Annotated in this window: 54 protein-coding genes and 1 tRNA gene (2 of these 55 only partly in view); 25 read left to right on the top strand and 30 right to left on the bottom strand. The window is 65.0% G+C overall.

The window, feature by feature from the left end; translation table 11 throughout:
- Together nrdR and ribD are read left to right on the top strand one after the other, a co-directional pair.
- Positions 1-143, top strand: the 3' end of a protein-coding gene (nrdR, locus tag ACEN2S_RS01315) for a transcriptional regulator NrdR (RefSeq protein ID WP_441861326.1). Its footprint begins 325 nt before the window's first position; 143 of the gene's 468 nt are visible here — the last part of the coding sequence; its start codon lies off the left edge, out of view; the stop codon is at positions 141-143.
- Positions 140-1234: a bifunctional diaminohydroxyphosphoribosylaminopyrimidine deaminase/5-amino-6-(5-phosphoribosylamino)uracil reductase RibD gene (ribD, locus tag ACEN2S_RS01310; protein ID WP_441861324.1), complete on the top strand. Its 1095-nt coding sequence runs from the start codon at positions 140-142 to the stop codon at positions 1232-1234. The genes nrdR and ribD overlap by 4 nt, the downstream gene beginning before the upstream one ends.
- Here the strand turns inward: ribD and ACEN2S_RS01305 are convergent.
- The 3 genes from ACEN2S_RS01305 to ACEN2S_RS01295 all read right to left on the bottom strand — a co-directional run bounded on the left by ACEN2S_RS01305 (position 1231) and on the right by ACEN2S_RS01295 (position 5774).
- On the bottom strand, positions 1231-3270 hold the full coding sequence (locus ACEN2S_RS01305; RefSeq protein WP_441861322.1) for a capsular polysaccharide biosynthesis protein: 2040 nt from the start codon (positions 3268-3270) through the stop codon (positions 1231-1233). The genes ribD and ACEN2S_RS01305 overlap by 4 nt on opposite strands.
- Positions 3270-4391 carry a polysaccharide biosynthesis/export family protein gene (locus ACEN2S_RS01300; RefSeq protein WP_441861827.1) on the bottom strand — a complete coding sequence of 374 codons (1122 nt, stop codon included), beginning with the start codon at positions 4389-4391 and terminating at the stop codon, positions 3270-3272. The genes ACEN2S_RS01305 and ACEN2S_RS01300 overlap by 1 nt, the downstream gene beginning before the upstream one ends.
- A gap of 90 nt (positions 4392-4481) precedes the next feature.
- Entirely contained in the window at positions 4482-5774 is a 1293-nt protein-coding gene (locus tag ACEN2S_RS01295; protein WP_441861320.1) for a capsule biosynthesis protein, read from the bottom strand.
- Between the two features lie 255 nt (positions 5775-6029).
- On the opposite strand from ACEN2S_RS01295, the gene ACEN2S_RS01290 reads away from it, so the two are divergent.
- From ACEN2S_RS01290 to ACEN2S_RS01255, 8 genes are all read left to right on the top strand, one after another.
- Positions 6030-6647 carry a riboflavin synthase gene (locus ACEN2S_RS01290; protein WP_441861318.1) on the top strand — a complete coding sequence of 206 codons (618 nt, stop codon included), beginning with the start codon at positions 6030-6032 and terminating at the stop codon, positions 6645-6647.
- Entirely contained in the window at positions 6644-7225 is a 582-nt protein-coding gene (locus tag ACEN2S_RS01285; RefSeq protein ID WP_441861316.1) for a hypothetical protein, read from the top strand. Before ACEN2S_RS01290 ends, ACEN2S_RS01285 begins: the two co-directional genes overlap by 4 nt.
- 10 nt (positions 7226-7235) lie before the next feature.
- Positions 7236-8351 (top strand): 3,4-dihydroxy-2-butanone-4-phosphate synthase, encoded by a 1116-nt coding sequence (gene ribB, locus ACEN2S_RS01280; protein WP_441861314.1) that lies wholly within the window; start codon positions 7236-7238, stop codon positions 8349-8351.
- Positions 8352-8353: 2 nt separating this feature from the next.
- Positions 8354-8872, top strand: coding sequence for a 6,7-dimethyl-8-ribityllumazine synthase (locus tag ACEN2S_RS01275; RefSeq protein WP_441861312.1), 519 nt, complete (start codon positions 8354-8356; stop codon positions 8870-8872).
- Positions 8873-8876: 4 nt separating this feature from the next.
- A complete protein-coding gene (gene nusB, locus ACEN2S_RS01270; protein WP_441861310.1) occupies positions 8877-9386 on the top strand; it encodes a transcription antitermination factor NusB in 510 nt (169 codons plus the stop codon).
- A gap of 139 nt (positions 9387-9525) precedes the next feature.
- On the top strand, positions 9526-9852 hold the full coding sequence (locus tag ACEN2S_RS01265; protein WP_441861307.1) for a hypothetical protein: 327 nt from the start codon (positions 9526-9528) through the stop codon (positions 9850-9852).
- A gap of 277 nt (positions 9853-10129) precedes the next feature.
- Positions 10130-10966 (top strand): DUF481 domain-containing protein, encoded by an 837-nt coding sequence (locus ACEN2S_RS01260; protein WP_441861305.1) that lies wholly within the window; start codon positions 10130-10132, stop codon positions 10964-10966.
- 341 nt (positions 10967-11307) lie between these two features.
- Positions 11308-11793 carry an MmcB family DNA repair protein gene (locus ACEN2S_RS01255; RefSeq protein WP_441861303.1) on the top strand — a complete coding sequence of 162 codons (486 nt, stop codon included), beginning with the start codon at positions 11308-11310 and terminating at the stop codon, positions 11791-11793.
- Here ACEN2S_RS01255 and ACEN2S_RS01250 read toward each other — a convergent pair.
- Entirely contained in the window at positions 11767-11976 is a 210-nt protein-coding gene (locus ACEN2S_RS01250; protein ID WP_441861301.1) for a DUF6324 family protein, read from the bottom strand. The two genes, ACEN2S_RS01255 and ACEN2S_RS01250, sit on opposite strands and share 27 nt — an antisense overlap.
- Positions 11977-12112: 136 nt before the next feature.
- Between ACEN2S_RS01250 and ACEN2S_RS01245 the strand changes: the two genes are divergently transcribed.
- The 4 genes from ACEN2S_RS01245 to ACEN2S_RS01230 all read left to right on the top strand — a co-directional run bounded on the left by ACEN2S_RS01245 (position 12113) and on the right by ACEN2S_RS01230 (position 14310).
- Positions 12113-12189: transfer RNA gene (locus ACEN2S_RS01245), tRNA-His, on the top strand.
- 149 nt (positions 12190-12338) lie between these two features.
- A complete protein-coding gene (locus ACEN2S_RS01240; RefSeq protein WP_441861299.1) occupies positions 12339-12710 on the top strand; it encodes a hypothetical protein in 372 nt (123 codons plus the stop codon).
- Between the two features lie 86 nt (positions 12711-12796).
- Positions 12797-13303: a phage holin family protein gene (locus ACEN2S_RS01235; protein WP_441861297.1), complete on the top strand. Its 507-nt coding sequence runs from the start codon at positions 12797-12799 to the stop codon at positions 13301-13303.
- 299 nt (positions 13304-13602) lie between these two features.
- A complete protein-coding gene (locus ACEN2S_RS01230) occupies positions 13603-14310 on the top strand; it encodes a sugar transferase (protein WP_441861295.1) in 708 nt (235 codons plus the stop codon).
- A 376-nt stretch (positions 14311-14686) separates the two neighbouring features.
- On the opposite strand, the gene ACEN2S_RS01225 is transcribed toward ACEN2S_RS01230, so the two are convergent.
- Positions 14687-15751: a GlxA family transcriptional regulator gene (locus ACEN2S_RS01225; protein ID WP_441861293.1), complete on the bottom strand. Its 1065-nt coding sequence runs from the start codon at positions 15749-15751 to the stop codon at positions 14687-14689.
- A 98-nt stretch (positions 15752-15849) separates the two neighbouring features.
- Between ACEN2S_RS01225 and ACEN2S_RS01220 the strand changes: the two genes are divergently transcribed.
- Positions 15850-16911: a GlxA family transcriptional regulator gene (locus ACEN2S_RS01220; RefSeq protein ID WP_441861290.1), complete on the top strand. Its 1062-nt coding sequence runs from the start codon at positions 15850-15852 to the stop codon at positions 16909-16911.
- Here ACEN2S_RS01220 and ACEN2S_RS01215 read toward each other — a convergent pair.
- From ACEN2S_RS01215 to ACEN2S_RS01175, 9 genes are all read right to left on the bottom strand, one after another.
- The gene (locus tag ACEN2S_RS01215) at positions 16898-18181 is read right to left on the bottom strand and encodes an NAD(P)/FAD-dependent oxidoreductase (protein WP_441861287.1); all 1284 of its coding nucleotides are present in this window, start codon (positions 18179-18181) and stop codon (positions 16898-16900) included. The two genes, ACEN2S_RS01220 and ACEN2S_RS01215, sit on opposite strands and share 14 nt — an antisense overlap.
- A 158-nt stretch (positions 18182-18339) precedes the next feature.
- Positions 18340-19425: a BMP family ABC transporter substrate-binding protein gene (locus ACEN2S_RS01210; RefSeq protein WP_441861284.1), complete on the bottom strand. Its 1086-nt coding sequence runs from the start codon at positions 19423-19425 to the stop codon at positions 18340-18342.
- Between the two features lie 76 nt (positions 19426-19501).
- The gene (locus ACEN2S_RS01205) at positions 19502-20434 is read right to left on the bottom strand and encodes an ABC transporter permease (protein WP_441861282.1); all 933 of its coding nucleotides are present in this window, start codon (positions 20432-20434) and stop codon (positions 19502-19504) included.
- Positions 20431-21510, bottom strand: coding sequence for an ABC transporter permease (locus ACEN2S_RS01200; RefSeq protein ID WP_441861280.1), 1080 nt, complete (start codon positions 21508-21510; stop codon positions 20431-20433). Before ACEN2S_RS01200 ends, ACEN2S_RS01205 begins: the two co-directional genes overlap by 4 nt.
- Positions 21507-23042 (bottom strand): ABC transporter ATP-binding protein, encoded by a 1536-nt coding sequence (locus tag ACEN2S_RS01195; protein ID WP_441861278.1) that lies wholly within the window; start codon positions 23040-23042, stop codon positions 21507-21509. The genes ACEN2S_RS01200 and ACEN2S_RS01195 overlap by 4 nt, the downstream gene beginning before the upstream one ends.
- 10 nt (positions 23043-23052) lie before the next feature.
- On the bottom strand, positions 23053-24030 hold the full coding sequence (gene xdhC, locus ACEN2S_RS01190; protein ID WP_441861276.1) for a xanthine dehydrogenase accessory protein XdhC: 978 nt from the start codon (positions 24028-24030) through the stop codon (positions 23053-23055).
- Positions 24027-26384, bottom strand: coding sequence for a xanthine dehydrogenase molybdopterin binding subunit (gene xdhB / locus ACEN2S_RS01185; protein ID WP_441861274.1), 2358 nt, complete (start codon positions 26382-26384; stop codon positions 24027-24029). Before xdhB ends, xdhC begins: the two co-directional genes overlap by 4 nt.
- Positions 26381-27769: a xanthine dehydrogenase small subunit gene (gene xdhA, locus ACEN2S_RS01180; protein WP_441861272.1), complete on the bottom strand. Its 1389-nt coding sequence runs from the start codon at positions 27767-27769 to the stop codon at positions 26381-26383. The genes xdhB and xdhA overlap by 4 nt, the downstream gene beginning before the upstream one ends.
- A 151-nt stretch (positions 27770-27920) precedes the next feature.
- Complete coding sequence (locus tag ACEN2S_RS01175; RefSeq protein ID WP_441861270.1) at positions 27921-28406, bottom strand: SRPBCC domain-containing protein; 486 nt, start codon at positions 28404-28406, stop codon at positions 27921-27923.
- Positions 28407-28552: 146 nt separating this feature from the next.
- On the opposite strand from ACEN2S_RS01175, the gene dnaE reads away from it, so the two are divergent.
- Entirely contained in the window at positions 28553-32059 is a 3507-nt protein-coding gene (gene dnaE, locus ACEN2S_RS01170; RefSeq protein ID WP_441861268.1) for a DNA polymerase III subunit alpha, read from the top strand.
- A gap of 86 nt (positions 32060-32145) precedes the next feature.
- On the opposite strand, the gene hisG is transcribed toward dnaE, so the two are convergent.
- From hisG to hisS, 3 genes are read right to left on the bottom strand one after another with little or no spacing between them, the layout of a single operon-like run.
- Positions 32146-32850 (bottom strand): ATP phosphoribosyltransferase, encoded by a 705-nt coding sequence (hisG, locus tag ACEN2S_RS01165; protein ID WP_441861265.1) that lies wholly within the window; start codon positions 32848-32850, stop codon positions 32146-32148.
- Complete coding sequence (locus tag ACEN2S_RS01160) at positions 32847-33923, bottom strand: ATP phosphoribosyltransferase regulatory subunit (protein ID WP_441861262.1); 1077 nt, start codon at positions 33921-33923, stop codon at positions 32847-32849. Before ACEN2S_RS01160 ends, hisG begins: the two co-directional genes overlap by 4 nt.
- Complete coding sequence (gene hisS / locus ACEN2S_RS01155) at positions 33923-35413, bottom strand: histidine--tRNA ligase (RefSeq protein ID WP_441861259.1); 1491 nt, start codon at positions 35411-35413, stop codon at positions 33923-33925. Before hisS ends, ACEN2S_RS01160 begins: the two co-directional genes overlap by 1 nt.
- Positions 35414-35517: 104 nt before the next feature.
- Here hisS and ACEN2S_RS01150 point away from each other — a divergent pair, with 104 nt between their 5' ends.
- Complete coding sequence (locus ACEN2S_RS01150; protein WP_441861256.1) at positions 35518-35724, top strand: SlyX family protein; 207 nt, start codon at positions 35518-35520, stop codon at positions 35722-35724.
- A 146-nt stretch (positions 35725-35870) separates the two neighbouring features.
- On the opposite strand, the gene ACEN2S_RS01145 is transcribed toward ACEN2S_RS01150, so the two are convergent.
- Positions 35871-36293 (bottom strand): DUF1489 family protein, encoded by a 423-nt coding sequence (locus ACEN2S_RS01145; protein WP_441861253.1) that lies wholly within the window; start codon positions 36291-36293, stop codon positions 35871-35873.
- Positions 36294-36467: 174 nt separating this feature from the next.
- On the opposite strand from ACEN2S_RS01145, the gene ACEN2S_RS01140 reads away from it, so the two are divergent.
- Positions 36468-38732 (top strand): adenosylcobalamin-dependent ribonucleoside-diphosphate reductase, encoded by a 2265-nt coding sequence (locus ACEN2S_RS01140; protein WP_441861250.1) that lies wholly within the window; start codon positions 36468-36470, stop codon positions 38730-38732.
- Between the two features lie 407 nt (positions 38733-39139).
- Here ACEN2S_RS01140 and ACEN2S_RS01135 read toward each other — a convergent pair whose 3' ends face one another.
- Entirely contained in the window at positions 39140-39784 is a 645-nt protein-coding gene (locus ACEN2S_RS01135) for a TetR/AcrR family transcriptional regulator (RefSeq protein WP_441861247.1), read from the bottom strand.
- Positions 39785-39865: 81 nt separating this feature from the next.
- Between ACEN2S_RS01135 and ACEN2S_RS01130 the strand changes: the two genes are divergently transcribed.
- From ACEN2S_RS01130 to ACEN2S_RS01120, 3 genes are read left to right on the top strand one after another with little or no spacing between them, the layout of a single operon-like run.
- Entirely contained in the window at positions 39866-40264 is a 399-nt protein-coding gene (locus ACEN2S_RS01130; protein WP_441861244.1) for a hypothetical protein, read from the top strand.
- A complete protein-coding gene (locus ACEN2S_RS01125) occupies positions 40261-40791 on the top strand; it encodes an anthrone oxygenase family protein (protein WP_441861241.1) in 531 nt (176 codons plus the stop codon). The genes ACEN2S_RS01130 and ACEN2S_RS01125 overlap by 4 nt, the downstream gene beginning before the upstream one ends.
- A complete protein-coding gene (locus ACEN2S_RS01120) occupies positions 40788-41408 on the top strand; it encodes a LysE family translocator (protein WP_441861238.1) in 621 nt (206 codons plus the stop codon). The genes ACEN2S_RS01125 and ACEN2S_RS01120 overlap by 4 nt, the downstream gene beginning before the upstream one ends.
- Before the next feature lie 160 nt (positions 41409-41568).
- Here the strand turns inward: ACEN2S_RS01120 and ACEN2S_RS01115 are convergent, their stop codons facing one another.
- Positions 41569-41919: a DMT family protein gene (locus ACEN2S_RS01115; RefSeq protein WP_441861235.1), complete on the bottom strand. Its 351-nt coding sequence runs from the start codon at positions 41917-41919 to the stop codon at positions 41569-41571.
- 572 nt (positions 41920-42491) lie between these two features.
- Between ACEN2S_RS01115 and ACEN2S_RS01110 the strand changes: the two genes are divergently transcribed.
- Complete coding sequence (locus ACEN2S_RS01110) at positions 42492-43157, top strand: DUF1007 family protein (protein ID WP_441861232.1); 666 nt, start codon at positions 42492-42494, stop codon at positions 43155-43157.
- Positions 43142-44083, top strand: coding sequence for a nickel/cobalt transporter (locus tag ACEN2S_RS01105; RefSeq protein WP_441861229.1), 942 nt, complete (start codon positions 43142-43144; stop codon positions 44081-44083). The genes ACEN2S_RS01110 and ACEN2S_RS01105 overlap by 16 nt, the downstream gene beginning before the upstream one ends.
- 82 nt (positions 44084-44165) lie before the next feature.
- Here ACEN2S_RS01105 and ACEN2S_RS01100 read toward each other — a convergent pair whose 3' ends face one another.
- Genes ACEN2S_RS01100 through ACEN2S_RS01085 form a run of 4 tightly spaced genes read right to left on the bottom strand, consistent with a single transcriptional unit; the run spans position 44166 to position 47594 of the window.
- Positions 44166-44996 (bottom strand): metal ABC transporter permease, encoded by an 831-nt coding sequence (locus ACEN2S_RS01100; protein WP_441861825.1) that lies wholly within the window; start codon positions 44994-44996, stop codon positions 44166-44168.
- Positions 44996-45850 (bottom strand): metal ABC transporter permease, encoded by an 855-nt coding sequence (locus ACEN2S_RS01095; protein WP_441861226.1) that lies wholly within the window; start codon positions 45848-45850, stop codon positions 44996-44998. The genes ACEN2S_RS01100 and ACEN2S_RS01095 overlap by 1 nt, the downstream gene beginning before the upstream one ends.
- On the bottom strand, positions 45847-46701 hold the full coding sequence (locus ACEN2S_RS01090; RefSeq protein WP_441861223.1) for a manganese/iron ABC transporter ATP-binding protein: 855 nt from the start codon (positions 46699-46701) through the stop codon (positions 45847-45849). The genes ACEN2S_RS01095 and ACEN2S_RS01090 overlap by 4 nt, the downstream gene beginning before the upstream one ends.
- Complete coding sequence (locus ACEN2S_RS01085) at positions 46698-47594, bottom strand: metal ABC transporter substrate-binding protein (protein WP_441861220.1); 897 nt, start codon at positions 47592-47594, stop codon at positions 46698-46700. Before ACEN2S_RS01085 ends, ACEN2S_RS01090 begins: the two co-directional genes overlap by 4 nt.
- Before the next feature lie 125 nt (positions 47595-47719).
- Here ACEN2S_RS01085 and ACEN2S_RS01080 point away from each other — a divergent pair, with 125 nt between their 5' ends.
- A complete protein-coding gene (locus tag ACEN2S_RS01080) occupies positions 47720-48163 on the top strand; it encodes a Fur family transcriptional regulator (RefSeq protein WP_441861217.1) in 444 nt (147 codons plus the stop codon).
- A 116-nt stretch (positions 48164-48279) separates the two neighbouring features.
- Here ACEN2S_RS01080 and ACEN2S_RS01075 read toward each other — a convergent pair whose 3' ends face one another.
- From ACEN2S_RS01075 to ACEN2S_RS01050, 6 genes are all read right to left on the bottom strand, one after another.
- The gene (locus tag ACEN2S_RS01075; protein WP_441861214.1) at positions 48280-48909 is read right to left on the bottom strand and encodes a ZinT family metal-binding protein; all 630 of its coding nucleotides are present in this window, start codon (positions 48907-48909) and stop codon (positions 48280-48282) included.
- A gap of 291 nt (positions 48910-49200) precedes the next feature.
- Positions 49201-49932, bottom strand: coding sequence for an amino acid ABC transporter ATP-binding protein (locus tag ACEN2S_RS01070; protein WP_441861212.1), 732 nt, complete (start codon positions 49930-49932; stop codon positions 49201-49203).
- On the bottom strand, positions 49929-51005 hold the full coding sequence (locus tag ACEN2S_RS01065; RefSeq protein ID WP_441861210.1) for an amino acid ABC transporter permease: 1077 nt from the start codon (positions 51003-51005) through the stop codon (positions 49929-49931). Before ACEN2S_RS01065 ends, ACEN2S_RS01070 begins: the two co-directional genes overlap by 4 nt.
- Positions 51005-52093, bottom strand: coding sequence for an amino acid ABC transporter permease (locus tag ACEN2S_RS01060; protein ID WP_441861208.1), 1089 nt, complete (start codon positions 52091-52093; stop codon positions 51005-51007). The genes ACEN2S_RS01065 and ACEN2S_RS01060 overlap by 1 nt, the downstream gene beginning before the upstream one ends.
- A 1-nt stretch (position 52094) precedes the next feature.
- Positions 52095-53102, bottom strand: a complete 1008-nt coding sequence (locus tag ACEN2S_RS01055; protein WP_441861206.1) for an amino acid ABC transporter substrate-binding protein — start codon at positions 53100-53102, stop codon at positions 52095-52097.
- A 27-nt stretch (positions 53103-53129) separates the two neighbouring features.
- Positions 53130-54290: a trans-sulfuration enzyme family protein gene (locus tag ACEN2S_RS01050; RefSeq protein ID WP_441861204.1), complete on the bottom strand. Its 1161-nt coding sequence runs from the start codon at positions 54288-54290 to the stop codon at positions 53130-53132.
- Positions 54291-54387: 97 nt separating this feature from the next.
- On the opposite strand from ACEN2S_RS01050, the gene ACEN2S_RS01045 reads away from it, so the two are divergent.
- On the top strand, positions 54388-54788 hold the 5' end (the start) of the coding sequence (locus ACEN2S_RS01045; RefSeq protein WP_441861202.1) for a LysR substrate-binding domain-containing protein. 499 nt of this gene lie beyond the right edge of the window; only the first 401 of its 900 coding nucleotides appear in the window; it begins with the start codon at positions 54388-54390; its stop codon lies beyond the right edge, outside the window.

Here is a 54788-nt window from a genome sequence, read left to right as displayed (position 1 = left end):
GCGAGATCGTGATGGAGACATTGGCGCGGATCGACACCGTGGCCTATGTGCGTTTCGCCAGCGTTTACAAAAACTTCCAGGCGGCGGACGATTTCGACAAATTCGTGAGCGAGCTGCGTCCCCCCGTGGCCGACACCGAGTGAGCGAGGCGGACCGGCGCCATATGGCGCTGGCTTTGTCGCTGGCGCGGCGGGGGTTGGGCAATACCTGGCCGAACCCGGCGGTGGGCTGCGTTCTGGTGAATGCGGGCCGGATCGTCGGGCGCGGCTGGACGCAGCCCGGCGGGCGCCCGCATGCCGAGCGTGTGGCCCTGGCGCAGGCGGGCGATCTGGCGCGCGGCGCCACGGCCTATGTGACGCTCGAGCCTTGCTCGCATCATGGCAAAACCTCTCCCTGTGCCGAAGCCCTTGTGGCGGCAGGTATTTCCCGTGTGGTCAGCGCGCAGACCGACCCTGATCCGCGCGTCTCGGGGTGGGGGCATACGCTGTTGCGGGCCGCGGGGATTGCCGTCGACGAGGGGGTGTTGGAGGCTGAGGCGCGGGCGTTGCAGATCGGCTTCTTGTTGCGGGTGACCGAGGGGCGGCCGATGCTGACGCTGAAGCTGGCCACCTCATTTGACGGACGCATTGCCACCGAAAGCGGCGAAAGCCAGTGGATCACCGGGCCTGATGCGCGGCGGTGGGTGCATGCACAACGCGCGCGGCATGACGCGGTGATGGTTGGCGGCGGCACGGCGCGGGCCGATGATCCATTGTTGACGGTGCGCGGCTTGGGTGTCGCACGGCAACCGGTGCGGGTGGTGGCGTCGCGGGCTCTTGACCTGCCCCGACGGGCGATGGCCGCCTCGATCACGCAGGCCCCGCTCTGGCTTTTGCATGGGGCCTCCGCTTCGCCATCTGCGCGGGGCTGGTGGCAGGATCAGGGCGCTCAACTGCTCGAAGTGGCGGAAACTGCAACGGGATTGTCGGCGCCGGAGATGCTGCGCGCGCTCGGCCAGGCCGGGCTGACGCGGGTGTTCTGCGAGGGCGGCGGCCAACTGGCGGCGGCGCTGCTGGACGCGGATCTCGTGGATGAGTTGGTCGGGTTTACCGCGGGACTGGCGCTTGGCGGTACGGGTCGGGCAGCGGTGGCGGCGATGCGGCCTCAGAGCTTGGCGGCATTTCCGCGCTTTGATCTGGCATCAGAAAATCGGGTGGGTATGGACCTTATGCACCACTGGATCCGGCGGCGCTAACGCCACAAATGCGCCCGACTGGCGAGGGCACCTTGCAGTTTTGCCAGGAGCCGGTTGCCAAGACCGGCGCGCGGGACGCGGCCCGAGGCCAACCGTTCGGCCACCACCTCGGCCGGGCAGGGCAGGCCACTGACGGGGTCGCGGTAGCGCGGGTAGGCGATCAGCACTGCATGGGCCAGCTGAGCCAGATCGGGCCGGGCCTGACGGCGCGCGGGAACGGGCCCCAGGTCACGCGTCAGCCCCCAGCCGGCATAAAACGGCGCCCCGAGGCAGGTCACTTTTTTCCCGCGAAGCAATGCTTCAAAGCCGAGCGTCGAGGTCATGGTCCAGACCTCCTCCACGCGGTCCATCAAGGCGACAACGTCCGTTTGCGGCACGATCATGTCGGCATAGCGCAGTGCCGTATCCCCGAGCGCGCCGGGCCGCAATCCGGCTTCAACATCGGGGTGGGGTTTGAAAAGGATAATTGCTTCCGGATTTTCCGCTCGTACTCGCGCCAGCAATAGCAGATTTGTACAAATCTCTGTCGTGCCGAGCCGGATCGACGCATCGTCTTCCACCTGGCCGGGCACCAGGATCCGATGACCTTCCGGCAGTTCAGGAACGGTGCCGCCGAGATTGTATTTGGTCAGCCCGGCGCGGGTGATCTGAAGCATCAGCCGCTCAATGCGGGCGGTGCCGCCGGGGGGCGGGGTGGCAATCAGCGTCTCAAGGTCGCTCGGCCGGGTGGGATCGTAGTAGATGCCGCGCCGATCCGTGACCAGCGAGAGCGGCGCCACCAGATCCGCGCCCAGGCCACGCGAGCGCAGGAAGCCGTCCTCAACCCGGCGCAGGGGGATCTGGGGCGGTGTCACCGCCGCCAGTTCTGCAGCGCGACCGGCCCAGGCCAGCAGACCCCGGCCTTCCCGCGCGGCACGCTCCGCCGCAGCGGCGGCGGGCGCGGCAAAGCGCAGGGATTTTTCGCCGCCAAAGAACTGCTGCAGCGGCTTGCGCTTCCACAGCCGCATGCCAAAGGCGACATGCCCGTGGCGATCCTCGCGCCAGGCGCGTGTCTGCGCTTCCAGCTGGTCGACGGCCGCTTCAAAGCTGCACAGACGGTCGCGACAGGGGTCGTACCATGTGGGCGCCACCAGATAGGCGACGGCAAAGAGCTGTGCCCGGGTCAGCACCCGGGTCCGGCGCGGCACCGGGTTCTCGTCTTGCGTCAGGCCCCAGCCACCGTAAAACGGCTGGCCAAACACCCGGGGCTTGTGGCCGGCGAAAATCGCCTCCAGCCCCAGTTGCGAGCTGACGGTATAGACGGCAATCGCCCCATCCAGCAGGCGCCAGGGCGAGACGGGCGTGTCCAGCAAGGTGATGCGCTCGCTGGCATGCGCGGCGGTGTAATGCCCCGCACGCAGGCCTGCGCGGGTTTCGGGATGCGTCTTGATGACGATCCGCGCGCCAGGGTTCTCAATCTGCGCCACCGCAAGCATTTCACGAAAGCTCTGTGCGGTGGCCGCGCCGTATCGGATGGAGGCATCGCCTGCGGTCTGATCCACAACCAGCACATAGCCGGGAGCCGGGGCGGCCAACTCGGGATCAAAATTGTTGTATTTCGATAGATCGACGGCCTTAAGCCGGGCCATACCATCGCGTGCACGCTGCAAAAGTGCTGAATCGTCCAGCCTTTCGCGGGCCAGCAGCCGCTCCATGCGCGAGCGGGTCTTGCTGTCGAAATGCACGCCCTCGGGATCAATCAGCAGGCCCAGCGGGGCCTCTCCCAGCCGTCCCGGCTGGACCGAGCGCAAAAAGGCATCCTCGATCCGCACAAGGCCCGCGCCGCGCCGGGCGGCAATCGCTTCACCGCGGTGGGCATAGGGGCTGCGTCCCCAGACCCCCACCTGATCGTCGGGGCCGGGCAGGCCGAAACGGAGCTGGTATCCTGCGAGCGTCAGGATCCGGCGCAACCGCGGTTGCGTCACAAAGCCGCCGTTGTAAACGAAAAGCCGCCGGGGCGGGGCCCCGGCGGCGGCATCACGCGCATCCACTGACATCAATTGCCGAGGTTGGTGACCGCATTGGCCGAGGTCACCGGCCCGGTCAGCGCGGCCAGCGTTTTCTGCCATTGGACATACGGCGCTTCGGTCACATATACGGTGTCGCCATCGCGGATCGCGAAATCGCGGGCGAGGAACATGCCATTCGGCGCGGTGAGGTTCAGCACATAGACCATGCGCTGATCACCGGTCAGGTCATTGCGACCCAGCACCGCATTGGCGACCTCTGCCGGTTCGTTGCGGAAGACGAATACGCCTTTGGGATCCGCCAGTTGCGTTTGCAGCCCGCCCACCGTCGCAATCGCCTCGATCGCCGAGAGCGAGCCGGTATCGAAGGGCACGCGACTTTGCGCGCCGGTGGCGCCGAGCGCGGTAAAGGCGCGCTTGTCTTCCTCGACCAGCACCACGTCGCCCGGCCGCAGCGCGATGTCGAGTTTGGGATTGGCGTACAGATCGCGCAGCCAGACCTTGCCGGTGCTGCCGCCACGTTTCACCGTGATTTCAGCCACATCCGGTTTGACCGTGACACCGCCCGCTTTGGCGATCATTGCCGAGAGCGTCCGCGTGGGGCGCTCGATCGGGTACACGCCTTGGCCGCCAATGGCGCCCAGCATCGAGACCGTCGCCCCATTGCCCGCGAGGCGTTGCACCGTGACCTGCGGATCCGGCGTCTGCGTGTCCAGCTTTTTGGTGATCAGCTGGCGAAGTTGTTCGGGCGAGTTGCCCGACGCTTTGACGCGGCCGGCATAGGGCACGAAAATATACCCCTCGCCGTCCACCTGCATTTCCGTCAGCCGGGTTTCTTTGGTGCCCTGCGTCGCCAAAAGCCCCTGATCAACGTTTTCCCACACGGTCAGGCCCACGGTATCGCCGGGGCTGATGGTGTCGGAGCCGACAAGACCGGCGTTCAGGAAGCTCGGCGAAAAGCCATAGGTCGGGGTGACGGCGGTGGCGCGGGTGACATAATCGTTCACCTCAACGACAAAGGAATCGCCTTTGCGCTGCACCGAGCCTGCATAGATCTCGCGCTTGTTGGGCCCTGTACGGGGCAGCCCGCAGGCCGCCACACTGGTTACAAGCACCAACAGGGCGAGCGCGCGCGCCCCATTGTGGGTCATTTTCTGCACTGATCAGGTTCCTCTTTGCGGGCAACTGCCTCAGGTTTTGCCTGCAACCCTACAGAAACAGGCTTTAAAACGCTAGCGGGGTTATTCGACCAGCCTTAGCTGTTGCCGTGGTGCCGCATTGCCCGAGGTGAGCGCTTCATAGGGGTCTTCGGTCGCCAGGAGCATGTCGACAACCTGGCGCAGCAATTGCCGCCGCCCCTGCGCGCTGTAGTAGCCGCCGGGGATCTGCGAGGTCTCCAGCAGATAGGCGCGGTATTCGCGATAGGCTTTGGCATCGGGGCGCCGGGGCTGCGCGAAAAACTCTGGCAGGGGTTGCGACGAGACAAACTCCGGCTTGTCATAGACGGCACGGCCAAAGGCGCGCAGCGCCAGCCCGCGCCACAGCACTTGTTGCCCGGCGGTGGAATTGACGGTGACCGCGCTGCGGGCCTGTGCCAACAGCTGCGCCAGCTTGCCGCCGCGCACAAAATGCACCCGGTCCTGCACGCCGTGCTCGGCGGCAAAGGCGCGGATCTTGGCCTGCACCGCCACCCGGCCATCTTCGAGCGGATGCGCTTTGAAAACAAGGTGATGATGGGTCGGCGCGCCCTTGGCAAAGCCTGCGATGCACAGCTCCAGAAACTCGCTCATCGTGGAAAACGGCGAATGCATCCGGAAGCTCGCATCATGCTCCAGCTGCATCAGCACGAGGTGATAGGGAAAGCCGCCGATGCGGATGCGCGAAGTGGCGATCCAGCGCTCCAGAATATGCCAGGGCAGCAGCAACAGGCGGCGCAGGTAGAGATGGAATTCCTGAAACACCGTCAACTCGCGATGCGGGCGAAACAGCCGGTAGGGGCCGTTGGCCACCATGACGAAGAAATGGTAGAGCGCGCCATAAAAGATGTGTTGCCGCATGTCGCCCCAGCGGCTGGGGGCGGGGTGCTGCTCGACCTCGGACTGGGCGAGCGCTTCGCGCATTTGCGGCACGGACATCTGCATCAGCCGCGAATGGCCGTTTGAGCCGCCGCGCTCATAGGTGATCCAATAGGGGCGCAGATAGCCCTCTTCAAAGACATGCACGGTGATGCCGCGCGCCTGTGCTAGGGCGATGGCGGCGGCGTGGATCGGCCGCGTGTCGCCATAAAGCACGAGGTCGGTGATTCCCTTTTCCGCCATCAGCGCCGCGCAGCGTTCGGGCCAGGCCTCCGGGCTGCCGGTGAAGCGGATCAGGCTGGGCTGATGGAACCAGAAATTCTCGTCGCCTTTGTTGAAGGCCACGCGCCAGGTGCCACAGCCCGCCTTGCGCAACATCGTGCCCAATTGCTGAAACCACGGGCCATGCGGGCCCTGCAGCAACAGAAACTGGCGATCCTGAGCCTCGGCTTGCGGCATATTCCTTGCTTTCCTTCACACGGTACGGCGCCTGCCACGGGGTTTTGGCGCGCGATGGATCGCGCCACCAACCTGTCGCTGACGCGCAGCCTCAGGCTTTGTCATCCCATCATGGCATTGCCAAGGCGTTAAAGCGGTTAAAATTGTGCGCAACCGCGGAACGGTTCTGCGCGGGCGCGACCGTCAGGACACAGCGGCAAGCTTGCGATGGCGCCCGCCGCGGGCTAGTCATTCGGGAAGCTAGAGGAGAAACCGATGTTCACCGGGATCATCACCGACAAAGGCGAAGTCGCCGCTTTGGTGCAGCGCGGCGATCTGACCGCACGCATTGCCACCCGATATGACGTCGCGGGCATCGATATTGGCGCCTCCATCGCCTGCGATGGCGTCTGCCTGACCGTGGTGGCGCTGGGCGCCGAAATCGACGGCGCCGCACAAAACTGGTTTGAGGTGCAGATCTCGGCAGAAACCCTCGACAAGACCAATATCGGTGGCAACGGCTGGCCGCTCGGCAAACCGCTGAACCTTGAGCGCGCGCTGAAGGTCGGGGATGAGCTGGGCGGCCATATTGTCTCGGGCCATGTCGACGGCCTGGCCGAAATTATTGCGATGCGCGACGAGGGGGACAGCACCCGCTTTACCTTCCGCGCGCCGCAGGCGCTGGCGGGCTATATCGCCTCCAAGGGCTCGGTGGCGCTGAACGGCACCTCGCTGACGGTGAATGAGGTGAATGGCTGCGACTTCGGGGTGAACATCATCCCGCACACCAAGGCGATGACCACCTGGGGCACCGCGGCAGTGGGCGACAAGGTCAACCTCGAGATCGACACGCTGGCCCGCTATGTCGCGCGGCTGCAGGAGTGGAATGCGTGAGCCTGATCGGCCATAACGGCGGCCCGACGCTGGCACCGGGGCGCAGCTGGCGGCAGCACTGCTGGCGGCGCGCGCGGGCGGATCTCCTGCCGCATCTGCCGCTGGAAGTGGTGCGGCTGCGGGTGAAACGTGCGGCCGAGATCGGGCTTGACTATAAAACCTATGCCGGGTTCCGCGCCAGCACTGGCCATGACATCGTGGCCTTGCTGTTTTCCACCAATGCCTTGCGGATGCTGCGTCCGGGGGATGCTTTGCCCGAACCCCGCGCGGTCAAACTGCGCGCCACCCGCGATCTGGCGCATCTGGTGGCCGCGCAGCCGCCGCTGGACCCTGCCCGCGTCAGCGCGGCTCTGGGGCAGGCGGGGATTGCCCTTGGCGCCTGTCACCGCGCCCCTTTGGTGGCGCAGAGCTGGTCCGGCGTCCGCAGCGGCATCCGCGCCATACTGGCCGAACAGCGGCTGCCCGGCGACCGGGTGCTGCTGATCGGTGATACAAATTTCGAGCAGGAATGGACCGGGGCAGGGGGCCTCGCCGGATATCTTCCGGCGGCGCGCTATTTCCCCGAGGCCATCGCATAAGGAGGGGCCCATGGCTCAGGACGAGACCACCGATTTTCAATCCGCCATCTCCACCATCGAGGAGATTCTGGAGGATGCCAAAGCGGGCCGCATGTTCATTCTGGTCGATCATGAGGACCGCGAGAATGAGGGCGATCTGATCATTCCGGGCGTGCATTGCACCCCGGCGGCGATCAATTTCATGGCGACGCACGGGCGCGGGCTGATCTGCCTGTCGCTGACGGGCGAGCGGGTGGATGCGCTTGGCCTGCCGCTGATGTCGGCGGCCAATTCCTCGCGTCACACCACCGCTTTCACCATTTCCATCGAGGCGCGCGAAGGCGTCACCACCGGGATTTCGGCGGCAGACCGCGCGCGCTCGGTGCAGGTGGCGATTGATCCGGCCACAACCGCGGCAGATATCGCCACGCCCGGCCATATCTTCCCGCTGCGCTCGGCGGAGGGGGGCGTGCTGGTGCGCGCGGGCCATACCGAGGCGGCGGTGGATATTTCGCGTCTGGCCGGGCTCGACCCCTCGGGCGTGATCTGTGAAGTGATGAATGACGATGGCACCATGGCGCGGCTGCCCGATCTGATCGAATTCGGCAAAAAGCACGGGCTGAAGATCGGCACGATTTCCGACCTGATCGCCTATCGCCGCCGCAATGATAACCTCGTGCGGGTCATCGAAGAAAAGACCGTCACCTCGGAATTCGGTGGTGAGTGGAAGATGCGGATCTATGCCGATGCGACGCAGGGCGCCGAGCATCTGGCACTGATCAAGGGCGATATCTCCGGGCCGGAGCCGGTGCTGGTGCGGATGCATGCGTTCGATCCGCTGTTGGACATGGTGGGGCTGGGCGGCGCCGGGCGCGCCGGTGAATTTGGCGATGCGATGCGGCAGATCGCTGCCGAAGGGCGTGGCGTGGTGGTGTTGCTGCGCGACACCCATGCCAAGATCGCGGCAGAGCTGGCTGGGCAGGGCTATACTTTGCGCCAATATGGTCTGGGCGCGCAGATCCTGTCCTCGCTCGGGCTCAAGGATCTGGAGCTTTTGACCAATTCGGTGGCACCGAAAATCGTGGGTCTGGATGGCTATGGGTTGTCGATCACCGGCACCCGGCGGATTCCGGCAGGGGAGGCCTGATCATGGCGGCGAATGAAAACCACCACACGCTGGCGCTGCCGGTGTTTGACAAGCCGGTGAAACTGCTGATCGTCGTGGCGCCCTATTACAAGGACATCGCCGATCAGCTGGTGGCGGGGGCCCGTGCGGTCGCCGCCGCGTGCGGGGCCGAGGCCGATCTGATCGAAGTGCCCGGCGCGTTGGAAGTGCCCACTGCCATCGCGCTGGCGGCCCGGATGGCCGATTACGATGGCTTTGTGGCGCTGGGCTGCGTGATCCGCGGCGAGACGACGCATTACGACACCGTCTGCAACGACAGCAGCCGCGCGCTCAGCCTGATGGGGCTGGAGGGCGTTTGCATCGGCAACGGTATCCTGACGGTGGAAAACCGCACCCAGGCGGAAGTGCGTGCCGAGGCGGCCGGGCAAAACAAGGGCGGCGGCGCTGCAGCAGCGGCCTTGCATCTTGTCGCACTTTCCCGCAAATGGGCGGGCCGGACGAAAGGGATTGGATTCCGATCCTCCGGCGCTGACAAAGGATGATGTGATGACCACCGATACCGCCCCCGGCGACATGCCCGAGCCGCCGCGCAAGCGGACGGCAGACGAAAAGCGCCAGATGAAATCCGCCGCCCGGCTTTATGCCGTGCAGGCGTTGTTTCAGATGGAAGCCGCCGGGATGGCGGTGGACCGGGTGCGGGTCGAGTTTGAGAACCACCGTTTCGGCGCCGTCTATGAGGGCGAGGAAATGGCCGAGGGCGATCCCGCCTTGTTCCGCCGCCTGCTGGACGATGCCGTGATGTGGCAGGCGAAGATCGACCAGATGACCGACCGCGCGCTGGTCGCTGCCTGGCCGATCGACCGCATCGACCCCACCCTGCGCGCCCTCTTCCGCGCCGCGGGGGCCGAGCTGATCACCCCGGCAACGCCGCCGAAAGTGGTGATCAACGAATTCGTCGATGTCGCCCGGGCGTTTTTCCCGGAAGGCAAAGAGGCGAAATTCGTCAATGCCGTGCTCGATCACATGGCCCGCGAGGCGCGCCCCGAGGCGTTCTGAACCCGCCCCGCAGGGGGGCTTTGGGGGCGGTTTTCCGGGCTGTCGGCGATTCTTGGCCGATGCCCGCGACTGCGACAGATTGGCGGGTGGAGAATCCGGCCCGAGCGGTTAGCATCCCGGCAACTTGGGGAGCTGCTTTATGACCGAACTCATCCGTCTCTATCTGCGCAATATCTTTTTTGGCTTTCTGCTGGCCTTGACCTTTGTCACCCTGTTGATGGTGCTGAACGTCGGCGGGCTTTGGGATCTGATCGGCAATTCGGATATCGGGCTTTTGGCGGTGGCGATGCTGCTTTTGTTCAACACCCTGCTGTTCTCGGGCGTGCAATTCGCCATTGCGGTGATGCGGATGGCGGGGCGCGATACCCCGCGCGGCCCGGGCCGCCGCAGCCCTGCCCGCAGCATGCCGCTGGGCTATGGCAAAATGACTCCGGTAAAAGTGGCCGCCACCAGCCGCCGCACCTGAGCCGCCGCAGCTGAGCGGCCCTCCGCTATCACCTTTGCGCGATGCGCCGCCCGGTTCCCGCCGAGGCGGCGTTTTTTATGCGCTGTGACCTGCAAGACGCGGTGAATATCGAGATATTTCAAAGGCTCGGCTGGAACCCGCTTGCGATGGGCGGGAACCGGCTTGTCGGGCCGTAACCGTGCGTATCCGGGAACGGAACCCGCTCCGCCCACGTTTAACTCTCGATCCCCGCAGCATGTGGCTTGCGGGGTGAGTGAAAGAACCGAAAGGGCAGACTATGAAAAAAGCACTCCTCCTCACCAGCGCAGGTACCCTCGCGGCTGTGTTGACCACCCTTCCCGCTTTCGCGCAGAGCGACCTGATTGGCACCCGCGTGATCTCGGAGGGCATCGATGACGTGCAAACCTCGGTCAACCGCGACATGTCGCGTTCCAGCGATTCGCTGCGCTTTGGTCCGGAATACAACAACGGTATCAACGGCTCGATCTCGCTGACCTATGCGGGGCGCAGCGGCAACTCCGACAGCCAGGACTTCACGCTGGGTGGCCGGATGACCTCGGGTCAGGGCAACTTCGTGCAGTCGGTCGGCCTCTTGCTGGAATATGGCGAGAACGATGACGGCAGCAAAGACAAGCAAGAAGCCTATGCCATCTATGACGGCAACTACTACTTCAACAACTCGCTCTATGGTTTCGGCCTCGGGCGGATCAAAACCGATGCGCTGGCAACGGGCACCGATCGTGACCGCGACGCCTTCCTCGGCTTTGGTGTGGGGTACCGCATCGTGAACACGCCCGACACCACCTGGCGCGTTCAGGCCGGTCCGGGGGTGAGCTACACCCGCGAGGCAGGTTCGGGTGACGAAACCACCGAGTTGGGCGGTATTGCGTCGTCGCGTGTCTATCACAGCTTCAACGACAATATCTTCCTGACCAACGATACCGACGTGTTGACCTCGGATACCGCGGGTCTGCGGGTGACCAACGACCTTGGCGTGAACTTCAAGATGACCGACGCTTTTGCGACGCGGGTCAGCTATCTGACGGATTACGAAGAGAATCGTGACATCCGTGCTGACAACAAGCTGGGCGTTTCGCTGGTCTTCGGCTTCTGAGATCCGGACAGATGACCGCAAAGGGGCGCTTCGGCGCCCCTTTTTCATGCGCCGCGCCGCAGCTCGAAGGCGGGCGGCGCCGGTATCCGCAAAAAGGGGGGAGGGTGGTGGAAACCGCAGCGACCGTGACGGCGTGTTTTTCCCGAGAGCCTGGTTGTACCAGGTGGACGCCAGATACAGAGACCACGATCCCTGCAGAGCCAGCATCCTCGGAAATGCTTATCGGCCACTGGAAAAGTGCCGCACACGAGGGGAGCAGTAACCACCGACTCCCTAGATAGGCGCGACCGGGCCGCCGCGCAAGGGTTGCGCGATGTTCTTGCAATGTTCATAATGTGCGGATGATACAGCCTGACGTGACATATGTTCCCCTGCCACCGATGACCCCCGGTCAGCAGATCGCGCGCGGGGCCGCCCGGGCCCTGCGCGGCTATGATGTGATCTGCCTGCCGGAATTCGTGCCCACCGCCGGGTTGCGGGTGGATCTGATCGGCATCGCGCCGAAGGGCGAGATCTGGATTGTCGAATGCAAATCGAGCCGGGTTGATTTTACCTCAGACCGCAAATGGCAGGGCTATCTGCCGTGGTGCGACCGGTTCTTCTGGGCGGTCGACACCGATTTCCCGCAAGAATTGCTGCCCGATGACAGCGGCCTGCTGCTGGCTGATGCGCACGGCGGAGAGTTGGTGCGGATGCCGCCGGCGGTTCCGCTGGCCCCGGCCCGGCGCAAGGCGCTGACGCAGGCGCTGGCCCGCACGGCGCTCTTGCGCCTGCAGGGCCTGCGCGATCCGGCGACCGCCTTACTTCCGCCCCTTGGCGGGACCTGAGCCCATCGAGCGGGCGGCCTCGGCGGCGGCCAGCAGTTCCTCGGCGATTTCCTCGGCCTCTTCCGGGTCGAAGTCCAGCGGCAGCTCCAGCCCCTCCGCCTCGATGTAGATGCGGACCATCCCCAGGGTGGTCGGGCCGATCTGGATATTGGCGGCGATGTCGCTTTGCTTGTCGATACCCATGGCGCGATCCTTTGCAAATTGGGGGCGGATCATGGGGTAGCGCGAATGCGCGGCCCGGGCAAGCGGTGGCATTCGGCACTTTCCCTGAATGAGCCCCTTGCATTCACCGGCGAGGGGCGCTAAATCGCCGCTCAGTGCAGCTTTAGCTCAGTTGGTTAGAGCACCAGATTGTGGATCTGGGGGTCCCCCGTTCGAGCCGGGGAAGCTGTACCACTCCCCCCTTCATTGTGACGATACCGCTTGCAGAATGCCCCTTTGAGGTGTTTTTGTTGGCCTTGTGGCGCAAAAGGCCGCAGTCGCACCGGAACTCTGCCGGGGTCTGTGGCGTTGCTTCTCCGACATTCACATGACAGGAGGACGGCATGTCCCGCGTAGCTTCCGAGAAGATCATCGATTCCGCAAAAGAAACTCTGGCCGATGCAAAGGCACGTCTGGCCGGCACCGACAGTGAGGCGCTGGCCGCTCAGGTTGAGCAGCTGCGCATCGATCTGGCCCGCATCAGCGACACGCTGCAGGGCATGGGCCGCGCTCAGGGCGAAGCGGTTGCCGAAACCGTGCGCAGTCAGGCTGCCCGTCTGTACGACATTTCCGGCGCCACGCTGACCGCCGCGGCCGACCGTGCCTCCGCCACGGCCACGGAAGCGCAAGAGCTTGTCCGCCGTCAGCCCGCCGCTGCGGTGGGTCTGGCTGCCGGTGCGGGGCTGCTGGCTGGCCTCTTTCTGGCCCGCAAGTAAGGCCCCGCAAGCAAGGCTCTGCCCGCATGCAGGGCAGGGCCGGTCCGGCCGACCCCCCAAGGCACGCCCAGAATAAGGACGACCCGATGAGCTCCCTCACCGATGATCTGAAATCCGCCGCAGCCGATACGGCGCGGCGCGGCGCCTGGATCGCTGGCGGTGGGGTGGCGCTGGCGGTGGGGCTGGGTTTTGCAACGCTGGCGGGATGGCTGGTTTTGGAAACAATGCGGGGGCCGCTTTTTGCGGCCCTTGTTCTGTGCTGCGTCTACCTTGGCATTGGCTTTGTCATGCTCTCCCTCGGGCTGCGCCACAAGCGCCGTGTCACCCAGGCCGAGCGGCTGGCTGCCGCCGCGGCCGCAACCGCCTCTGCCGCGCCGGTGTCGCCAGGCATTTCCGCCAGCGATCCGATCGAGGTGCAGGTGATGGAGGCCGTGCTGCGGCTGCAAAACCTGGCGCAGGCCCTGTCGGACGCGCCGCCACCCCGCCCGGCTGTGGGCGATGAGCCCGCCAAAGGCCTGGATATGGGGGTGGTCAGCCCGTTGCTGGCGTCTTTCGTGATCGGGCTGGACCTCGCGCGCATGATGCGCCGCTGATAGCGCTATCCTTACCAAAGTGACTGCAACCCAGGCGTGTAACGCGCCACTCCCGCAGCTGACCGCAGACGGCTTTGTTGCGCGCTGCACAATCCTCAAGGTTAACGCTGAAAAAACAGTCGCCCTCGCGACAGTTTGCTAAAATTTGCCGTAATCTAAGGCGAATTCCGCCGGTTTGTACCTTCGCACTCGCAGCATGGGGTTGTTTCGAATCGTGGTGCGCGTTAATTGATCCTTAATCAAAAAAACTATCCGCAGTGCCTTTTCGATGTATGTTTTCCCAGCACGGGACTTAAGTCATGAAACAATATTCTCCGCTAAGTGATTTTTTCACACCGACCTCCGCCCGCGTTGAGGAGTTTCGCCGTTCTTCCGCCAGCAAGCGCGGCTGGTGGTCCTACACCGGCCTGCCGAAACGCATGCTGGATATCGCCTTGTCACTTCTGATCTTGCCGGTGGTCGTGCCGGTGGTTCTGCTGCTCTGCGTCATGGTTCGGCGCGATGGCGGTTCGGCGTTTTTCGTCCAGCCCCGCGTTGGCCTGAATGGCCGCGTGTTCAACTGTTACAAGCTGCGCACGATGGCAGTGGACGCCGAACAGCGGCTGAAGCAAATGTGCGACAGCGATCCTGAGGTGGCCCGCGAATGGCATGAAAACCAGAAGCTTGCCGTTGACCCGCGGATCACCAAGGTGGGTGCTTTTCTGCGCAAGACCAGCCTCGACGAGCTACCGCAGCTGATCAACATCTTCAAAGGCGACATGAGCCTGGTGGGGCCGCGCCCGTTCCTGATCGACCAGCAGTCGCTCTACACCGAAGCGGGGGGCCGCGCCTATTTCCACATGCGTCCGGGCGTGACCGGGCTCTGGCAGGTTGAGGGACGTGGCACCACCCGTTTTGTGGACCGCGTTCACTACGACGAAACCTATTATGCGAAAGCGTCAGTTGCGCAGGACATCTCCTTGATGATGCGGACCGTTGGCGTCGTGTTCAAGATGACGGGCCGCTGAGGCACCGCGGCGGGATCCGGTTCAGGGTCCCGCAGGTGGAAGCGACCTCAAGGTACCAAGCGGGAGCAATCGCAGGACGAGGTGGACGCGCGGAGAAATTATGGCTCTGCTCTGACACCGCCGAAAAGGTCCTCAGCTCTGACAACGACGATATGAAAACGGCGCCGCAGCAATGCCGGCGCCGTTTTCATGTGTTGAAAGGTCTGGTCGCGGGCTGATGCCGGGTCTGCGGTAGTGCCTAGCCTGCGGAGATGCCGGGCCCGCAGTAGTGCCGCGCCTCTGGCCAGAGCGGGCGATAATCTGGCGCATGACACGGGTTTGAGCCGCCCGCAGTCTTTGCGCGGGCGGCGCCGGTTTTGCGGGCTGGCGCGCCCGCTCAGGCCGCGTAGCGCGCGGCCACCGGCGCCGGGATTGCCGCGCGGGGTGGCACGGCGTGCAGCCCTGCGCGCGTCTTGCTCGGGTTGACTCCGAAGTGGCTGCGGTACTTCTTGGCGAAATGCGAGGCTGACTGAAAACCGCAGGCAACCGCGATCTGCATCAGCGACATTTCGGTGCGGGTGAGGAGCCCATGCGCGCGATCCAGCCGCATCTGACCGTAGAAGGCCATGGGCGTCATGTTCAGGTGACGACGGAACAGGCGCTCGGTCTGGCGCACGGAAAGTGCGGCGATATCGGCGATTTCCAGTGCGGTCAGCGGGACTTCGAGGTTTTCCTCCATGCAGCGCAGCACACGGGCCAGACGCGCATTGCGCACACCATAGCGCGCCTGATGCGAGACGGTCTGCGCCGCCCCCGGCCCCCGAACCTGTCCCAGCAGCATTTGATCGGCCACTTTTGCGGCGGTGACAGGGCCGAGATCAGCGCCGATCTGATGCAACATCAGGTCGGCGGCAGCGATTCCGCCCGGCGCCGTCGGCACCCGCGATGCTTCGAAAGCCGTGCAGGTAATCTCAAGATCGGGGTATTCTTCCTCCATCGCCTCGGCATGTTCCCAATGCACCGCGCATTCCTGCCCGGCAAGCACACCCGCGCGCGCGAGCAGCTGCACACCGCCACAGAGACTGCCCATCGCGGCGCCGCGCACCGACAGCCGCCGGATTCGCGCCACCAAACTCTCGGTCAGCCGTTGGCGCACGTCATCGCCCGCAACGATGATCAGCATTTCATCGCGCTCCAGATCGGCCAGTGCACCGTCCACCTGCACGCGGATCCCGCCGGAGCCCTCGACCGATCCGCCGCTTTCCGACAAAAGGCGCCAGCCGTAGCCCTGCCGGCGCGCGGCGATATTGGCCAGCCGCAGGGGTTCAATCGCCGCCGCCAGGGCCAGATGCGTAAAGCCGCCAATCAGCAGGAATGCATAGCGCCGGGTGGCGGCAGCGGGCGTGGGACGCAGGAGACTGGCATTGGCTTCCAAAACGGTCACGGGGGAGAAATGCGTCATCTCAAAGCTCCTGATGCGGTTGCGGTGATGGAGAACTCTTGCTGATCACGCGAAACTGTGAGTGTATGATTGCGTCAACCGAACATGATGATTGCGACATGACCGCGCCAATTGCTGCAGAAGCACCCGCAAACTTGCCCCAACGTAAGGTTCAGCGCTCCGAGAGCCGTCCGGCGGGGCGGCCCGCGCCGCAGCCGTTGCGGATCGGAATCGTGCTGGCGCGGCGTTTTACCCTGTCTGCGCTGGCAAATTTCATTGATGTGCTGCGGCTTTCGGCGGATGAGGCGGACCGCTCGCGGCCGATTCTGTGCCGCTGGGAGGTGATCGGCGCCCTTCAGGAACCGGTGCAGTCGAGCTGTGGGATTCCGGTGCCCGCGACGCACCGTCCTCTGGACCCGCGCGACTATGATTATATCGCGGTGGTGGGGGGGCTGATCGAGCCCACCGGACGCCTGCCGCTGGATGTCGAGAAGTTCCTGCTGCGGGCGGCCGCCGAGCGGGTGCCACTGGTGGGCATTTGCACCGGTGCCTTTATCCTCGCGCGGCTGGGGTTGATGCAGGGCTATAAATGCTGCGTCAGCTGGTTCCACCACGGCGATTTCATCGAAGAATTCGACACGTTGCAACCCGTCGCCGACCAGATCTTTGTCGTCGACCGCGACCGGCTGACCTGCTCGGGCGGGGTGTCGGCGGCGCATCTGGCGGCGTTTCTGGTGGAGCGCCACATCAGCCGCTCAGTTGCGCGCAAAAGCCTGTCGATCATGATCATTGATCAGGCCGAAGCGGGCGAGCGGCCGCAGCCGGGTCTGCCGCTGGAACTGTCGAGCAATGATCCGGTGGTGAAACGCGCGCTCTTGTGGATGCAGCAGACCATCGATGCGCCCCTTTCCGTCGCGCGGCTGGCCGAGCGGCTCGGCATCGGGCGGCGCAAACTTGAGCGGCATTTCGCGGATACGCTGGGGATCACCCCCGCCGAGGCCGGGCGCCGGGTGCGGCTGGCGCAGGCCCGGGCATTGGTGGAACGGGGCGAGAAAACCGTGACCGAGATCGCCCATGCCACCGGCTTTTGCGATGCCTCGCATCTGATCCGGCATTTCCGCGAGCTGTATGGCCTGCCGCCCGAGGCATGGCGGCAGGCGCAAGATCTCAGCCCTGAGTGACCTCTTTCAGCTTGTCGATGCCAAGGATCTTCATCGCCGCTTTCTCGTAATAGGGCTCGGAATTGCCGCGCTTCACCTTGCGGATGAAGTATTTTTCAAAGCCCACCTTGGCCAGATGCACCCATTTGCCGGATGAGGACCAGTTCACATTGCGCGGCGGGATCTGCGGCTGCGCCACGAAGGCGATGCCGCCATCGCCGAAATCGGCCAGGCAGACAGCGTTCCAGGTGCCGACATGGCTCGGTTCCTGTCCGCGCACCAGTTGGCCCAGGTTTTGCGCGGTGGCGGTGACCATGCTCTCGATCATGAAACCGGTTTTCGGCACGCCGCAGGGCACGGGCGTCGGCCCCATCGGCGGAATCGCGACGCAGACGCCCACCGCAAAGACATTGGGATAGCGCGGGTTGCGCTGATGTTGGTCGACAATGGTGAAGCCGCGCGGGTTCGACAGCCCCTCGATGCCCGAAACCGCCGGAATGCCGCGAAAGGCGGGCAGCATCATCGCAAAGCCGAAGGGCAGGGATTTTTCGCCCTTCACGCTGCCATCGTCGTTGATCTCCTCGACCAGCATCTGGCCTTCCTCGACCTTCTTCACCCGCGCGGAGGTCATCCATTTGATGTGCTTGCCACGCATCTCGGATTCCAGCAGGCCCTTGGTGTCGCCCACCCCGTCCAGCCCCAGATGCCCGACATAGGGCTCGGGCGTGACAAAGGTCATCGGCACCTTGTCGCGGATTTTGCGTTTGCGCAGCTCTGCATCCAGAATGAAGGCGAATTCATAGGCCGGGCCAAAGCAGCTGGCCCCCTGCGCCGCGCCCACCACAATCGGGCCGGGGTTCTCGCAGAACCGTTCAAAGGCGCTGCGGCTGGCGACGGCATGATCGACATGGCAGACCGATTGCGTGTGGCCCGTCGGGCCAAAGCCCTCGATCTCGTCAAAGGCCAGCTCAGGCCCGGTGGCGATGACGATATAGTCGTACGCGACCGAGCTGCCATCGGCCAGCTCCACCCGGTTCTCGGCGGCATGCAGCCTGGTGGCCGGTTGCACGATGAAACCGATGCCCTTTTTCTTCATCACCGGTGCCAGATCGACGGTGATGTCCGACCGCTCGCGCCAGCCCACCGCGATCCAGGGGTTTGAGGGCACGAAATGATAGAACGGGTCTTTGGTGATGACCGTGATCCGGTCCTCGCGGCGCAGGCTGTCGCGCAACTCATAGGCCATGATCGCGCCCCCCAGCCCGGCCCCCAAAACAACTATATGTGCCATGTTGAACTCCTCCTCCCGATGCCCCTCGCATCAGTTATATTCCAATTATTGAATATTATGGAGGCTTCGGTCAATGCCCTCGGATGTCGCGGGGCGGGGGGCAAATGAAAAGGCCCGGCGCAGCCGCCGGGCCTTTCCCATAAGGTGTTGATCTGAAATCAGGAGGGCATTTCCGCGGTGATGCCTTCGACAAAGAAGTTCAGGCCGGCGAGCGTGCCGTCATCTGCCTTTTCGCCCTCGGCCAGCCAGACCGAGCCGTCTTGCTTGTTCAGCGGGCCGGTGAAGGGATGGTATTCGCCGCTGCCGATGGCCGCGATCATCGCTTCGGCTTCGGCCTTCACTTCGGCCGGAACTTCCGAGGTGATCTCGCCAATGCCGACCATGCCGGTGCCGATGCCGCCCCAAGTGGCTTCGGAGGCCCAGCTGCCGTCCAGCATCGCACCCGCGCGCTTGATGTAGTAGGGCGCCCAGTTGTCGATGGTCGAGCTGATGCGCGGTTTCGGTGCAAAGGCGGCCATGTCGGAGGCCTGACCGAAGGTGTAAATCCCGGCTTCCTGTGCCTTGGCCTGCGGCGCGGTGGAATCGGTGTGCTGCAACAGCACGTCGACGCCTTCGGCGATCAGCGCGGCGGCGGCATCGGCCTCTTTCGCCGGATCGAACCAGCTGTAGGCCCAGACCACCTTGATCTCGACCGCCGGGTTGACCTTTTTGGCGTGGATATAGGCGGCGTTGATCCCCTGAATAACCTCCGGGATCGGGAAGGAGCCGATGTAGCCGATCTTGTTGGTCTTGGTCATCCGGCCCGCGATGGTGCCCTGAATAGCGCGGCCTTCGTAGAAGCGCGCGTCATAGGTGGCCAGGTTGTCGGCGCGTTTATAGCCGGTAGCGTGCTCGAATTTCACATTCGGGAATTTCGCGGCCACGTTAGCGGTGGCGTCCATATAGCCGAAGGAGGTCGCGAAGATCAGCTGGTTGCCCTCAAGGGCAAGCTGGGTCAGCACGCGCTCGGCATCCGGGCCTTCCGGCACGCTTTCGACATAGGAGGTGACGATCTTGTCGCCAAATTCCTTCTCCATCGCCAGACGTCCCTGATCGTGCTGATACGACCAGCCCATATCGCCGATCGGGCCGACATAGATGAAGCCGACCTTCAGCGGATCCGCCGCCGAGGCGATTTTCGGCAGGCCGAAGGCGGCCGCGCCGACAGCGAGGCTGGTGGTGGTCAAAAAGCTTCTGCGGTTCATGGGAACTCCCCCGTTGGAACAGGCCGGATGGCCCTTGGTTGATCCGCCCCGCATCAGCGCGAGGCGTAGAAATTGCTCAGCGCGAGGCGTGGAAATTGCGCCCCAGATCGGCAGGGGCGGCGGAACTGCCGCGCTTTTGCAGCGCGGAAATGACCACCAGCACGATGATGGTGATGACGTAAGGGGCCATGGACAAAAGCTGCACCGGGATCGCAAACCCGGCGGCCTGCAGCCGCAGTTGCAGCACGGTAACCCCGCCAAAGAGATAGGCCCCGAGCAGCACCCGTTCGGCCCGCCAGCTGGCGAAAACCACGATGGCGAGGGCAATCCAGCCCGCCCCCGCCGTCATCCCCTCGGTCCATTGCGGCACCCGTACGAGGCTGAGATAGGCGCCGCCGAGGCCCGCCAGCGCGCCGCCAAAGGTCAGCGCCGCCACCCGCACCGCCACCACCCGGTAGCCGAGCGCATGGGCGGCGGTATGGCTTTCGCCCACCGCGCGCAGGATCAGCCCCGCGCGGGAATATTTCAGAAAGGCCCAGACCGCGACGGTGAGGATCAGCGAGAGATAGACCACCCAGTCGTGGTGGAACAAGATCGGCCCGACGATGGGCAGATCGGCCAGCGGCCCGAAATCCAGCTTGGGTGTCGGGGGGGGCTTGATCCCCTGAAATTTCTGCCCGATCAGCGCCGAGAGGCCGAGGCCAAAGAGCGTCAGCGCCAGCCCGGAGGCGACCTGATTGGCCAGCACCACCTGCGTCATGAAGGCAAAGATCAGCGCCATGCCCGCCCCCGAGACCGCGCCGAGCACAAAGCCCAGCACCGGGCTGCCGGTGGCCACTGCGCCCGCAAAGCCGCCGATCGCGCCCATGATCATCATCCCTTCAACCCCGAGGTTGAGCACGCCCGATTTCTCGGCAACCGCCTCGCCCAGTGCCGCCAGCAGGATCGGCGTTGAGGCGATCATCAGCGAGGCGATGAGCGCGATGATGTCGATACCCCCGATGATCATGCGCGGCCTCCCCCGATGCGGATGCGGTAATTGGTCAGAAGGTCAAAGCCGAGCAGGAAGAACAGGAGCATCCCCTGAAAGGCCTGAATGGCGGCGGCGGGCAGTTGCAGCGTCAGCTGCGCCAGATCACCCCCGATATAGGTCAGCGCCATCAACAGGCCCGCCAGCAAAATCCCCAGCGGATGCAGTCGCCCCAGATAGGCGACGATGATCGCCGTATAGCCATAGCCCGCGTTGAAACTGTCGGTGATCTGGCCCGAGGGCCCGGCCACTTCAAACATCCCCGCCAGCCCGGCAAAGGCACCCGAAAGACCAAGGCAGAGGCTCACTAGCCGTTGCGGGATGACGCCTGCAAAGCGCGCGGCGCGCGGTGCCTCGCCCGCCACCCGGATGCGGAACCCGGCGATATGGCGCGACATCAGAAGATAGGTGGCAATCACCGCGATCAGCGCCGCGACGCCGCCCCAATGCAGACCGGTGCCCACGATCAGCTCGGGGTTCGACGCACTGGGATATTGTTGCAGGTTGCGGCTGCCCGGAAAGCCAAAGCCCTGCGGGTTTTTCATCGGCCCATGCGCCATATGCGCCAAGAGGTTCTGCGCCACATAGACCAGCATCAGCGAGACGAGGATCTCACTGGCGCCAAAGCGGTTTTTCAGCACGGCCGGGATCATCGCCCAGGCCCAGCCCCCCAAGGCGCCCGCGATCACCATGGCGGGAAAGATCCACCAGGCCTCCAGCGGATAGGCGGCGAGGGCCACGGCGGCGCCGCAGATCGCGCCCATGATATACTGACCCTCGGCCCCGATGTTCCAGATGCCCGCGCGGAACCCCACGGCAAGACCCGCGCCGATCAGGATCAGCGGTCCGGCCTTGACCATCAGCTGGCCGCGAAAATAGCTCGCGTTGGCCCCGAACAAAGGGTCCCAAAAGATGGTGCGGATCGCATCCACCGGGTTTTTGCCCAGAATGGCAAAGAGAATGCCGCCCGCGATCATCGTGGCAATCACCGCCACCACCGGGGTTGCGGCCGACCAGAATTGCGAGGGCAGCGGGCGTTTTTCCAGCCGGATCATGCCAGCACCTCCGGATGCGCGGGCGCCATCCCATGCGCGCCGCCGAGCATCAGACCGATCTCGTCAATGGTCAGGCCCTGCGTCAGGCGGGCGGGGCTGAGACGGCCCTCATTCAGGGCGGCAAAACGGTCGGCAATTTCCAAAAGCTCATCCAGATCCTGAGAGATGACAATCACCGCCGCCCCCTGCGCCGCCAGATCCAGCAGCGCTTGCCGGATGGCGGCGGCGGCGGCGGCATCGACCCCCCATGTGGGCTGGTTCACCACCAGCACATCCGGGGCCTGCAACACCTCGCGGCCAATCACGAATTTCTGCAAGTTGCCGCCCGAGAGCGCGCGGGCCGCCACATGTGGCCCCGGCGTACGAACGTCAAAGGCGGCGATGATCTGGCTGGCGAAATCCTTTGCGGCCCCCATGTCGATAAAACCGTTTTTCGTCAGCGGCTTGCGCACAGTTCCGGTCAGAATGGCGTTTTCCGTCAGGCTCATGTCGGGCACGGCGGCATGGCCCAGCCGCTCTTCCGGCGCGGCCAGGATCCCCAGCTTGCGCCGCGCATTCGGGCCCAGAACCGAAATATCCTGCCCGGAGAGTTTCACCGTGCCGGGGCCCGACAGCCGCTCGCCCGACAGCGCCGCCAGAAGTTCCTCTTGCCCGTTGCCCGCGACGCCACCGATGCCCAGCACCTCGCCGCGATAGAGGGTGAAACCCACCTCGCGCAGGCTGGGGCCAAAGGCGGCGGCGGGCGGCAGGTTCAGGCCCTCTACCGTCAGCACCTCCATCCCCGGCACCCGGCCCGCGCGGTCGGTCAGCTTCAACTCGCCCCCCACCATCATCTCGGCCAGCTCCCGCGCCGATTTTTCGCGCGGGGTGCAGGACCCGACCAGCTTGCCGCCGCGCAGGATCGTGGCGCGGTCGCAGAGGCTGCGGATTTCCTCCAGCTTGTGGCTGATATAGAGGATCGCCGTCCCCTCCGCCGACAGCTGCCGCAGCGTGGCAAACAGGATCTCCACCTCCTGCGGCGTCAGCACCGAGGTCGGCTCGTCCATGATGAGGAGCTTGGGGTCCTGCAACAGGCAACGGATGATCTCAACGCGCTGCCGCTCGCCCGCCGAAAGGTCCCCGACGGTGCGGGCGGGGTCCAGCGGCAGGCCGTAGGCCTGACTGACCTCGCGGATGCGCGCCGCCAGATCGCCCATCTTCGGCGGGTTCTCCATGCCGAGCGCGACATTCTCGGCGACATTCAGCGCCTCAAACAGCGAGAAATGCTGGAAAACCATCGCCACGCCCGCACCGCGGGCGGCGCGCGGTTCAGCCGGGGCATAGGGGGCACCGCGCAGGGTCATCGTGCCGTTGTCGGGCTTGACGAGACCATAGATCATCTTGACCAGCGTCGATTTCCCGGCGCCGTTTTCGCCCAAGAGCGCATGGACTTCGCCGGGCGCGATGGCAAAGCTGATGTCATCATTGGCCCGGACTCCGGGGTAGGACTTGGAAAGCCCTTCCAGCTGCAACAGCATGGTATTTCCGGCCATGTCTAACCCCTCACCCGGCGTAGTCTTTTGTGATTGCGGTCTTTTCCGCCGATGATTCCCCAAGGGGCACGCCCGCGCCTGCCGCATTCAAGTCTTTGAGTAGCGCGACGGCGACCCCTACGGCAATGGCCTGCGGATGTTTACCCAAGGTCGGATCGCCTATTGGGCAGGCAATGCGCGAAATTTGAGCATCTGAATGGCCGAGCGCCCGCAGCCGCGTGGCAAAACGCGCCGCTTTGGTGGCCGAGCCGATCAGGCCGAGGTCGCCAAACCCGTGCCGCAGCAGGCGGTGGCAGAGCTCCAGATCCAGCGCATGGCTGAAGGTGAGCACCAGATGCCGGGCCTGTGCCCCGGCGAGGGGCACCAGATCGGCGGGGTTTTCCGCGATCATCGGCGTGACCTCTGTCGCGATTTCCGCGGGAAAGCGACTGCGGTCGGTGTCGGCCCAAAAGAGCCGCAACCCGGGCAGGGGGGCCAGCACCGAGACAAGGGCGCGGCCCACATGCCCGGCACCCCAGATCCACAAATCCTGCCGGACCGGGCTGACCGCTTCGATCAGCCACTCCCCGATCAGCCGCGGCGGCGTCACCCCTTCCGCCCGCGCCTGCCGCAGCGCGCGCGCCACGGCCAGCGGTGCCTCGCCGCCTTGCCCCAGGGAGCGTGCAAAAAACGGCCCGGTGATGCGCGCGACCAATGCCGCATCCATCGGCTCATAGGCAAGGGTGACCGCCCCGCCGCAGCATTGCCCCAGCCCCGGCCCCAACGGCATCCGTTGCAGGGCGGGCGCGCCGCCAACCCGCGCGCGGGCGGCGGCAATGGCTGCATATTCCAGCGCGCCGCCGCCGATGGTCCCCGTCTCGCCATCGGCCCAGACCAGCATTTCGGCCCCCGCCTCGCGCGGGGCCGACCCGGCAATTGCCGCCACCAGCACCCGCACGAAGGGGCCGCGCGCGGCCGCCCGCGCGAGCGTTTCAGGACAGAGGCTCATGCGCCGCGCGCCCGCTGGACGGCGGCCAGCACCGCCTCGGCGGTCGCGGGGGCGCGCAGATCGGGATAGTGCGGGCCACAGGCCGCACAGGCATCCGACAGCGCCAGAAACGCCGAAATCCCGTGCATCAGCGGCGGTTCCCCCACGGCTTTTGAGCGGTAGATCGTCGCCTCCGGATTGGCCCCGGGATGCAGCGCCACGTTGAACACCTCGGGCCGGTCGGAACAGGCGGGGATCTTGTAGGTCGAGGGCGCATGGGTGGCCAGCCGCCCCTTGTCATCCCAAACCAGTTCCTCGGTGGTCAGCCAGCCCGCGCCCTGCACGTAGCCCCCCTCGATCTGGCCGATGTCCAGCGCCGGGTTCAGGCTGTTGCCCGCATCATGCAGGATATCGCAGCGCAGAATGCGGTTCTCGCCGGTCAATGTGTCTATCACCACCTCGGTCACCGAGGCACCATAGGCGAAGTACAGGAACGGCCGCCCGCGCCCCGCCTTGCGGTCCCAGCTGATCTCCGGCGTGGCGTAAAACCCGGTGGAAGAGAGGCTGATCCGCGCCTCATAGGCCCGTTTCGCCACCTCCGCAAAGGGCAGCGCGCGCGCACCGAGCCAGACCTGCCCGTCCACAAAACGGATCGTCTCCGGCGCCACGCCCTCGGCCTCGGCCAGAAAGGCGACCAGCCGCGCCCGGATCGTGTCACAGGCGGCCTTCACCGCCATCCCGTTCAGATCGGCCCCGGAAGAGGCGGCGGTGGCCGAGGTATTGGGGACTTTCGCGGTATCCGTGGCATGGATCCGCACCGTCTCGATCCCCACTCCGAACACCTCTGCCGCCACCTGCGTCACCTTGCGGTGCAGCCCTTGCCCCATCTCCGACCCGCCATGGCTGAGCGCCAGCGAACCATCCTGATAGAGATGCACCAAGGCGCCCGCCTGATTGAGATGGGTGAGCGTGAAGGAGATGCCGAATTTCACCGGCGTCAGCGCCAGCCCCCGCTTCAAGATCGGATCTGTCGCATTCCAATCGTCCACCGAAGCCCGCCGCGCCGCGAAATCCGCAGATTTCTGCAACCTTTCCCAGATCGGCGGCAGAATGAAATCGCTGACTTCCTGCCCGTAATGGGTGTGTCCATAGCCCTTTGCTTCGTCGGAAATATCCTCGGGGGGCGGCCGCAGGCCGTGGGGGGCAGACAGCCCCCCGTCCGCGCTCTCCGCCCGCCGCGCCGGGTAGAAATTCGCCGCACGCAGCGCCGTCGGATCCAGCCCGAGGTCATGCGCCACATGGTCCATCACCCGCTCGATCCCCAGCATCCCCTGCGGCCCGCCAAAGCCGCGGAAGGCGGTGGCGCTTTGGGTATGGGTCTTCAGCCGGTGGCTTTCGATACGCATCGCCGGGATGTCATAGGCATTGTCGGCATGCAGCATCGCCCGGTCCGCCACCGCGAGGCTGAGGTCCTGCGCCCAGCCGCAGCGGGTGAGCTGCAGGAAATCTACCGCCAGCAGTTTCCCCTCCGGCGTCACCCCGGCCTTGTAATGAATGCGGAAATCGTGGCGCTTGCCGGTGATGACCATATCGTCATCGCGGTCATAGCGCATCTTGCAGGGCCGCCCGGTTGCCTGTGCGACCACGGCCGCCGCCACCGCCAGCGCATTGCCTTGGCTTTCCTTGCCGCCAAAACCGCCACCCATCCGCCGCATCAGCACGGTGATGTCATGCATATGCAGCCCCAAAGCCTCGGCCACCTTGTGCTGAATTTCGGTCGGATGCTGGGTCGAGGAATGCACCACCATCCCCTGATCGCCGGGCAACGCCAGCGCCGCCTGACCTTCGAGGTAAAAATGCTCCTGCCCGCCGATCTCGATCACCCCTTCGATGATCTTGGGGCTGGCGGCGAGGGCGGCGGCGGTATCCCCTTTTTCCCAGATCACCGGCCCCGCCTCAAACCGGCTGTTGGCGGCCAAAGCCGCATCGAGGGTCAGGAGCGCGGGCCGCTCCTCATAGCTGATCTTGCCCAGCCGCGCGGCGCGGCGGGCGGCCAGATGGCTCGTGGCGGCGACCAGAAACACCGGCTGGCCGTGGTAAAACACTTCGCCTGTCGCCAGAAGCGGCTCGTCGTGGATCGAGGGGCTGACATCATTGGCAAAGGGCAAATCCCCGGCAGTCAGCACCGCCACGACGCCGGGGGCCGCGCGCACGGCCTCCAGGTCCAGCGCGGTGATCTTGCCATGCGCGATGGTCGAGAGGCCAAAAGCCAGATGCAGGCAGCCTGCGGGAGTGGGAATGTCGTCAATATAGCGCGCCTGCCCGGTCACATGCAGGGTGGCGCTGTCATGGGGAAGGGGGGTGCCGACGCTCATGCCCGCACCTCCAGCACCGAGGCCGCTTTTCCCTCACGCGCGAACACGTAGCGCAAAGCCATGTTGCAGGCGGCCTCGCTGCGGTAGGCGGCACTGGCGCGCATATCGCCCATGGGGGTGAAATCGGCGGCCAGCGCGGGCAGGGCAGCGCGGATCGTCGCTTCCGTCAGGGGCTGCCCCAGAAGGGCCGCCTCAAACCCCGCCGCGCGTTTGGGCGTGGCGGCCATGCCGCCAAAGGCGACGCGGGCCGAGGTGATCACCCCCGCAGTTTCGGTGATGTTGAAACAGCCGCAAACCGCCGAAATATCCTGATCGAACCGCTTCGAGAGCTTGTAGCAGGCGAGATCCGGCGCCGTTCTCGGGATGCTGATCGCCTCGACAAATTCGCCCGGCGCACGGTCCTGCTTTTTATAGGCGAGGAAGAAATCCTCAAGCGGCAGCTGCCGCCGCGCGTCTCCCCGCCGCAGATGCAGGGTGGCCCCCATCGCGATCAGCGCGGGCGGGCCGTCCCCGATCGGCGAGCCATTGGCGATATTGCCGCCGATGGTGGCCGCATGGCGCACCTGCTCGCTGGCATAACGGCGCAGCAGTTCCGCAAAGGCCGGATGCGGCCCCGCCATCGCCGCGCGCAGGGCGGCCACGGTAACGCCTGCGCCGATGTGAAAGCCCTCCGATGTCTCGGTGATCGTTTGCAAATCACGGGCCCGGTGCAGGAAGGCGACGGGTGCCAAATCCTGCAGCCCCTTCGTCACCCAAAGCCCAACATCGGTGGCCCCGGCAATCAGCGTGGCCGTGGGGTTTTCCAGATACCATGCGGCCAGAGCATCGGCGGTTTCGGGCAAAAACGCCGCCTCCGTCGCCGGGAGTGCCGGTGCCTGCAGTTCGGACAGGCTGGCGGCATCGTGCGTCATCCAGGCGGGGACGGGCACGCCTTCAGCCGCTTCGGCGGCGCGGATGATCGGCGCATAGCCGGTGCAGCGGCAGAGATTGCCCGCCAATTGGTCGTTGTGATCGCGGGCGCCGTTCAGATGCGCGGTGGCCATGCTGACCACGAAACCCGGCGTGCAAAAGCCGCATTGGCTGCCGTGATGCGCCACCATCTCGGCCTGCACCGGATGCAATTCGCCCGCCGGTCCCGAGATCGCCTCAATGGTGCGCAAAGCCTTGCCGTGCAGTTGCGGCATCATCATCAGGCAGGCGTTCAGCGCATGGCTGCCGCTGGCATCGGTGACCATCACCGTGCAGGCCCCGCAATCGCCCTCATTACAGCCTTCCTTGGTGCCGGTCAGGCCACAGCTTTCGCGTAGCCAGTCGAGCACGCTCTGTGTCGGGTTGCTCACCCTCACCGAGCGGGTTTCTCCGTTCAGAAGAAACGAAATATCCATGTCGTCATCCGCCGCGATACCCGGTTACCCAGCCCCGCCCGATGCGGCGTAGAACGGGGACCCGATCAGGAAACCCGATCAACCGGCATCTGACAAGGGGGGCGGCGCGGGATCTGCGTTGAAATTAAACGACTGGTCAAAAAACAGGCAGTCAGCCCAGCGATGCCGCCAAGGTTTCCAATTGTGCGGTCGCGGCCCCCCAGCCGATGAAAAACCCCATATCGCGGTGCTTTTGCGCGTCTTCGGCCGTCGCATGCAGCACATTGGCCGTATAGCGGCAGCCATCGGGCAGGGGCTGCAGCACAATCTCGGCTGTCATGCCGAAGTCAAAGTCACCGGTGCCGATTTTCTGCGGCACAAAGCCCTGGCTCAGGCAGTTGGTCCAGATCAGACGCTTGCCCGGCTCGGCCTGCAGCACGCAGCCCTCGCCACGCACCTCGCCCGCGCCGGGGATATCCATCACGGTGAAGAACCGCCCGCCGGGATGCGGCTCGACGACGGCTTCGGTGGTTTTTACCGGCGCGGGGGTGAACCATTGCACGATCAGCGCGGCCTCGGTCCAGCAACGCCAGAGGTTCGCGGGCGAAGCCTTCAGGTCGCGGGTGAAGCTGAGCGTGGTGTCGGGCGTTTCGGGCATCGGTCACCTCCGAGGGTACTGGGGCCTTAGGGTAACCGCGCGGGGCCTGAGTCGGTCAAGTCAAGTCGGTCAAGTCAAGTCGGTCACGTCATCTGGCGCCGCTGTTTCGACTTTCGCCGCCGCGGTGCCCCCGATACTGTGGCCCCATGTCAAATCCGCGATTCATCCACCTCCGTGTGCACACCGAATATTCGCTTCTTGAAGGGGCGGTGCCGGTCAAGAAACTCATCGGTCATTGCGACAAGATGGGCATGCCCGCCGTTGCGGTGACGGACACCAATAACATGTTCGCCGCACTTGAGTTTTCGGTGATCGCACAGGGGGCGGGCGTGCAGCCCATCGTTGGCTGCCAGATCTCGCTGACCTATGAGGCGAGCGCGCCGGGCGAGCGGGCCAAGCTGCCCGCGCCGGTGGTTCTGCTCGCGCAGACCGAGCGCGGCTATGAAAACCTGATGAAGCTGAACTCCTGCCTCTATATCGACACGGGCGGGCAGTTGCCGCAGGTGTCGCTGGCGCAGCTGGAGCTGCATGCCGAGGGGCTGATCTGCCTGACCGGCGGGGCCGAGGGGCCGCTGGGTAAATTCGTGCAGGCCGGGCAGATGCCGAAAGCGCAGGCGCTGATCGAGAAACTGGCGGCGATCTATGGCGACCGGCTTTATGTCGAGCTGCAACGGCATCCGGGCGAGGGTGGTCAATATACGGCGGGCGAGCAGGCGACCGAGCGCTGGTTCGTGGAAACCGCCTATGCGATGGGGCTGCCGCTGGTGGCCACCAATGACGTCTATTTCCCGAAATCCGATATGTATGAGGCACATGATGCCCTCATCTGTATCGCCGAGGGCGCCTATGTCGATCAGCAGGAGCCGCGCCGCCGCCTGACGCCGCAGCATTATCTGAAAACGCCGGATGAGATGGCGGCCTTGTTCGCCGATCTGCCGGAAGCGCTGGAAAACACCGTCGAAATCGCCCGCCGCTGCGCCTTTGCCACCTACAAGCGCAAGCCGATCCTGCCGAAATTCGCCGATGACGAGGTGGAAGAGCTGCGCCGTCAGGCCTGGGAGGGGCTGCGCGCCCGCCTCGCCGTGATCCCGCATGCGACGAGCGTCGAGGAATATGAGGCGCGGCTGACCTTTGAGCTCGATATCATCGAGCAGATGGGCTTCCCCGGCTATTTCCTGATCGTGGCCGATTTCATCAAATGGGGCAAAGACCACGGGATTCCGGTGGGCCCGGGGCGGGGCTCAGGCGCGGGCTCGCTGGTGGCCTATGCGCTGACCATCACCGACCTTGATCCTTTGCGCTATTCACTGCTGTTCGAGCGGTTCCTGAACCCGGAACGGGTCTCGATGCCCGACTTTGACATCGACTTCTGCATGGATCGCCGCGAGGAGGTGATCCAATATGTGCAGCAGAAATACGGCCGCGAGAAAGTGGGACAGATCATCACTTTTGGTGCACTTTTGTCGAAGGCCGCGGTGCGTGACGTCGGCCGGGTGTTGCAAATGTCCTATGGGCAGGTGGACCGGCTGTCGAAAATGATCCCGGTTGAAGGGGTGAAACCGGTCAGCATCGAAAAGGCGCTGGCGGATGAGCCGCGCCTGCGCGAGGCGGCGAAAACCGAAGAGGTTGTCGCGCGGCTCTTGAATTATGCGCAGCAGGTCGAGGGGCTGTTGCGCAACGCCTCGACCCATGCCGCGGGTGTGGTGATCGGCGACCGGCCGCTCGATGCGCTGGTGCCGCTCTATCAGGACCCGCGCTCGGACATGCCCGCCACCCAGTTCAACATGAAATGGGTGGAACAGGCCGGTCTGGTGAAGTTCGACTTTCTGGGGCTGAAAACCCTGACCGTCATTCAAAATGCGGTGGATCTGATCCTGAAATCCGGCCGTCCCCTGCATGTGAATGCGGGCGGTGAAACGCTCTATACCCCCGCCGCCGGGGCGGAAAATCAGATCAACGCCATCCCGATTGATGACGCGAAAAGCTATGAGCTTTATGCGGCGGCCAAGACCGTGGCGGTGTTTCAGGTGGAATCCACCGGCATGATGGATGCGCTGCGGCGCATGAAACCCACCTGTATCGAGGATATCGTGGCGCTGGTGGCGCTTTACCGCCCGGGCCCGATGGAGAATATCCCGGTCTATTGTGAGGTGAAGCACGGGCTGCGGCCGCTGGAGAGCCTGCATCCGACGATTGACCCGATCCTGGCCGAGACGCAGGGCATCATCGTCTATCAGGAACAGGTGATGCAGATCGCTCAGGTGATGGGCGGCTACAGCTTGGGCGGCGCCGACCTTTTGCGCCGGGCGATGGGGAAAAAGATTGCCGAGGAAATGGCCAAGGAGCGGCCGAAATTCCTTGAAGGGGCCAAGAAAACCCACGGGATCGAGGCGAAAAAGGCCGGGGAGGTCTTTGACCTCCTGGAGAAATTCGCCAACTACGGCTTCAACAAATCCCACGCGGCGGCCTATGCCATCGTTTCCTATCAAACCGCCTGGCTGAAGGCGAACCATCCCGTCGAATTCATGGCCGGGGTGATGAATTGCGATATCCATCTGACCGAGAAACTCTCGACCTATGCCAATGAGGTCAAACGCGGCCTCGGGATCGAGATCGTGCCGCCCTGCGTCAACCGCTCGCTGGCGACCTTTGACGTGGTGGATCAGAAACTGGTCTATGCGCTGGGCGCGCTGAAAAACGTTGGCGGCGATGCGATGCAGCTCATTGTGAATGCGCGCGGCGATCAGCCCTTCATCGATCTGGTGGATTTCGCCCGCCGCTGCGATCTCAAACGCATCGGCAAACGCCCGCTTGAAATGTTGGCGCGGGCGGGGGCCTTTGACCTTCTTGATCCCAACCGCCGCCGGGTGTTCGACAGCCTTGACGCGCTGGCCAGCTGGTCGGCGGCGGTGGCCGAAGCCAAATCCTCGGCGCAGGTGTCGCTCTTCGGCGAAGGCGGCGATGACCTGCAACCGCCGCGTCTGGCGGATTGCGACGATTGGCTGCCGGGCGAGCGGCTGTCGGAAGAGCATAAAGCCATCGGTTTTTACCTCTCCGGCCATCCGCTCGATGATTACCTGCCCGCGCTCCGGCGCAAAAAGGTGATGAGCCTGACTGAGATCACCGAAAAGGCGCAGGGCGGTCCCTTCATCACCAAGATCGCCGGCAAGGTCGAAATGAGCCGCGAGCGTAAATCGGCCAAGGGCAACCGCTTTGCTTTCGTGCTTCTGTCCGAACCCGCAGGCCCCTTTGAGGTGACCTTCTTCTCCGATGCTTTGGAGGCAGGCCGCGCGCATCTCGAACCGGGCACGCTGATCGTGGTGACCGTCAAGATTGAGGTCGAGGGCGAGACGATCCGCATGTTGGCCTCGGCGGTACAGCCGGTCGACAGCGCCACGGCGGATGCGGGCGCGACGGGCCTGCGCATCCATGTCGACGCGCCGATTGCGGTCACGTCGGTCGCCTCGATTCTGAACAAGATGCTGGAAGATAACCGCAATTCCCGGTCCCGCGGCCCGGTCAGTTTCTGCGTGGCGGATCTGGAAAAGGGCACGGAATACGAAATTTCGACCGGGCGCGACTATCCGCTGAACCCGCAGATCAAAGGCGCCATCCGCGCCCTGCGCGGCGTGGTGCAGGTGGAAGAAGTCTGACCTTTGCCTGATCTTAAATATCCCCGCCGGAGGCTCCTGCGTTTGGTGCGGAAGCCTCCGGCGGGGATATTTTCAACGAAGCAATCTCAGAGCGCAGGTGCCGGCAGATGGAGCTTGGCACAAAGCGCGGCCATCGCGGCGGCATCGCCGGTCCAATCGGCGGTGCGGCTGGCGAAGAGCGTGGCCTGACTTTGGTGGATCAGCGCATCCGAGAGGATTTTCAGATGGTTGGCGCGCAGGGTCTCGCCCGAAGAGGTGATGTCGGCGATGGCCTCGGCGGTGAGGTTCTTCACCGTGCCCTCGGTTGCCCCCTGGCTGTCGACCAGCTGATAATCCGCCACCCCTTCAGCGCGCAGGAAATCGCGCACCAGTCGGTGGTATTTGGTGGCGATGCGCAGGCGGAAGCCATGACGGCGGCGGAAGGCGGCGGCGGCGGCATCCAGATCTTCCAGCGTGTCGACATCCTGCCAGCAGGCGGGCACGGCGAGGATCAGATCGGCATGGCCAAAGCCCATCAGCGCCAGTTCCGCTACCTGCGTGTCCCAATCGGCCAGCTTGTCGCGCACGAGGTCGGAGCCGGTGACGCCAAGGTGGATGCGCCCCGCCGCCAGTTCGCGCGGAATTTCGCCCGCCGAGAGCAGCACCAGTTCCACCCCCGCCACGCCATCGACGGCGCCCGCATATTCGCGCTCATTGCCGGTGCGGCGCAGCGTGATGCCATGGGTGGCGAACCATTCAAAGGTCTGCTCCATCAGGCGGCCCTTCGAGGGCACTCCGAGTTTCAGGCTCATGCCATGGCCTCCAGATCAGCGATCACGCCGGGGCGGATGACGCCGCCCACGGCGGGGATCGAGCGGCCCTGACCCAGCACCCGGGTCAGCGCGTCATAGCGCCCGCCGGTCGCGAGCGGCGGCAGGGCAGGGTTGGCGGCGGTGAGGGTGAATACGAAACCGTCGTAATATTCCATCGTCGCGCGGCCGAGGCTCGCGTCAAAGGTCACGGCGTCCAGATCGACGCCGCGCGCCTGCATGGCCGCCAGACGCCGGTGCAGGCGGCTGACACCCTGCGCGATCGCGGGCAGGCGGGTGGTCAGCGCTTGCAAGGCGGCCAGCGCCTGCGGGGCAGGGGCCTTGATGGCGATCAGCGCGTCGATCCCCGCCACATCTTCCGCCGAGAGCGGCGCGGCGGCGGCATCGGCGCGGAGCGCGGTGATGCGGTCCTGCATTTCCTCGGGGTCGCGCAGGCCGATCCAGAGGGCATCCGAGGTTTCGGGCCCTGACAGGAGCGCTGCGCGGCTGGCGGGTACCGGGACCTGCCCGGCATAGCGTTCCAGCAGCGCATGGAAGCGGCGCGGGCGCCAGATATGGCGTTGCAGCGCGGCTTTGCGGCTCTCCAGCGTGTTGAGGCCAGCCACGGCATCGCGCAACAGGCTGATGTCGCCGATGGTCGCTATGGGCGCGAGAGGGGCCAGAAGATCCGTGAAGAGGGCAAAAACCTCGGCATCGGCGGCTTCCGGGTCAGCGCGGTCAAAAACCTCGAACCCGGCCTGAAAATACTCCGCCACGCGCGGGCCGCGGTGGTCCTGTTTGCGGAAGACCTCACCCAGATAGCAGTAGCGGGCGGGATCGGCGCCATGCGCCATATGCGCCTGCACCACCGGCACGGTGAAATCCGGGCGCAGCATCATCTCGCCGCGCAAAGGGTCAGAGGTGACATAGGCGCGGGCGCGGATATCTTCGCCGTAAAGGTCCAGCAATGCCTCGGCCGGTTGCAGGATGTCTGCATCGACCTCGGTCGCCCCGGCGGCGCGGAACGCCTCGAGATAGCGCGCCCCGGCGGCGCGGGCGGCGGCTTTGTCGGCCATCAGCCCTGCTCCAGCATCTGCCGCACGGCGGCGACCAGCTCGGACCGCGGCACTTCTACCTGTGCCGGGCGGGCTTTCCATTCCTCAAGGCTGGCGCCTTCGGCGATGCGGGCACCGAGGATCAGGTCTTTCAGGATGATGGTGCCTTTGGCGGCTTCATCGCCGCCCTGGATCACCGCGACCGGGCTGTGGCGTTTATCGGCATATTTCAATTGATTGCCGAAGTTCTTCGGATTGCCGAGATAGACCTCGGCGCGGATGCCCGCGCGGCGCAGCTCGCCCACCATCGCCTGATAATCGGCCATCCGCTCGCGGTCCATCACCGTCACCACCACCGGACCGGCGCTGTCGCCCCCGGCGCGGCCCTTGGCGCGCAGCGCGGCCAGCAGTCGGTCCACACCGATGGAAACGCCGGTGCCGGGCACGGTCTGGCCGGTGAAGCGTTTCACCAGATCATCATAGCGCCCGCCGCCCGCGACCGAGCCAAAGCTGCGCTTGCGGCCCTTTTCGTCGAGGATCTCGAAGGTCAGCTCCGCCTCGAACACCGGGCCGGTGTAATAGCCCAGCCCGCGTACAACGGAGGGATCAATCTCGATCCGGTCGGGGCCGTAGCCTTGGGCGGCCAGCAGCTCGGCGATGGTTTCCAGCTCTTCCACGCCCTCGATCCCGGTGGCGGAACCCGCGACCAGCTCGCGCAGGCGGGCCACGGTGGCGGGGCCGTTTTCGCGCTTGGCGGACATGAAGCCCATCACCACATCGGCCTGTGCCTCGGTCAGGCCAGCACCTTTGGTGAAATCGCCGCTTTCATCCTTGCGGCCTTCGCCCATCAGCAGGCGCACGCCCGCTTCGCCCAGACGGTCGAGCTTGTCGATGGCGCGGAGCACGATGCCGCGCTCTTCCTCGAAACGCTCGGGGTCGGCGGGGTCAAGGACGCCCGCCACTTCCATCACGCCGTTCAGCACCTTGCGGTTGTTGACCCGCACGATGTAATCGCCGCGCTCGATCCCCACGGCTTCCAGCGCATCCGAGAGCATGGCGCAGATCTCGGCATCGGCGGCCACCGAAGAAGCGCCGACGGTATCGGCATCGCATTGATAGAACTGGCGGAAGCGGCCCGGCCCCGGCTTTTCGTTGCGCCAGACCGGCCCCATCGCATAGCGGCGGTAGGGGCTGGGCAGATCGTTGCGGAACTGCGCGGCGACGCGGGCGAGGGGGGCGGTCATGTCATAGCGCAGCGCCAGCCAGTCGCCATCCTCATCCTGCCAGCCAAAGACCCCGGCATTCGGGCGGTCGACATCGGGGAGGAATTTGCCCAGAGCCTCGACCGTTTCCACCGCGCTGGTTTCCAGGGGATCGAAGCCGTAGCGATGGTAGACCTCGGCAATCGTATCCAGCATCGCTTTACGCTCGGTCACATCCGCGCCGAAGTAATCACGGAACCCTTTCGGGGTTTCCGCGCGCGGTCTGCGGGGGGACTTGTCCTTTGCCATCGCTTTCGCCTCGCTTATCATCCGCGCGCGGTGTAGCGGATGGCGCGGCCAGCGACAAGCGTGGCAAGGCATATGCGGTGATCTTGAGCAGGGGGCGGGGCGCGATGAGCGAACGGATTGAGCGGGCGGAAGAGCAGATCGCCCATCTGACGCGGATGCTGGAGGATATGTCCGATGTGGTGGCGCGGCAAAGCGCCGAGATCGACCGGCTGAGCCGCCGCGTGGGCCTGTTGATGGAGCGGGAAGCCGGGCGCGAGATGGAGGCGGGGGGGACGGTGCCCCTGGCCGATCAGCGACCGCCGCATTGGTGAGGCGGCCGCAGTGAGGCCTGGTGCCTTTGGTGTCGGAGGTGACGTTTTGCGACGGGATCGCCGCCTGGTGGGCCGGGGATGCCTCCGGCGGGGATATTTTGAACGAAGCAAGCCTGATGGGGATTCGGGCTCCGGGGGGGGCGCTGTCAGCGCAGCCCGATCTGGGCCATGGCTGCGGTGAGTTCGACCGGCAATGCCTCTTCGCGGGCGCGGCCCTTGGGCAGGTCGCGCGGGGCGTCGGCGGCACTGAGGTAGCGCCAGCCCTGAAAGGCGCGGCGGGCGAGGGCCTCGGTGCGGATCACCTCGCGGTCGAGCTGGATGGCGCAGCGCAGGATGCCGTCATCGCCGCGCACCTCATCCAGCGCCAGAATGCGCTGACGGGCGAGGACGAGACCCTTAAACACCCAATAGAGCGAGCCGCCGGAGAGAATCTCATCGGCACGTTTCGGAGCCATGCGGGTGACATGCTGCGCCGGTCCGCTGCCAAAGCGATTTTTCTGCCATTCCTCAAGGTCTTCGACCTTTTCGGCGCCGACGCAGAGTTTGATGATATGCACAGGATCTGTCATTTTTCGCCCCGACCCCCTATATGTATATGCCATCTTTGGCGCGAGCCACCAAATATATGAATCCGCGGCGCGTTGCAAGTTGACCGCCGCCGCCAGCTTGCCTATCTTCCGGCCCTTGCGGAAAGTCCCGGCCCGGGAGATTCGCTGACCCTTTTGACGACATGCGAGGACCGAATGAGCCGCTTTGCCGCCCCGATTGCCGAACAGATCTGGGACATGAAATACCGTTTGAAAGAAGCCGATGGTACCGCCATCGACCTGACGGTGGAAGACAGCTGGCGGCGCATTGCGCGGTCTTTGGCCTCGGTCGAATCGGATCCCGTGCTTTGGGAAGAGCGATTCTATGCGGCGCTGGAAGATTTCAAATATCTGCCCGCGGGGCGGATCACGGCGGGGGCCGGGACCGGCCGTGCGGTGACGCTGTTCAACTGCTTTGTCATGGGCACTGTCCCCGACAGCATGGGCGGCATCTTTGACATGTTGAAAGAGGCAGCGCTGACCATGCAGCAGGGCGGCGGCATCGGCTATGATTTCTCGACCATCCGCCCGCGCGGCGCCGAGGTGAAGGGCGTGGCGGCGGATGCCTCGGGCCCCTTGAGCTTCATGGATGTCTGGGATGCGATGTGCCGCACCATCATGTCGGCCGGCTCGCGCCGCGGCGCGATGATGGCCACCATGCGTTGCGATCACCCGGATATCGAGGCCTTCATCACCGCCAAGCAGGATGCGGCGCGGCTGCGGATGTTCAACCTGTCGGTTCTTGTCACCGATCCCTTCATGGAAGCGGTGAAGGCGGATGGCCCCTGGGAGCTGGTGTTCGGCGACCGGGTCTATCACACGGTCAATGCCCGCGATCTGTGGAACAAGATCATGAAGGCGACCTATGATTTCGCCGAGCCGGGTGTGATCTTCATCGACCGCATCAACAAGATGAACAACCTGAACTATTGCGAGACCATCGCCGCCACCAACCCCTGTGGCGAGCAGCCTTTGCCGCCCTATGGTGCCTGTCTCCTGGGGTCGGTCAATCTGGCGCGTCTGGTCACCGATCCGTTCACCGACAAGGCCGAGCTGAGCCCTGAGGGGCTGGATAGCCTCGTGCGGATGGCGATCCGCATGATGGACAATGTGGTCGATGCCAGCCGCTTCCCGCTGCCGCAGCAGGAAGAAGAGGCGATGAACAAGCGCCGCATCGGGCTGGGGGTTACCGGACTGGCGGATGCTTTGCTGATGCTGGGGCTGCGCTATGGCTCGGAAGAGGCGGCGGCGCAGACCGATGCCTGGATGAAGCGGATCGCGCGCGCCTCCTATCTCGCCTCGGTCGATCTCGCCAAGGAAAAGGGCGCCTTCCCGTTGTTCGATGCCGAGAAATACCTCGCCTCGGGCAATATGATGCAGATGGATGACGACGTGCGCGAGGCGATCCGCACGCATGGCATCCGCAATGCACTGCTGACCTCGATCGCGCCGACGGGGACGATTTCGCTTTATGCGGGCAATGTCTCCTCGGGGATCGAGCCGGTCTTTGCCTATGCCTATACCCGGAAAGTGCTGCAAAAAGACGGCAGCCGCACCGAGGAAGAGGTGGTGGATTATGCCGTGCAGATGTGGCGTGACCTGAAGGGCGATGCACCGCTGCCGGATTATTTCGTCAATGCGCAGACGCTGGCGCCGCTCGACCATGTGCGGATGCAGGCGGCGGCGCAGAAATGGATCGACAGTTCCATTTCGAAGACGATCAACTGCCCGGAAGACATCAGCTTTGATGATTTCAAAGAGGTCTATATGGCCGCCTGGGATCAGGGCTGCAAAGGCTGCACCACCTACCGTCCGAATGATGTGACGGGGTCGGTGCTCTCGGTGTCCGAGAAGACCGAGAAGGCCCCGGAAGTCGAAACCGGCGCCGATGTGGTCTATCTGACCGAGCCGCTGGACCGTCCGGGCGCGCTGGAAGGCGCCACCTACAAGCTGAAATGGCCCGGCTCGGAACATGCGATCTACATCACGATCAATGATATCGTGCATGGCGGCCATCGTCGGCCCTTCGAAGTGTTCATCAACTCGAAGAACATGGAGCATTTCGCCTGGACCGTGGCGCTGACGCGGATGATTTCGGCGGTGTTCCGGCGCGGCGGCGATGTGAGCTTTGTGGTCGAGGAGCTGAAGGCGGTGTTCGACCCGCGCGGCGGCGCCTGGATTCAGGGCAGCTATATCCCCTCGATCCTCGCGGCGATCGGCGGCGTGATCGAGCGGCATCTGGTGGCCACCGGCTTTATCGCGGGCGAGGGGATGGGGCTGAAATCCGATCCGAAAGCCGAGGTGATGGTGGTTGGCGGCGCCCCGCGCGGCGCGGCCTGCCCGTCCTGCGGCTCCTATGCGATGCGCAAGGTGGAGGGCTGCATGACCTGCGCTGACTGCGGCCATTCGAAATGCGGCTGATTTGATTGGTGACCTCTAGTGTCGGGCTCACCATAAAATCGCCATTTGCCACGGTTTTTGACCATTGTTGAGCACATAAAATGTCCACCGAAGGTTCCGCCTTCGGTGGTTTTCTTTTGCATCAATGCGTTGGCTGGTTTTCGTGGGCGGCGGTTCCAGGTCTGCTTCCCGACGCCCCCGCCAGTTGGCGCGGCAGGACACGCAGGTCTTTAGTCCGAGCAACCCGGGTTCTTCACATCTCACCGCCTCTCGAACATCCGTTCAGTGCGCGCTGGTGGCGCATGCCGCCCCTGCGGAAAGAGCCCGCATGTCCAAGCCCCTCCGCTTCACCAATCTCCGGTTTGACCTCGAGACCTCACCTCTGAGGATCGGTCATCATCTGACCGATTTCCTGTGGAAGTTGCGTCTCAAGGCGCAGGGGCTTGGGGCGACGGATGCTCCGGGACCTCGGATGGGAGTGGCGAGGGGCATGCTGGAAACAGGCGGCAGAGCAGTTCCAAAGCTCTGTCGGAGCGCTGCTGGCTTTCGGTGGCGTCAAGGGGCGGCATCCGGCCAATCACGCGGCGGATCTGCAGATCGCCCAGCAGCAGGCCCAGATAGATCTCGGTGATCATCGCGGGGTTGTCGCTCTGCAGTGCCCGCCCGAACAGGCCGGTCAATTGTGGTGCTATCGTGCCGCGCCCGGCTTCAGCAATGATCCGGCCAAGATCGCCGCTGGGGTCGGCCGCCGCCGCCCGGTTCAGGGCAACCACTTCCTCGCTGGTGAGAACCGCGATCAGCCGGGGGCCAAAATCCTGCAGGGCGGCCAGCGGATCGCGGCATGCTTCGGCCGACATCAGCAGCGCGTCGCGCAACTCCTCGATATTGGCCTGTACCATCGCGCGGAACAGACCCGGCTTGTCGCCATACCATTTGTAAAGCGTTTCAAGCGAAGCCCCGGCTGCTTTGGCGACAGAGGCCATCGTTGTCGCGGCATAGCCATGCTGGACAAGCAGCGCCAGCGCAGCCTGCTGGATCTCTTTCCGCCGCGCGTTCTGAGTTTCCTGCCGCATGTGCCTTTGCTCCTGAGCGCCCGCATTGACAGAATCAGTAATGGTAATTACGGATGACCGCAACCGTAATGAATATTACGCTTGTTTCTGTCCCAGGTTGGAGGGCCCGTCTTGTCTGAATCCCGCTCGATCTCCGCCGCGCTGAGCGTGCTGATCATCCTTCAGCTGGTCATGCTCGGCGCGCTGTACGCCCAGGTGCCACCGCATCCGCCCGCGACGATTCCGCTTTTCGCGATTGCGCCGTTCCTGGCCGTGGCCCTTGCGACCGCGGCCGCTGCGCTGATTGTCGGTCCCGTCGCAGGCCGGGCGGGGACGGCGCTCAGCGCAGCGGCCGCGCTGATGGCCATGCTGTCTTTTGGCCCCCAGAAGTATCTGGACCCGCAGTTTCCGCTGATCTGGCCCGCGGTTCTGACGGCACAGGCCGCCGTCATCGCGATTTTCATTGGGGTCTTCTCCCGGCAGCGGCGGCTTTCGGCATGATGCGGTGGTTTGCGCGGTTCCGGGCACCGGCATTGTTCACCCTGCTGCCGCTGATCTCGGTCGGCTTCTGCGGTGCCTGTTTCGGCTTTTTCTTTGCCTGGCAGAGTTCGACCCTGCGCGGTCTCGACATGATCGACCCGGCCACGGCAATCGCGGCCATGCAGGCGATGAATGCCTCTGTCCGCAATCCGGTTTTTGGCACGGTCTACTTTGGAACGCCTCTGGTTCTGGCACTGGCGGTGGTCGTGATGGCCGCGCTGCGGGCGAGACTCTCCGCCGCGCTGCTGGGCCTTGGGCTTGTCTTGCATATGACGGGGGTCTTTGGGGTCACTGCCGCATTCAATGTTCCGCTGAATCGGGACCTTGCCGCAGTCGATGCCCGGGCGCCGGGCGCCGGCACAGTCTGGCAGGCCTATTCCGCGCGTTGGCGGTCGGCCAACCTCGTCCGGATGATCGCCGCCGGAGCCTGCCTGATACTGGTTGCCTCAACACTCACCCCCGCCGTGCAGAACCGGAGACGATCATGAGCTTTACCCTGCTGACCTTTGCGCTTGCGGCCTTGTTGACCATCGCCCTGCCGGGGCCGACCTCCCTGCTGGCCTTCTCCAACGGTGCGCGCCACGGGTTGCGCGATGCAGGTTTCGGAATCGCGGGCGCAGTGCTTTCGGACCTGGTTCTGATCGCCGCTGTTTCGGCCGGTCTGGGCGTGCTGCTGTCCACCTCGCACCTGCTGTTCACGGTGGTGAAATGGCTGGGGGTGGCCTATCTGGCCGCTGTCGGTCTGCGGCTGCTGCTCAGCAAGGCCGCCGCTGCCGAAGCCCCGATGGTCCAGGTCACCGAGCGGCGGCGCCTGTTCTCGCGCAGCTTCCTGGTCGCCGTCACCAATCCCAAAGGTTACCTGTTCTTCACAGCGCTTCTCCCGCAGTTCATCGATGCCGCAGCGCCTGTCTTGCCGCAATATCTGCTTCTGGCGGTGACGTTCTCACTGATCGATCTGGCGGTCCTGCTGGCCTATGCGGCGGCAGGCAGACGTTGCGCGGGACGCTTTGGTGCGACGCTGTTGGCCCGGATGGACCGGGTCTGTGGCGGCGTCTTTCTGGTGCTTGCGGGGGGACTGGCCATGCTTCGGCGCGCGGCGGCATGAGTATGCTGCGCCATGCCGTGTTCTTCCCCGTCCGCAAGCGCGCGGATGCAGCGCGGCATCATTGCAGATCCCCTGTCGCCCGCGCGCCAGTGGGCGCTGCATCCCGGTAGATCCCGGGCCGACGCGTCGAACGCACCGCTGCAAATCCGCCCATGCGGCGTCAGCTGAACGGCCCTTTGAAGATAAAGAATGCCCCTGCGCAAATCAGACCAAAGCCCACAATGTGGTTCATGGTGATCCTTTCGCCCAGATAAGTGACTGAAAAGATCATGAAAACGGAAAGGGTGATGACTTCCTGTATGACCTTCAGCTCTGCCGCCGAATAGACCTGATGGCCGATGCGGTTGGCGGGCACAGCAAAGCAATACTCAAAAAACGCGATCCCCCAACTGGCCACGATCACGATGAGCAGCGGCTTGCCGCCGAATTTCAGGTGTCCGTACCACGCAAAGGTCATGAAGACGTTTGAGCAGATCAAAAGCACAATCGGGAGTAGGGCCGGAGACATCATCGCGAGATCCTTTGGCGCCAAATCGTCACAGGCCCTAACTGCTGTCAAGAGCGGAAAACGCGGCGGGTGCCGACGTGCCCCGTCGGCGCGCACAATCCCACTCCATCAGAGGAAACCCTGCCCCGTGGGGCCGCGGGCCGCAGGCGGCTTGCACCGGGCATGGCCTGCATATGGCCGTTTCCTGCGGGCGCGGGGGGACGGCGCAGGGCGCCCGCGTTGTGCTGTCCTGTGGTCTGGCTCTCGGCCGGGCTGTCCGTGAAAGGCGTGGCCGCCCCCGCGCACCTCGACGGCCCTGCGCTGCGGCAGGACGGGGCCGACCATCTGCCGCCTGCGCGCCACCGGTCTCCGGACCGATGCCAAGATCTCGCCCCGGATATTCAGCCGGGGCGTTTGCCGCTGACACCGGGCCGTGGGGGGCCGCATCTATTTCAAACGGCCGTGCTGAATGACCTGTTGGCAACCATGCGGGCCAGCCGCGCAGCCCATCCCGGGGCCGTGTTATAAAGTAACTTTGGCGCGAGGGATACGCGCGGTGCTTGTCAGCCGATGGCTGGCCCCGCTAGACCGGGGGCATGATCCGTACACTGCTTCCTTCCCTGATCCTCGCGTGGGCAGCCCTTGTGGCGGCGCCCGTGGCGGCGCATCCGCATATCTTCGTCGATGTCACCCATACGTTGTTGTTTGACGCGGAGGGGCGGCTGACCGGGGTGCGGGCGCGCTGGGATTATGATGAGATGTTCACCCTGCTGATGGTCGAGGATGGCAAATACGACATCAATGGTGACGGTGAGGTCGCGGGCGACGAGATCGCGGGGTTTCAGCATTGGGATGCCGATTGGCCGGCTGATTACACGGGGGACATCGAGATCACGCTCGATGGCGTGCCGGTGCCGCTGGCGGGGCCGGGGGATTGGGCCGCGGAATGGCATGACGGCCGCGCCGTATCGCTGCATACCCGCGCGTTGACGGCGCCGCTCGATCTGGCGGGAAAGGTGCTGTCGATCCGCCCCTATGACAAGGATTTCTACGTGGATTATGAAGTCGCTGCGCCGCCGCATTTCGAAGGGCGCAGCGATTGCACGGCAGAGGTGGTGGCGCCGGGGCCCAATCCGGTGTCGCAAAAGGTTGCGGATGCGATTGCCGCGCTGAGCCCGGATGTCACGCCCGAGGCGGCGGGGCTGCCATCCGTGGGGCGGCTTTATGCCGATGAGGAACGGGTGACATGCGGCAAGCCGTGACCGTGGCGGGGGCGCTGGTGCTGGCGGGGGCGGCGCTGGTGACCTGGCAGGCGGGCCTGATCACGCAGCTGCAACTGGACATCGTGGCGGCGCAGCGGGCGTTTCAGGCCCCTCTGGCCGCGGGCGTGCGGGCGCTGAAGGCGCAGCAGCCCGGCGCGGTGGCGGCGTTGATCTGGCTGGGCTTTCTCTATGGTGTGCTGCATGCGGCGGGGCCGGGGCATGGCAAAGTGGTGCTGGGCGGCTGGGCTTTTTCGGCGCGCGCGCGGCTGATCAAGGTTGCCGTGCTGACGCTGGCGGCGAGTCTGGCGCAATCCCTGGCGGCGATCGTGCTGGTTTTGGCGGGGGCATGGGCCTTTGGGCTCGGGCGCAGCGAGCTGACCGGTCTGGCCGAGGGACCGCTGTTGCGGGCGGGAGAATGGGCGCTGGTGGCGCTGGGCGTGTTCCTGATGCTGCGCGGCACCTGGCATCTGTGGCGCGAGATCCGCGCCCCCCGCCCCGATCAGGACTCCGGCCTTGCTCGCAGGCATGAGCGCAGCCAAGAGCACGGGCATGAGCACTGGCATGAGCAGGCACACAGTCATGACGCGGCCTGCGGTTGTGGCCATGCGCATGGGCCCGCCCCCGAGGTTGCCGCCCGTGCCTCGCTGCCCGAGGCGGTGATGCTGGTGGCCGGGGTGGCGTTGCGCCCCTGCACCGGGGCGGTATTTGTGATGCTGCTGACCGTGCTGATCGGCGCGCCGCTGGCCGGGGCGGCCGCGGTGTTGGCGATGGGTCTGGGCACCGCGATGGTGACGCTCGCGGTGGCGCTGCTCAGTGCGCGGCTGGGCACGCGCCTGCTGAGCGATGGGCGCGGGCGGGCGCTGCGCAGATGGGCGGATGCGGCGCAAATCGCGCTCGGCCTGCTGATTGTGGCGCTGTATCTCTGACGGTCCGGTGCTGCGGCCGGACCGCTGACAGGTGTGGGCGGCGTCCCTGATCTACGTGCGGCCCGCCTCCGGGGGGAGGCGGCTACCCGCGCGCGCTCAGGCGGCTTTCCCGCATCCGCCGCAGCGCGAGCGCGGCGAGGAACATGCCCGTCAGAATCAGCACGATGGTGGGCGCGGGTGCCGCATCCAGCCAGAACGACGCATAGACGCCGGTCACCCCCGCCAAAAGCGCGACGCCCACCGCCACCCGCAGCAGGCTGGCAAAGCGACGGGTGAGCAGAAAGGCGATGGCCCCCGGCGCAATCAGATAGGCCACCGAGAGGATCATGCCGACCGAAGAGAGCATCGCCACAATGGTCGCCGAGAGGATCGCCAGCAAACCGTAATGCAGCCAGACGACCGGCAGGCCGATCATCTTCGCCTGCACCGGATCGAAGCTATGCGCCAGAAAATCGCGCCATTTCACCCCCAGGATCAGCGCCACCCCGCCCGAGATCAGCCCGGCGGTCCACAGATCCTCTGCGTCCACCCCCAGCATATTGCCAAAGAGAATGTGATCGAGATGCAGCGCCGTCTCGACCTGAGTGTAGATCACGATGCCGAGGCCGAACATGCCGGAAAACACGACGCCCATCACCGTGTCCTGCTTGATCCGCGAATTGTCCTTGATGAACCCGGTGCCGAGCGCGCAGACGAGGCCCGCAAGGAAGGCGCCGATGATCAGCGGGATGCCCGCCAGGTAGGCCAGCACCACGCCCGGCAGCACCGCATGGCTGGTGGCATCGCCCATCAGCGACCAGCCCTTGAGCACCAGAAAGGCGCTGAGCATCGCGGCCGCTGGGGCAATCAGCACCACGATCAGCAAGGCGTTCTGCATGAAGGGGAACTGCAGCGGCAGCAACAAATTGTCCATCATGCGGCCTCCCGCAGCGCGGCCTTGCTGCGCGCGCGCGCGGCCAGCATCCCGTGTTTGGGGGCAAAGACCAGCGCGGTCAGAAACAGCCCGGTCTGCAGGCAAACGATTACGCCACCGGTCGCGCCGTCGAGAAAATAACTCAGATAGGCGCCGAATGCCGAGGTGAACGCGCCGATGGCGACCGAGAGCATCAGCAGCCGCGGGAAACGGTCCGTGAGCAGATAAGCGGTGGCACCGGGCGTCACCACCAGCGCGATGACGAGAAACGCCCCCACCGTCTGCATGGCGGCCACGGTCGAGGCCGAGAGCAGCGAGAAGAACACCAGCCGCAGCGCGGTGACATTCAGCCCGATGGAGCGGGCATGGCCTTCGTCAAAGAACACCGCCAGGAGATCGCGCCATTTCGCCAGCAGGATCACCAGCGACACACCGCCGATGATCGCCAGTTGCAGCGTGTCCTCGGGGGTGATCGCCAGAATATTGCCCATGATGATCGTCTGGATCGACACGGCCATCGGATTGACCGAGACCATGAACAGGCCCAGACCGAAGAAGGAGGTGAAGATCAGCCCGATCACCACATCCTCTTTCAGCCCCGAGGTCTGGCGCAGTAGCAGCATCGCCAGCGCGGCGAGGCCGCCGGAGAGGAAGGCACCAATCGCGAAGGGCAGGCCCAGCATATAGGCGCCCGCCACCCCCGGCACCACCGAATGCGAGAGCGCGTCGCCGATCAGCGACCAGCCCTTGAGCATCAGATAGGCCGAGAGAAAGGCGCAGACCGCCCCGACCAGCGCCGAGACCCAGATCGCATTGGTCATATAGCCGTAGTGAAAGGGTTCCAGCAGGATCATGACTGCCCCTTCACTGTGCGGGTACGGTCATCATAGATCACCAGCGGGCGCTCATCATCGGTGAAAATGTCCAGCTTGCGCGGGTCTTCATCGGCATGCAGCCGCGCCCCTTCCAGCAGGAAATGCCGCAACACGCCGCCAAAGGCCGCCCGCAGATGTTCGGGGGTAAACACCTCGGCGGTGGGGCCGCAGGCGAGCACGGTGCCCTTGACCAGCACCACGCGGTCGCAAAACTCCGGCACCGAGCCAAGGTTATGGGTGGCGACCAGCATCACCCGCCCCTCGGCGCGCAGGTCGCGCAGGAGCGCGATGATCTGCTCTTCGGTCTTCACATCGACGCCGGTGAAGGGTTCGTCGAGGAGGATCACCTGCGCATCCTGCGCCAGGGCCCGCGCCAAAAACACGCGTTTCTTCTGGCCGCCAGACAGTTCGCCAATCTGACGATCCCGGAATTCGGTCATATTGACCCGCGTCAGCGCGGCGGTGACCGCCGCATGATCGGCCGCGCGCGGGCGGCGCAAAAAGCCCATATGCCCGTAGCGCCCCATCATCACCACATCTTCCACCAGCACCGGGAAGGTCCAGTCGACCTCTTCGGCCTGCGGCACATAGGCGACGGCCTGCGCCTTCATCATCGCGCGCACCGGCTGTCCGAGGATCTCGATCTGTCCGGCCGAGACCGGCACAAAACCCATCAAGGCCTTGAACAGCGTTGATTTTCCCGCCCCGTTCACCCCGACAAGCGCGGTGATCGTGCCGCGCGGGATCGTAAAACTCGCGTCGCGCAGCGCGGTGTGCCCGTTGCGATAGGTGACCGTCAGCCCCTCGGCGCGGATGCCGTCGTCGCTCATGGTTGCAGCCCTTTGAGGATGGTTTCTGCCGTCACCCGCAGCAGGTCCAGATAGCTTGGCACCGGGCCATCCGCCTCCGACGTGCTGTCGACATAGAGAACGCCGCCATAGGCCGCGCCGGTCTCGCGGGCGACCTGCCGCGCGGGTTTGTCCGAGACGGTGCTTTCCGAGAAAACCGCCGGGATCTTGTGGTCGCGCACCGCGTCAATCACCGCGCGCACCTGCTGCGGCGTGCCCTGTGCATCGGCATTGATCGGCCAGAGATAGACCTCATGCAGGCCAAAATCACGGGCGAGATAGGAAAAAGCGCCCTCAGAGGTGACCAGCCAGCGGCGCTCTTCGGGCAGGGCGCGGGCGGCATCGCGCAGCGGGCCGATCACCGCCTCGAGCTGTGCCTGATAGGCGGTCGCATTGGCGGCATAGGTGGCGGCATTCTCCGGATCGGCTTTGCTCAGCGCATCGCGGATATTGTCGATGTAGATGCGGGCGGAATCGAGCGCCATCCAGGCATGCGGGTTGGGTTTCCCGTCATATTCGCCGCCGGAAATCGCCATCGGCTCCACCCCGTCCGAGATGGTCGCGGCGGGCACGTCACGCAGATTGCCAAAGAATTGCTCGAACCAGCGCTCGAGATTCAAGCCGTTCCACAGGATCAGATCGGCCCCCTGCGCGCGGACCAGATCGCGCGGGGTCGGCTCATAGCCGTGAATCTCGGCGCCCGGCCGGGTGATCGAGACCACTTCAGCCGCATCTCCCGCCACATTCTGCGCCATATCGGCGATCACCGTGAAGGTCGTGACAACCTTCAGCTTGTCGCGCGCCGCAGTCGGCCCCGCGATCCCCGCCACCGCAAGCGCCGCCACCATCGCCCAAACTGCCTGCCTGCCCAGCATCGTGCTCTCCCAATCGCATTCTTTGCCTTCTTGCATCTAGGAATGATTTGCAACTGTCAAGGCATATGCAAATGATTTGCATCTGGGGCTTGCGTCCTGCGGCCAAATTGCGCGAAAACCGGGCGATGACCGATATTGCCCGCAGAACCGAAAATCTGACCGCCGCCCTTCGCCGGGCGGGCGTGCGCATCACCCGCCAGCGGGAGGCGCTGGTGTCGGTATTGGCCGAAGCGGCGGATCATCCGGAGGCGACGGAACTGTTGCGCCGTGCCGAAGCGGTGGTGCCGGGGATCTCGCTCTCGACGGTCTACCGCACGCTGACCGAGCTGGAGGCCCAGGGCATGATCATGCGGCACCAGTTTGAAGGGGCGCCCGCGCGGTTTGAGCATGCCGAGACCCAGCATCACGACCACATGATTGATGTCGACACCGGCGCCGTGGTCGAATTTGCCAGCGCCCAGATCGAGAAGCTGCAGGCCGAGATTGCCGAGGCGATGGGCTATGAAATTGTCCACCATCGGCTGGAGTTGTATGTGCGCAAGAAATCCGCCGCCCATCCTCAGGACTGACGGGTTTTGCCCCGGCAGATCGCGGCGGGGGGGACGTCAAACGGCCACGGCAGGCGGCATAAAAAAGGGGCAGCCTGCGCTGCCCCTTGCCACATCAGGCGCGGCCATCCTGGCGTTCAATGCGCGAGCATTTCATGGGTGATCTCGTCGGCGGTCATCTGCGCAGGGTAATAGGTTGGCCAGCGCGTCACCTCGCCCAGCAGTGCCTGCCGGTCATCCCCCCAATAGAGGTGAAAATGCCCGGCCTTGACCGGTGCAATCGCATGATCGCTGAACTGAATGAAACCGGGCGCGGCGGCATCGCCTCCGGTTTTGCGGAAGATGAAGCGCACGCCGCGATTGCCTTTGGCATAGGTCAGGATCTCATGGCCGTCCGGGACATACTGCCCCTGCACCGCGCCCGCCGCGTCGTGGAATGTAGCGGTGCTTTCCGTGATCTCGATCCGTGCGACATCGGTTTGATAGCCCGTCTCGTAATAGGCGCGGTAGGCGGCGGCGGATTTATCGCCATGCTCGGCCTTATGCGCCATCACCGGATCCAGCGCGCCGCTTTGCAACAGCGGATAGACCGATTGCCAGTCGCCCGCCCAATCCGTCAAGGGCCGGTCCGCCACCTGAGCATCCTCAAAATAGCCGTCATAAACCGAGGGCGCCGCATGCGCATGATCGTGGCTTTGCTGTGCCAGTGCCGGGCCCGATACCAGGATCATCGCACCGACAATCCATGCTCCGAGGGGGTTCGACATCTTTTGCCTCCAATAATGTAATGTTATCACGTTACACCTAATGGCAAAACAGACGCCGGATGGCAAGAGATGATCTGGTGTGGTGGCGCTCAGGGCGGCGGCGCGGGGAAAGCAACCGGCTCCCAACCTCAGCGTCGCGGGCGCCGGGGCGCAGGCTGCGCAGGACGAGGGGGCCCCGTGTGCCCCCGGTGCGCGAAGAGCGGGGGCCCTCTGGTATCGACCGCAGGCGGGAGGGTTGCGCCCCGCCTGCGGATGTGGCGCCCCTGATGCGGGGGCGCCGCCCGCCACGGCTTAGTGGACAATCTGGCGCAGAAACTTTCGCGTGCGCGGATTGACGGGGGCGGTGAAAAACGGCTCCGGCGCGGCCTCTTCGATGATCTGGCCCTCGGCCATGAAAATCACCCGGTCGGCAACGCGGCGCGCAAAGCCCATTTCATGCGTCACCACCACCATCGTCATGCCCTCCTCGGCGAGGTGGATCATCGTGTCGAGCACTTCGCCGATCATCTCGGGGTCAAGGGCGCTTGTCGGTTCGTCAAACAGCATGATTTTCGGCCGCATGCAAAGCGCGCGGGCGATGGCGACGCGTTGCTGTTGTCCGCCCGACAGCTGGCCGGGAAATTTGCTCGCCTGTTCCGGGATGCGGACCCGTGCCAGAAAATGCCGGGCCCGCTCTTCGGCCTCGCCACGCGGGGTCTTGCGGGCAAGGATCTGCGGAAGGGCGCAGTTTTCCAGCACGGTCAGATGCGGGAACAGATTGAAATGCTGAAAGACCATGCCCACCTCGCGCCGCACCGCATCAAGGTTTTTCAAGTCATCGTCCAGCGTCACGCCGCCAACGCGGATCAGCCCCGACTGATGCTCTTCCAACCGGTTGAGACAGCGGATCAGCGTTGATTTCCCCGACCCCGAGGGGCCGCAGATCACGATCCGCTCGCCCTCGGCCACGGTCAGGTCGACGTCGCGCAGCGCGTGATAGCTGCCGTACCATTTGTTCAGCGCGGTGACAGTGATCGCGGTCATGCATAGGCCTTTCGTTTGACGCCGCGCTCCAGCCAGCGCGCGTAGAGGGAGATCGAGACGCAAATCGCGAAATAGATGGCCGCGATGAACAGATAGGTCTCGGTGAAGGGGGCAGGCCAGGCCGGGTCGCCCGCCGCCGCGCGGCCGGCCCCCAGCATGTCGAAGACACCGACGATCATCACCAGCGAGGTGTTCTTGACCATCACGATGGCGGTGTTGGTCAGCGGCGGGATCACCTTCTGGATCGCCTGCGGCAAGATGATGTGCCAGATCATTTTCCAATAGGGGATGCCCAACGCCTGCGCCGCCTCTGCCTGCCCCCGGCCGAGGCCCTGCAGCCCGCCGCGCAGCACCTCGGCCAGATAGGCCGCCGCAAAGATCGTCAGGGCCGCAACCGTCCGGCCCAGCTTGTCGATGCTCCAGTCGGCGGGCAGGAGCAGGGGCAAGAGGATCGCTGCCACGAACAGCAGCCCCACCAGCGGCAGCCCGCGCACCAGTTCGATCGTGCAGACCGACACTGCTTTGACAACTGGCAGGCCAGATTGGCGGCCCAGCGCCAGCAGCACGGCGAGCGGAAAGCCCAGGCCGAGCGACAGCACCGCCAGCAACAGCGTCACCGGCAGCCCGCCCCATTGCGCGGTGGGCACCACGTCCAGGCCGGGGGGGCCGCCGTGCATCAGCACCAGCATCAACGCGATCGCGCCGCCCCACAGGAGCATCAGGCGGCCGTTCCAGAACCGCGGCAAGAGCGAGGCCATCACCATGGCAAGGATCAGCACCATCACCAGAATGGGCCGCCATTGCTGGTCCGGCGGATAGATCCCGAACAGGATCAGCCGCGCCTTGTCGTGCAGATAGGCCCAGCAGGCACCGCTGGCCTGCCGGCAGCTGTCAGCGTCGCCGTGCCAGTCGGCGCTGACAAAGGCCCAGTCGAGCGCGGGCAGCACTGCCATCAGCAGCCCGGTGACGCCGAGGGTGATGGTGACGGAAACCGCATCGCCAAAGAGGAGGCGCAGCAAGGGCCGCCGGGATTTCGGCGGCGCGGGGCGGGGGGCAACGACATGATGTTCCATCAGCGCACCACGATCGCCACACGGGCGTTATACCAGTTCATCACCACAGAGACCGAAAGTGAAATGGTGAGGAACACAGCCAGCATGATCAGCAGGCTTTCAATCGCTTGCCCGGTCTGGTTGATCACGGTGTTCACCACCAGCCCCAGTTCCGGATAGCCGACGGCCAGCGCCAGTGTCGTGTTCTTCACGGTGGACATGTATTGTGAGGTCAGCGGCGGAATGATCACCCGCAACGCCTGCGGCAGGATGATGCGGCGCAGCGTCACGCGGTCGCTCAGCCCCAACGCGCGGCCTGCCTCCCATTGGCCGGAGGCAATCGCCTCAATGCCGCCGCGGATGATCTCGCCGATGAAGGCGGCGGTGTAGAGGATGAGGCCCAGCATCAGCGCCGCGAATTCCGGCGAGAGGCGGAGACCGCCGTTGAAGGTCAAGCCCTGCAGTTCCGGCACCGAAACGCGGGCCTGCATCATCACCAGCGACAGGGTGAAGGTCGCGAGGGCCGCGACCACCGCGCGCCGGGGGACCCGGCGGCAGAGAAGCGCCACCCCCCCGGCCACTGCCACCGCCAGCGCGAGGTCGGCGGCGGGCAGGGCGGGCAGAAAGATGCCGCGCTGGGTCAGAAACACGCCGGGCAGCGGCTCCCATGCCGCGCGGGGCGCGGGGAAGCTGGCGGTGGCCAGCGCATACCAGAACAACAGCTGCACGATCAGCGGCAGGTTCCGCATCAGCCCGACATAGCCCGCCGCCAGTCCGGACAGCAGCGGATGCCGCGAGCGCCCGGCAAGGCCGACGCCAAGCCCCAGCACCGTCGCGCCGATGATCGCGAGGGCCGAGATCCACAGCGTATTCCCCAGCCCGACGACATAGGCCCACAGAAAACTGTCCTGCGGATCATAGGGCAGCAGGCTCTCGGAAATCGGGAACCGCGCGGAGCGGTTCAGAAAGTCAAAACCGACGCGGATACCGCGTTCTGTCAGGTTTTGTACGGCGTTGTGGCCGATCCACACCAAGACCAAAGCCACCGCGGCGATGAGGGCGATCTGAATCAGACCGCCCCGCACCCGCGCATCGCGAAGAAGGCGCATCTTACTGGAAGGTCAGCGGGAACATCAGCCCGCCGTCTTTGTAGAGCGCGTTCGCGCCGCGCGCGAGTTTGAGCGGGCTGCCCGCGCCGAGATTGCGGTCAAAGATTTCGCCGTAATTGCCGAGCGCGCGGATGATATTGGCGGCAAAATCCTCGGAGAGGCCAAGGGCCGCCCCATTGCCCGCGTCGAGGCCCAGAAAACGGCGCACCCGCGGGTCCTTGCTGTCCGCAAACCTATCCACATTCTGCGATGTGATCCCGAGAAGCTCGGCGGTTTTCAACGCTTCGATCGACCAGGTGACGATGTCTTTCCACTGGTTGTCGCCATGCCGCACCGCGGGCGTCAGCGCGTCCATATAGTCGGTGGCCGGAAAGATCACATAGTCATCCGGGTTCTCGGCCTGCGTCGCGCGCACCGAGGCCAGCGCCGCCGCATCGGTGATCAGCGCGTCACAGCGCCCCGAGAAAAACGCCTGCCGGGTGGCGGAGGTGTTGTCAAACACCACCGGCTCCAGCCCCAGCCCCAGCTTGTCCGAGACATCGGCCACCACAACTTCGGTGGTCGAGCCGGTCTGCACGCAAACGGCGGCGCCTGCCATCTCTTCGACCTTGGTGACGCCCAGCGATTTCGGCACCATGAAGCCGGTGAACTCATAGTAATTCGGGCTGGTGAAATCGATGCCATTCGCGTCGCGCTGCAGGGTCCAGGTCAGGGTGCGGGGCAGCAGGTCTATCTCGCCCGTCTGCAGGGCGGGGATGCGCTGCTGACCCGAGAGCGGCACGAAATCCACCGCATCCTTGTCGCCCAGGACCGCCACCGCCACCGCGCGGCAGGTCTCGACGTCAAGGCCGCGCCAGATGCCATTGCTGTCGGGCGCGCCAAACCCGACGGTGCCCTGACTGGCGCCACAGATCAGCCGGCCCCGCTCTTGCACGGTTTCCAACGTGGTTGCCGCTTGGGCGACGACCGGCACGGACAGCGCAAGCGCCGCGAGGGTAAGATGTTTCATGGTGACCTCTCTCTGGGTTCGGGACGTTCAGACGTCCGCTTTTTCGGGGGTAAGGATGGCGCAGAAGGCGTCGAGATCCGCGCGCAGATCCGCCGGATCTTCGAGGCCGATCTGCAGCCGCAGGATGGTTTTGGCGTTGCGCGGATGTGGGGTGGCGCGGCTGATGGTCATCGGGGCCATCAGGCTGCGGGTGCCGCCCCAGCTGGCGCCAATCGCGAAGACTCGGAGCGCATCAAGGGCGGCGTTCAGACGGGTGGCATCGGGCAGGACCACGCTGAAGACGCCGCTCGCGCCCGCGAAATCGCGTTTGAACAGGCTGTGGCCGGGGCAGGAGGGCAGGGCGGGGTGCAGCACCTCGCCGATGCCGCGGGCCGACAGCGTTTGCGCGATCTCCAGCGCGACGCGGCCCTGATGCGCCAGGCGCACGGCCATCGTCTCGATCCCGCGCAGGGCAAGCGCCACGGCATCGGGCGGCACGCCCAGGCCCAGCATGCGCATCTGATCGCGCATGAGGCGGCGCAAACCGGCATCCGCCACGCTGACCGACCCCATCAACAGGTCGGAATGGCCACCGACATATTTCGTCAGCGCCTGCATCGAGAAATCCACCCCATGCGCCAGTGGTTTGAACAGCAATGGCGTGGCCCAGGTGTTGTCGATGCCCGTGCGGATGCCGTGCCGCCCGGCCAGCGCAACGATGGCGGGCACATCCTGCACCTCCATCGTGGTCGAGCCGGGGGATTCCATCCAGATCAGCTTCACGCTGGCGTCGATCTGCGCCGCAAGATCGCCCGCATCGGGGCGGTAGATCCGGTGGCCGATCCCCAGCGGGCCGAGGAAGTTCTGGCAAAAGCCGAGCACCGGCGGATAGGCGCTGTCGGGGATCATCACCGTGTCACCGGGCTTGAGCATCGCCAGGAACACCACCGCAATCGCGGCCTGCCCCGAGGGGAGCAGCACGGTATGTTGCCCGCCTTCCAGCGCGGTCAGCTGCGCCTCCAGCACGCGGTTGGTGGGCGTGCCGTGCAGCCCGTAGGAATAGCCGTCCAGATCGCGCTGGCCGCGGGTGGCATAAGCGGCCGCATCCGGAAACACGATGGTCGAGGCCCGATGTGTGGGCACCGTCAGGCTGGCATAGCCCGCTTCGGAAATGACGGGATGGATCGGGCAAAGGGTGGCGTCGCGCATGGGGCAGGTCCTGTTCTACGTCTCCCCAAGACAAACCCGACGGGGGACAGTAAAACAACTGATGCACAGGCATAGATCTATGCGCTAAGGTAATAGGATGAACTTCCGGCAACTCGAAGCTTTCCACACCGTCATGATCTCCGGCTCCACCGTGCGGGCGGCGGAGCTGATGAACGTTACCCAGCCCGCGGTCAGCCGCAGCATTGCGGAGCTCGAGCAATCGCTGGGGTTCTTGCTGTTTGACCGGGTGCGGGGGCGGCTGGTGCCGACACCGGAAGGGCAGATGTTCTTTCGCGATGTCAGCGAAAGCTACATCGGGCTGGACCGGCTGCGCTCTGCCGCCGCCGCGATCCGCGAATATGGCTCGGGTCTGTTGCGCATCGGCAGCCTGTCCGCGCTGGCGGCGACGCTGGTCCCGAAAGCGGTGCAGGCGTTTCGCGCAGACAATCCGAAGATCCGCATCACCTTGCAGGTCTCCGGCTCGGCGGCGATCCGCAA

The organism is Phaeovulum sp. W22_SRMD_FR3, from assembly GCF_052113705.1.
In the GTDB taxonomy this organism is placed as follows: Bacteria; Pseudomonadota; Alphaproteobacteria; order Rhodobacterales; family Rhodobacteraceae; genus JBGQOG01.
This window is presented reverse-complemented; position numbering and strand designations above follow the sequence as displayed.

What these genes read in the sequence shown, in the direction of transcription:
- ACEN2S_RS01230 (WP_441861295.1), top strand. Translation starts at nt 13,603, where the DNA reads ATGAAACAATATTCTCCGCTAAGTGATTTTTTCACACCGACCTCCGCC.
- ACEN2S_RS01065 (WP_441861210.1), bottom strand. Translation starts at nt 51,005, where the DNA reads ATGGAACATCATGTCGTTGCCCCCCGCCCCGCGCCGCCGAAATCCCGG.
- ACEN2S_RS01095 (WP_441861226.1), bottom strand. Translation starts at nt 45,850, where the DNA reads ATGATCCTGCTGGAACCCTTTCACTACGGCTATATGACCAATGCGATC.
- hisS (WP_441861259.1), bottom strand. Translation starts at nt 35,413, where the DNA reads ATGGCAAAGGACAAGTCCCCCCGCAGACCGCGCGCGGAAACCCCGAAA.
- xdhA (WP_441861272.1), bottom strand. Translation starts at nt 27,769, where the DNA reads ATGGATATTTCGTTTCTTCTGAACGGAGAAACCCGCTCGGTGAGGGTG.
- ACEN2S_RS01115 (WP_441861235.1), bottom strand. Translation starts at nt 41,919, where the DNA reads ATGATGTCTCCGGCCCTACTCCCGATTGTGCTTTTGATCTGCTCAAAC.
- ACEN2S_RS01195 (WP_441861278.1), bottom strand. Translation starts at nt 23,042, where the DNA reads ATGGCCGGAAATACCATGCTGTTGCAGCTGGAAGGGCTTTCCAAGTCC.
- ACEN2S_RS01150 (WP_441861256.1), top strand. Translation starts at nt 35,518, where the DNA reads ATGAGCGAACGGATTGAGCGGGCGGAAGAGCAGATCGCCCATCTGACG.
- xdhB (WP_441861274.1), bottom strand. Translation starts at nt 26,384, where the DNA reads ATGAGCGTCGGCACCCCCCTTCCCCATGACAGCGCCACCCTGCATGTG.
- ACEN2S_RS01145 (WP_441861253.1), bottom strand. Translation starts at nt 36,293, where the DNA reads ATGACAGATCCTGTGCATATCATCAAACTCTGCGTCGGCGCCGAAAAG.
- ACEN2S_RS01160 (WP_441861262.1), bottom strand. Translation starts at nt 33,923, where the DNA reads ATGGCCGACAAAGCCGCCGCCCGCGCCGCCGGGGCGCGCTATCTCGAG.
- ACEN2S_RS01250 (WP_441861301.1), bottom strand. Translation starts at nt 11,976, where the DNA reads ATGGGTATCGACAAGCAAAGCGACATCGCCGCCAATATCCAGATCGGC.
- ACEN2S_RS01100 (WP_441861825.1), bottom strand. Translation starts at nt 44,996, where the DNA reads ATGGACAATTTGTTGCTGCCGCTGCAGTTCCCCTTCATGCAGAACGCC.
- ACEN2S_RS01055 (WP_441861206.1), bottom strand. Translation starts at nt 53,102, where the DNA reads ATGAAACATCTTACCCTCGCGGCGCTTGCGCTGTCCGTGCCGGTCGTC.
- ACEN2S_RS01060 (WP_441861208.1), bottom strand. Translation starts at nt 52,093, where the DNA reads ATGCGCCTTCTTCGCGATGCGCGGGTGCGGGGCGGTCTGATTCAGATC.
- nusB (WP_441861310.1), top strand. Translation starts at nt 8,877, where the DNA reads ATGACCACCGATACCGCCCCCGGCGACATGCCCGAGCCGCCGCGCAAG.
- ACEN2S_RS01295 (WP_441861320.1), bottom strand. Translation starts at nt 5,774, where the DNA reads ATGCCGCAAGCCGAGGCTCAGGATCGCCAGTTTCTGTTGCTGCAGGGC.
- ACEN2S_RS01255 (WP_441861303.1), top strand. Translation starts at nt 11,308, where the DNA reads ATGATACAGCCTGACGTGACATATGTTCCCCTGCCACCGATGACCCCC.
- ACEN2S_RS01215 (WP_441861287.1), bottom strand. Translation starts at nt 18,181, where the DNA reads ATGGCACATATAGTTGTTTTGGGGGCCGGGCTGGGGGGCGCGATCATG.
- ACEN2S_RS01265 (WP_441861307.1), top strand. Translation starts at nt 9,526, where the DNA reads ATGACCGAACTCATCCGTCTCTATCTGCGCAATATCTTTTTTGGCTTT.
- ACEN2S_RS01125 (WP_441861241.1), top strand. Translation starts at nt 40,261, where the DNA reads ATGATGCGGTGGTTTGCGCGGTTCCGGGCACCGGCATTGTTCACCCTG.
- xdhC (WP_441861276.1), bottom strand. Translation starts at nt 24,030, where the DNA reads ATGAGCCTCTGTCCTGAAACGCTCGCGCGGGCGGCCGCGCGCGGCCCC.
- dnaE (WP_441861268.1), top strand. Translation starts at nt 28,553, where the DNA reads ATGTCAAATCCGCGATTCATCCACCTCCGTGTGCACACCGAATATTCG.
- ACEN2S_RS01080 (WP_441861217.1), top strand. Translation starts at nt 47,720, where the DNA reads ATGACCGATATTGCCCGCAGAACCGAAAATCTGACCGCCGCCCTTCGC.
- ACEN2S_RS01305 (WP_441861322.1), bottom strand. Translation starts at nt 3,270, where the DNA reads ATGTCAGTGGATGCGCGTGATGCCGCCGCCGGGGCCCCGCCCCGGCGG.
- ACEN2S_RS01235 (WP_441861297.1), top strand. Translation starts at nt 12,797, where the DNA reads ATGAGCTCCCTCACCGATGATCTGAAATCCGCCGCAGCCGATACGGCG.
- ACEN2S_RS01090 (WP_441861223.1), bottom strand. Translation starts at nt 46,701, where the DNA reads ATGAGCGACGACGGCATCCGCGCCGAGGGGCTGACGGTCACCTATCGC.
- ACEN2S_RS01140 (WP_441861250.1), top strand. Translation starts at nt 36,468, where the DNA reads ATGAGCCGCTTTGCCGCCCCGATTGCCGAACAGATCTGGGACATGAAA.
- ACEN2S_RS01050 (WP_441861204.1), bottom strand. Translation starts at nt 54,290, where the DNA reads ATGCGCGACGCCACCCTTTGCCCGATCCATCCCGTCATTTCCGAAGCG.
- ribB (WP_441861314.1), top strand. Translation starts at nt 7,236, where the DNA reads ATGGCTCAGGACGAGACCACCGATTTTCAATCCGCCATCTCCACCATC.
- ACEN2S_RS01105 (WP_441861229.1), top strand. Translation starts at nt 43,142, where the DNA reads ATGCGGCAAGCCGTGACCGTGGCGGGGGCGCTGGTGCTGGCGGGGGCG.
- ACEN2S_RS01070 (WP_441861212.1), bottom strand. Translation starts at nt 49,932, where the DNA reads ATGACCGCGATCACTGTCACCGCGCTGAACAAATGGTACGGCAGCTAT.
- ACEN2S_RS01240 (WP_441861299.1), top strand. Translation starts at nt 12,339, where the DNA reads ATGTCCCGCGTAGCTTCCGAGAAGATCATCGATTCCGCAAAAGAAACT.
- ACEN2S_RS01205 (WP_441861282.1), bottom strand. Translation starts at nt 20,434, where the DNA reads ATGATCATCGGGGGTATCGACATCATCGCGCTCATCGCCTCGCTGATG.
- ACEN2S_RS01210 (WP_441861284.1), bottom strand. Translation starts at nt 19,425, where the DNA reads ATGAACCGCAGAAGCTTTTTGACCACCACCAGCCTCGCTGTCGGCGCG.
- ACEN2S_RS01260 (WP_441861305.1), top strand. Translation starts at nt 10,130, where the DNA reads ATGAAAAAAGCACTCCTCCTCACCAGCGCAGGTACCCTCGCGGCTGTG.
- ACEN2S_RS01085 (WP_441861220.1), bottom strand. Translation starts at nt 47,594, where the DNA reads ATGCTGGGCAGGCAGGCAGTTTGGGCGATGGTGGCGGCGCTTGCGGTG.
- ACEN2S_RS01275 (WP_441861312.1), top strand. Translation starts at nt 8,354, where the DNA reads ATGGCGGCGAATGAAAACCACCACACGCTGGCGCTGCCGGTGTTTGAC.
- ACEN2S_RS01075 (WP_441861214.1), bottom strand. Translation starts at nt 48,909, where the DNA reads ATGTCGAACCCCCTCGGAGCATGGATTGTCGGTGCGATGATCCTGGTA.
- ACEN2S_RS01220 (WP_441861290.1), top strand. Translation starts at nt 15,850, where the DNA reads ATGACCGCGCCAATTGCTGCAGAAGCACCCGCAAACTTGCCCCAACGT.
- ACEN2S_RS01290 (WP_441861318.1), top strand. Translation starts at nt 6,030, where the DNA reads ATGTTCACCGGGATCATCACCGACAAAGGCGAAGTCGCCGCTTTGGTG.
- ACEN2S_RS01300 (WP_441861827.1), bottom strand. Translation starts at nt 4,391, where the DNA reads ATGACCCACAATGGGGCGCGCGCGCTCGCCCTGTTGGTGCTTGTAACC.
- ACEN2S_RS01175 (WP_441861270.1), bottom strand. Translation starts at nt 28,406, where the DNA reads ATGCCCGAAACGCCCGACACCACGCTCAGCTTCACCCGCGACCTGAAG.
- ACEN2S_RS01110 (WP_441861232.1), top strand. Translation starts at nt 42,492, where the DNA reads ATGATCCGTACACTGCTTCCTTCCCTGATCCTCGCGTGGGCAGCCCTT.
- hisG (WP_441861265.1), bottom strand. Translation starts at nt 32,850, where the DNA reads ATGAGCCTGAAACTCGGAGTGCCCTCGAAGGGCCGCCTGATGGAGCAG.
- ACEN2S_RS01225 (WP_441861293.1), bottom strand. Translation starts at nt 15,751, where the DNA reads ATGACGCATTTCTCCCCCGTGACCGTTTTGGAAGCCAATGCCAGTCTC.
- ACEN2S_RS01200 (WP_441861280.1), bottom strand. Translation starts at nt 21,510, where the DNA reads ATGATCCGGCTGGAAAAACGCCCGCTGCCCTCGCAATTCTGGTCGGCC.
- ACEN2S_RS01135 (WP_441861247.1), bottom strand. Translation starts at nt 39,784, where the DNA reads ATGCGGCAGGAAACTCAGAACGCGCGGCGGAAAGAGATCCAGCAGGCT.
- ACEN2S_RS01120 (WP_441861238.1), top strand. Translation starts at nt 40,788, where the DNA reads ATGAGCTTTACCCTGCTGACCTTTGCGCTTGCGGCCTTGTTGACCATC.